Source organism: Streptomyces viridiviolaceus (assembly GCF_014650995.1).
In the GTDB taxonomy this organism is placed as follows: Bacteria; Actinomycetota; Actinomycetes; order Streptomycetales; family Streptomycetaceae; genus Streptomyces; species Streptomyces viridiviolaceus.
The window spans coordinates 1-43,701 of record NZ_BMWA01000019.1; the positions used below are offsets into that span (position 1 = coordinate 1).

Sequence of the window (43,701 nt, forward strand, 5' to 3'; positions counted from 1 at the left end):
GGGCAGTCGTGCCGCCTGGGGCGGCACGGGTGGGCGCGGGCGGCAACCCGCAAGCGCCGGGCCGCGCGACCCACCCCCGGCCCGCACCCACGCCGGGCACCGAAGCAAACGCCGGACCAGGAGTGCCCGCAGCCACCCCACGGCACCGGTGGAACGCCGGTCAGTGGAGCCCCGTGAGCAGCGCCCGGGCCAGCCGGCGGGCGAAGTCGTCCACCGGAGGGACGACCCCGGTCGCGTCGTACGCGAACGCCCGCTGGGCACAGGCGCCCAGAAGGAGCGAGGCCGCCGCGAAGGTGTCGGCGCCGGGCCGGACCCGCCCCACCTCCTGCTCGGCCCGCAGGTACGCGTCGAGCCCCTCGATCGGCAGATGCGGCCCGGTGCCCAGCTCCCGCATCGCCTCGTCGTGCCGCCGCTTGAGCTGGGTCTCGGCGTACAGCGACGCGGCGATCGGGAAGCTCTGCTCGTAGAACAGCGCGGCCTGGCGGGCGATCTCGGTGAGGTTCTCCTCCAGGGGGCGGCCGCCCGGCTCGGCGGTCAGGCTGTGCAGCAGCGGGGTGAGGCGCGGCAGCCGCTCGGTGAGCACCCTGATGAACAGTTCCTCCTTGCTCGCGAAGTGCTTGTACAGCGCGGCCTCGGAGCAGCCGGCCCCCTTGGCGATCTCCTTGGTGGTGGCGCGGGCGAGGCCGACGGTCAGCATCAGGTCGTGGGCGGCGTCCAGGATGCGTTCGCGGGCCGACTTGCCGGACTGCATGGCTGCTCCAACCGGGCTTGACGAGCGGGTGAGTGCTTACTCACCCTAGAGGAGACCTGGGTGAGTGGGCACTCACCCACCTACTGGAGAACTCGGGGTACGCCATGAAGCTGACCGTTTTCGGAGCCACGGGCGGGGTGGGACAGGAGGTCGTCCGGCAGGCGCTGGGTGCGGGACACCAGGTCACGGCGGTCGTACGGGATCCCGCGCGGCTGCCGGTGACCGGCGAGGGTCTGGAGGTGTTCCGGGCGGACCTCACCGACCCGGCGGCGGTACGGCCCGCCGTGGCCGGCCGGGACGCCGTGCTGTCCGGGCTCGGCGCCCGCAGCCGCAAGGACGCCGGTGTCGCGACCCGGCTGACGCGTACGGTGCTGGACGCGATGGAGGCGGAGGGTGTGCGGCGCCTGGTCGTGGTCAGCGCGGCGCCCGTCGGTCCTGCCCCGCAGGGCGCGGGCCTGCTGGACCGGGGTGTCCTCGCCCTGATCTCCACGGTCTTCAAGGACGTCTACGCCGACCTGCGGCTGATGGAGGCCGAGCTGGCCGGCAGCGCCACCGACTGGACGGTCGTACGTCCGCCGCGGCTGCAGGACAAGCCGGTCACCGGCCGGTACCGGACCGTCGTCGGCGGATTCCCCACCAAGGGCCGCTACCTGGGCCGCGCCGATGCGGCTCACGCGATGCTCGCCCTCGCGCAGGACGCGGAGGCGGTGAAGCAGGGGGTGGGGGTCGCCTACTGAGCCCGGCCACTGCGGCCCGGTCGGGTGCTAGAGGCTGACTCCGACCGTCACCGGCTCGTTGACCAGCGTGATGCCGAACGCGCCGCGGACGCCGTCGACGACCTCGCGGGCCAGGGCGAGGAGGTCCTCCGTGGTCGCCTCGCCCCGGTTGGTGAGGGCCAAGGTGTGCTTGGTGGAGATGCGGGCGGGGCCGGTGCCGTAGCCCTTGGTGAAGCCGGCCTTGTCGATCAGCCAGGCCGCGGAGGTCTTGGTGCGGCCCGCTCCCGCCGGGTAGGCGGGCGGCTCGACGCCGTCGCCGAGGCGGTCGCGCACCCGGCTGCGGAAGGCGGCGAACTCCTCGTCGGTGAGGATCGGGTTGGTGAAGAACGACCCGGCCGACCAGGTGTCGTGGTCCTCGGGATCCAGCACCATGCCCTTCCCGGCGCGCAGCTTCAGCACGGTCTCTCGGGCGGCGGCCAGCGGCACCCGGTCGCCGGGCTCGACGCCGAGGGTGCGGGCCGTCTCCGCGTACTTGATGGGCCCGGAGAGCCCGTCGGCGTCCTCCAGCCGGAAGCGGACGCGCAGGACGACGTACCGCTCGGGGTCGGCCTTGAAGCGGCTGTGGCGGTAGGCGAAGGCGCAGTCGGCGTTGGTGAGGGCGACCGTCTCCTGGGAGCGGCGGTCGTACGCGATCACTTCCGTGATCGTGGAGGAGACCTCCTGGCCGTACGCCCCGACGTTCTGGATGGGGGTCGCGCCCGCCGAGCCGGGGATGCCGGCCAGGCACTCGACGCCGGCGAGTCCGGCCTCGACGGTGCGGGCCACGGCGTCGGTCCACACCTCGCCGGCCGCCAGCTCCAGCGTCGTGCCGTCCAGGGTGAAGCCGCGCGTGGCGATGTGCAGGGCGGTTCCGTCGAAGCCCTTGTCGCCGATGACCAGGTTCGACCCGCCGCCGATGAGCAGCAGGGGCGTGCCGGTGTCGTCGGCCTCGCGGACGGCGGCGATCACCTCGGCGTCGGTGGTGGCCGTGACCAGGCGGGTGGCGGGACCGCCCAGCCGGAAGGTGGTCAGCGGGGCGAGGGGGGCGTCATGGAGTTCCTGCACGCGCCCAAGACTACGAGACGGCACCGACGGCCCGGCGCCACGGGAAACGCCCCGGCCCGTCGGCCGGGGCGTCGCGGTCCACGGGGCCGCCGCGGTGCCGCAACACGTGCGGGCTCACGCCAGGCGCCGCCGCGCCTCCGCCCAGCTCACCGGGAGTTCGTCGCTCGACGCCGCCCAGGCGGTGAACTTGGCGTCCCGCATCTGCGGGGCGAGCCCCCGGGACGTCGGCGCGTGGGTGCCCGAGCGGGCGAAGGACTTCAGCGCCTCGGGCGACTCCCAGGCGGACAGCGTCCAGAAGGTCCGTTTGAGGGGCTCCGCCTTCAGGGAGGCCCCGTACGCGCCGGGGGCGTTGCTCACCTGCCGCCACACGCCCGGGGTCCGGGCCAGGAACTTCAGTGCTCCCCAGAGGGTGCGGGTCTCGAAGCGGGCCGCGAAGACGTGGACCTCGGTGGCCTGCGGGGGCCGGTTCGGCACGGTCCAGGGGAGGGTCGGCATGTCGGTCTCCTTTCGGGTGTCTTCGGCTTTCTGCCGTCCTGGGTTCTTGGGTGTCTTGGGCCCTTGGGTGGGCTTTCGCGTGTCTTCCTCGGCGATCGGCTGCCTGCGGTCGTGTCAGCGGGCTGCCGTCTGCGCGGTCGGGGCGAGCGCCGGTTCGCCGGTCGCCGGTACGGGCGGCTGCCCGGGTGTGTCCGCGGTCCCACCGCTCCGGCCGCGGGCCGGGATCAGCAGGGCCGCGACGCCGGCCAGGGCCACCACGCCTGCGCCCACCGCGACCGCGGGGCGGCTTCCGTCGACGAAGGACTGCGCGGACTCGTAGCCGCCCTGCGCCGCGAAGATCGACGCCATGACCGCGATGCCGAGCGCCCCGCCCACCTCGCGCAGCGCGTTGTTGGCACCGGAGGCGATGCCCTGCTCCTTCGGTACGACGCTGGACATCACCAGGGCGGAGGCCGGGGCGAAGAACAGGGCCATGCCGATCCCGCTGATGATCAGGCCGGGCAGCTGGGCGGCGTAGGAGGCGTCGGCCGTGATCACGGAGGCGAGGTAGCCGAGGCCGGCCGCCTGGAGGAAGAGGCCCGCGGCGACGACCGGGCGGCCGCCGACGCGGTCGGACAGGATGCCGGCGACCGGCGCGACGAGCATGGGCATGCCGGTCCAGGGCAGCATGCGCAGGCCCGCCTCGGTGGGCGAGTAGCCGAGCACGCCCTGCATGTACTGGCTCAGCAGGAAGATCGAGCCGAACATCCCCAGGAACATCAGCAGGCTCGCCGCGTTGATGCCGGCGAAGGCGCGGGAGCGGAACAGCCGCATCGGGAGCATGGGGTTCTTGGCACGGGTGCTGTAGAGGACGAAGCCTGCGAGCAGCGCGGCCCCGGCGAACAGGGCGCTCAGCACCACGGGGCCGGTCCAGCCGTCGACGGGCCCGCGCACCAGGCCGTAGACGACGCCGAAGAGGCCGCCGCTGGCGAGCAGGGTGCCGGGGATGTCGAGCGGGGCGCCGGTGCCGTGGGACTCGGCGAGGCGGAAGCGGGCGAGCGGGAGCAGGGCGAGGCCCAGCGGGACGTTCAGCCAGAAGATCCACTGCCAGGAGATGTGCTCGGTCAGGCTGCCGCCGACCAGCGGCCCGGAGGCCACGGCCAGCCCGTTGACGGCGCCCCAGATCCCGTACGCCATCCCTCGCCGCTCGGCGGGCACGGCGGCCGTCAGCAGGGTCAGCGTCAGCGGCATCATGACGGCCGCGCCGACGCCCTGTACCGCGCGGGCGGCGATGAGGGAGTCGATGCCGGGTGCCATGGCCGCGGCGGCGGAGGCGCCGGTGAAGACGGCGATCCCGGCGAGGAAGAGCCGGCGGCGGCCGAAGCGGTCGCCGAGGGCCGCGCCGAACATCAGCAGCACGGCGAAGGTGAGCGTGTAGGCGCTGACGGCCCATTCCAGGTCGTGCAGCGCGCCGCCGAGATCCTCGCGGATCGAGGGCAGGGCGGTGGTGACGACGAGATTGTCGAGGGCCGCCATGAAACCGGCGACGCTGGTGATGACGAGGGCCCAGGCGGCTCCCCCGCCCCGTGTGCTCTGCTGTGGCATCTCTCCCCCAGAGGTTGTGCACTGCTCGAGTACTGTGGTTAGTAATTGATGACTAACTTTCCGGGGCACACCACGACACCGAGCCGGCGGCGCGGCAGCGCCCGCCTACGCGTCTTCCGGACCCCGCTTGACCCGCGCCGAGATGTAGAGCCCGTCCCAGACCCGGTGTTCCGGCGGGAACCCCATTCCGGCCAGGGCGTTGATGAGCATGCCGTACGCCATGAAGGTCGTCGTCTCGCCCACGTCGCCGCCGAGAGGCCCGTGCACGGTGTCCCAGAGCTCCATCCAGCCCTTGCGCACCATCTCGCCGAACTCGTGGTCCCCCGCCGCCTCGGCCGCGGCCACCGTGACGTACGTCTGCAACTGCATCTGCAGCCGCTCGGGCTTCTCGGTGATCAGCCGGGTATAGGCGTCCGCCATGGCGTGCAGCGCCTCTTCGCCGTGCAGGCCGTCCGCCGCCTCCTCGAAGACCCGGCGGGTGTCCTGCAGGCAGCGCTCGGCCACCGCGAGGAACAGCGCCTTCTTGCCCGGGAAGAGCCGGAAGAGGTACGGCTGCGAGACGCCCACGCGCTTGGCGATCGCCTCCGTGGACGTGCCGTAGTAGCCACCGCGGGCGAACTCGGCCGTCGCCGCACGGATGACACTCTCGCGCCTCTCCTCTGCACTCATCCTGACCATGGAGAGAAAGTTAGTGCTCAATCACTAACTACGTCAAGGGGTGCCGCAGGAAGCCGTAAGGGGCGCCCCCAAGGGAGAGCGCCCCTCACTTGCTTCTAGCCGGCACACGGTCAGCCGAGCCGCACGACCGCCCGTGCCATCCCGAGGACCTTCTGACCACCGCTGGTCGCCGTCAGGTCGACGCGGACGGTGCCGTCGTCGAGCTTGGCCGCGACCTTGCCGGCGACCTCGATCAGGGCGCCCTTGTCGTCGTCCGGCACGACGACGGGCTTGGTGAAGCGGACGCCGTACTCGACGACCGCGCCCGGGTCGCCGACCCAGTCGGTGACCACGCGGATCGCCTCGGCCATGGTGAACATGCCGTGCGCGATGACGTCCGGCAGGCCGACCTCCTTGGCGAACCGCTCGTTCCAGTGGATCGGGTTGAAGTCGCCGGAGGCACCCGCGTACTGCACGAGAGTGGCGCGCGTCACAGAAAAGGTCTGAGCGGGCAGTTCGGTGCCGACCTCGACGTCGGAGTACGCAATCTTCGCCGTCATGGGGATGCTCACGCCTCCTCGGCCGCGCGGGCCACGAGCTTGGTCCAGGCCGTCACAACGTGCTCGCCCGCCTCGTCGTGAACCTCGCCACGGATGTCCAGGATGTCGTTGCCCGCCAGCGACTTGATCGCCTCGATGGTCGAGGTGACCGTGAGCCGGTCACCGGCGCGCACCGGGCGGACGTAGGCGAACTTCTGGTCGCCGTGCACCACCCGGCTGTAGTCCAGGCCGAGCTGCGGGTCCTCGATCACCTGGCCGGCCGCCTTGAATGTGATGGCAAACACAAAGGTCGGCGGCGCGATGACATCCGGGTGGCCGAGCGCCTTGGCGGCCTCCGCGTCCGTGTACGCCGGGTTGCCGTCCCCCACCGCCTCCGCGAACTCACGGATCTTCTCGCGGCCCACCTCGTAGGGCGCGGTGGGCGGGTAGGTCCGCCCCACGAAGGACTGGTCGAGCGCCATGGGCTCGGCACCTCCTGCTGATGTCTGCTGTTGCTACAGCTGCCTACTGCTGCCTATTGGGTCGAAACGACGTGAGGCCGCCCCCAGACCTCGGGGGCGGCCTCACGTACGAGCCTGATTTATCGCGTTTCGCGGTGCGCGGTGTGCGCGTTGCAACGCGGGCAGTGCTTCTTCATCTCCAGTCGGTCCGGGTTGTTACGCCGGTTCTTCTTGGTGATGTAGTTCCGCTCCTTGCACTCCACGCAGGCCAGCGTGATCTTCGGGCGGACGTCGGTGGCAGCCACGTGAGTGCTCCTTGACGAACGGATGGACTGAATTAACGCAAAGAAGAGTAGCCGATCGAAGGACCGACCCCGCAATCGGCTACTAAGAGTAGCGGTGACCGGACTTGAACCGGTGACACAGCGATTATGAGCCGCTTGCTCTACCGACTGAGCTACACCGCTGCGGTGCGGTCGGCTCCCACCTCGCGGTGGGAACCTCTTGCACCAGAGCCCCAAAACGGAATCGAACCGTTGACCTTCTCCTTACCATGGAGACGCTCTGCCGACTGAGCTATTGGGGCGAGCGATGAAGACATTACACGGTCCGCCGCCGTTCACCCAAATCCGTTTCCCCGCCCCCTCCCCCGCCCGTCCGCCGCGGGCATCGGGTGGACGGCGCCGGTACGACTATTGCGCTCCTCCGCGCCATGGGCAGAGCACCGTCCTAGGCTCGACTCACTCTGCGTGATCTTGCGTCCCCCACTGCGCAGCCCCGAGCCCAGAGGAGCGCGATGCCCGACAGCCAGCCGCAGCCGCCCCACTCGTCCTCGCCCTCGGGCCCGGCCGACCGCGGCGCGCTGCTGCTGTCCGGAGCCCGTCTCACCGACGGCCGGACCGTGGACGTACGGCTGTGCGCCGGACGCATCGAGGCGGTCGGCACGGCCGGCAGCCTCACGGCGGGCCGCGCGCCCGGCTCCGGCACGCGCCTGGACCTCACCGGCTACCTGCTCCTGCCCGCCCCCGTGGAACCCCACGCCCACGGCGACACCGCGCTCTCGGCCGACATCGGCGGACCCGTCTCCTACGAACCCCGGGACGTGCAGCGCCGGGCCACGGAGGCCGCCCTGCTTCAGCTGGGGCACGGGGCGACGGAGCAGCGGGCGCACGTGCGCGTGGGTGACGTTCAGGGGCTGGGCGCGCTGACCGCCGTGCTGCGGGCACGGCGCTCGCTGCGCGGGCTGGCCGAGGTGACGACGGTGGCGGTGCCGAGGGTGCTGACGGGGACGGCAGGGGCCGACGGGCTGGCGATGCTGCGCGACGCGCTGAAGATGGGCGCGGACGTGGTGGGCGGGTGTCCGGACCTGGACCCCGATCCGGCGGGGTACGTGGAGGCGGTCCTCGAGGTCGCCTCCGAGCACGGCTGCCCCGTCGACCTGCACACGGACGCCGCCGACCCGGCGCGGCTGGCCCGGCTGGCGGCCATGGCGGGCGGGCTGCGCCCGGGGGTCGCCGTCGGCCCCTGCGCGGGCCTCGGCCGGCTGCCCGCCGAGATGGCCTCGCGGGCCGCGGACCAGCTCGCGGCGGCCGGGGTGACGGTGGTGTGCCTGCCGCAGGGCGGCTGCGGCAGCGTCGACCGTCGGGGCACGGCTCCGGTACGGCTGCTGCGGGCGGCCGGCGTACGGGTCACCGCGGGGAGCGGCGCCCTGCGGGACGTCTCCAACCCCGTGGGGCGCGGGGACCCCCTGGAGGCGGCGTATCTGCTGTCCTCACGCCACGGGCTGCGCCCCGAGGACGCCTACGAGGCGGTGAGCGCCACGGCACGGGCGGCGCTCGGACTGCCCGAGGTGCGGGTGGAGGCGGGTTTCCCGGCCGAGCTCCTCGCGGTGCGCGGGGAGCGGCTGGCGGGAGCGCTGTCACTGGCGTACAGCCGGATCGTGGTGCACCGGGGGCGCGTGGTGGCTCGGACCAGCGCGGTACGGGAGTACGGCGACTCCACGACCGCGGCGGACCTGGGGCTGCCCCGGCAGGCGCGGGGGGACGCGCCCTGACCGACGACCAGAGCGCTCCGCGAAGACCGGCCGGATGCGGCCGAACTCGTGCGGCGGCGGCGGCCGTCGGGGCGTACGGTCGGAAACATGCGCATTGTCATCGCTGGTGGTCATGGTCAGATCGCGCTGCGACTGGAACGGCTGCTCGCCGCGCGCGGGGACGAGGTCGCGGGCATCATCCGCAAGGCCGAACAGGCCGACGATCTGCGTGAGGCCGGCGCCGAACCGGTCGTGCTCGACCTGGAGTCGGCCTCGGTGGAGGAGGTGGCGGAGCGGCTGCGGGGCGCGGACGCGGCGGTCTTCGCGGCGGGCGCGGGCCCGGGCAGCGGGGCGGCCCGCAAGGACACTGTGGACAAGGCGGCGGCCATCCTGTTCGCCGACGCGGCGGTCCGGGCGGGCGTACGGCGTTTCCTCATCGTGTCGTCCATGGGCGCCGACGCCGGACACCAGGGGAACGAAATCTTCGACGTCTACCTGCGCGCCAAGGGCGAGGCCGACGACTACGTGCGTTCGCTGGACGCGCTGGACTGGACGATCCTGCGGCCCGGCGCCCTGACGGACGACGCGGGCAAGGGCCTCGTACGCCTGGAGGCGCACACCGGCCGCGGCCCCGTCCCGCGCGACGACGTGGCCGCCGTCCTGGCGGAGTTGGTCGACACCCCGGCGACGAGCGGGCTGACCCTGGAGCTGATCGCCGGTTCGGCACCGGTGTCCGTGGCGGTGAAGTCGGTCGCCGGGAACTGAGGGCGCCGGGCCGGGTCGCGGGGGTCAGAACAAGGGCAGCTGTCCGGGGAAGTCGGGGACCACGTACCCGTCCAAGGACGGCTGCACCGCACCGAGTTGCGCCGGACGCCGGGAACCGGGGCAGGAGACCAGGTCGCCGTTCTCCCGCGCGCCGGGCGGGTCGTGTCGCGCATACCGTCCGGCGACGACGGCGATCTCGCGACGGCACTCGGGGCAGGTTCTGCGACGGGACGACATGGGCCCAGTGTGCCTGCACAACCCAGGAGCAGCGCCGCCCGATCATCGCCTGACCAGAGCCGTTCAAGGCAACGACAAAGAGCCCGCGATCTGCGTTTCCACAGATCACGGGCTCTCTGTTTCCCGTGTGGCGGCGCCAGGATTCGAACCTGGGAAGGCTGAGCCACACCGCCGGGGTCGCTGCCTGTCGAACCGCCTTTCGGCGGTGCTCCGTGGCAACGACGTAAACAATACCCGATGCGGAGGGGTGCTTCGCCACCCGATTGATCACCACCCGGGGGGCGGGGGGTGGCTAGGCTTGTCCGGATGCGGCCGAGGTCCCTTGTCGGGCTCGGCGGCCGCACACGTATGCCGGACGGACCCATACGCGGCCCGACACGCACCGAATACAAGGAGCCACAGGACATGGCCGACTCCAGTTTCGACATCGTCTCGAAGGTCGAGCGGCAGGAGGTCGACAACGCCCTCAACCAGGCCGCCAAGGAGATCTCCCAGCGCTACGACTTCAAGGGCGTGGGCGCCTCGATCTCGTGGTCCGGTGACAAGATCCTCATGGAGGCCAACTCCGAGGACCGGGTCAATGCTGTCCTCGACGTCTTCCAGTCCAAGCTGATCAAGCGGGGTATCTCGCTGAAGGCCCTGGACGCGGGCGAGCCCCAGCTCTCCGGCAAGGAGTACAAGATCTTCGCCTCCATCGAGGAGGGCATCTCGCAGGAGAACGCGAAGAAGGTGGCGAAGATCATCCGTGACGAGGGCCCGAAGGGCGTGAAGGCCCAGGTGCAGGGCGACGAACTGCGCGTCAGCTCCAAGAGCCGGGACGACCTGCAGGCCGTCATCTCCCTGCTGAAGGGCAAGGACTTCGACTTCGCCCTGCAGTTCGTGAACTACCGGTGATCCACGGCCGTCGGTGAGCCACGATCACCGGGGTCTCCGCCGGGCCGGGCGGCCCGGCCACGGCAGGCACGCACGGAGAAGGGTGGGCACCCGGCGGTGCCCACCCTTCTCGCCTGCCGGCCGCGGTCCGGGGCGCGGTCAGTCGCGTGAGTTGCCGAACAGGATGCGGTAGGCGATCAGGAGGACGAGTGAGCCGCCGATCGCCGCGGCCCAGGTCGCGCCGTCGTAGAAGTCCTTGCTGATCGGATGGTCCAGCCAGCGGGCCGAGATCCAGCCACCGACGAACGCGCCCGCGACTCCGATGAGGGTCGTGCCGACGAGGCCCCCCGGGTCACGGCCGGGCAGCAGGAATTTGGCGATGGCTCCGGCCAACAGTCCCAGAATGATCCAGCTGATGACGGTCATGCCCCAACCCTGCCCTTTCCCGCTGTGCCCGCGCTGTCCCGGCTCTGTGGGTCGTTCTTCCGCGCGTGTTCTTGTCCTCGTGGTGAAGAGGACGTACTGACGGCATGCGTCGGTTGCACTGGTCAGTAGGGTGCGAGGCATGACACCTGCGGGTTCTCAGCTACGCCGCACCTTGGGCGTGGGCGACGCGGTAGTGGTGGGGCTCGGTTCCATGGTGGGAGCCGGGATCTTCGCCGCGCCGGCGCCCGCGGCGCACGCGGCCGGGTCCGGACTGCTGCTCGGGCTGGCCGTGGCCGCCGTGGTCGCCTACTGCAACGCCATGTCGTCGGCACGGCTGGCCGCCCTGTACCCGGCCTCCGGCGGCACGTACGTCTACGGGCGCGAGCGGCTCGGGGAGTTCTGGGGATACCTCGCGGGCTGGTCGTTCGTCGTCGGCAAGACGGCTTCCTGCGCCGCCATGGCGCTCACCGTGGGCGCGTACGTCTGGCCGGGTCAGGCGCATGCGGTGGCGGTCGCCGCCGTGGTGGCACTGACCGCGGTGAACTACGCCGGCATCCAGAAGTCCGCCTGGCTGACGCGGGCGATCGTGACGGTGGTCCTGGCTGTCCTCGCTTCCGTGGTCGTGGTGTGTCTGGGGTCCGGACGGTCCGACGTGGGACGGCTGGACATCGGGCTGTCGGGCGGCGTCGGCGGCGTGCTGCAGGCGGCCGGTCTGCTGTTCTTCGCGTTCGCGGGGTACGCGCGCATCGCGACCCTCGGCGAGGAGGTGCGGGACCCGGCGCGCACGATTCCCCGCGCGATCCCGCTGGCCCTGGGCATCGCACTGGCGGTGTACGGATGTGTGATGCTGGCTGTCCTTTCCGTACTGGGGTCGGGTGGCCTCGGCGAGGCGACCGCGCCGCTGGCCGACGCGGTGCGTGCGGCCGGCGTGCCCGGACTGGCTCCGGTCGTGCGGGTGGGCGCCGCCGTGGCCGCGCTGGGTTCCCTCCTTGCCTTGATCCTGGGCGTGTCGCGGACGACTCTGGCCATGGCCAGGGACCGTCACCTGCCCGGCGCGCTGGCGGCGGTGCACCCGCGTTCCCAGGTGCCGCACCGGGCGGAGCTGGCCGTGGGTGCGGTGGTCGCGGTCCTCGCCGCCACGGTGGACGTGCGGGACGCGATCGGCTTCTCCTCCTTCGGTGTGCTGGCGTACTACGCGGTGGCAAACGCCTCGGCCTGGACGCTGCACCCGTCGCCGACGGCGCGGGTCGTGCCGGCCGTGGGCCTGGCCGGGTGCGCGGTACTGGCGTTCTCACTTCCGGTGGGGTCGGTGGTGGCGGGCGCGGGTGTGCTGACGCTGGGCGTGGCGGCGTACGCGGTGCGGCGGCGGGCCGTGACGCGGTAGGTCGGGGGCCGCGGTGGCCAGTGGCTTCGGGGCGGTGACGGCGAGCGGGGCGGTGTTGCGAGCGGGGCTCGCTGCGTGCCGGTCAGTGCTTCCGGTGGCGATGGCGGGCGCCGGGCTCGCGGCGTGCCGGTCAGGTGTGGCGGGACACCGTGGGAGGCCGCGTTCGGAACACCGGCCGGGGGTGACCCGGGCGCGGTAGGCGGTAGGCGGTAGGCCTTCACGCTGTGTTCTGCTCCCCGACCGCCTCCTGGGAGCCGCCGGCTGTACGGTTCGCTGCCGACCGTCGCCCGGTGGGCCTGGTGGCCGCCCTCTCAGGACGCCTGCGCGGGCGGTAGACCGGTCGCCGTGAAGTCACTCGCCGTCCGTATGCGGAAGTCGGCCCAAGGGGCCATATCGCCTCCCTCGTTCACCTCCTCGTACCAGCCGGTGCCGTCGACCCAGGCGCGCAGCCAGTCCTCGAGGGCCGGGGCGTCGACGAACCAGGCGTGGTCGGCGTCCCCGGGGTTCGGCTCGAAGAGCAGGACCGTGGCCTGTGGGGAGCGACAGTCCACGCACGCGTACATCGCGCAGCCCCAGTGGGATATCGGCAGGACGCCCTCGGGCCAGGGCCAGTCGGGGTCCTGGAGGCCGCTCTCGCGGTTGGCCAGGTACTGTGCGACGGCGGCGGGCTCTCCGGCGGGCGAGCTGTCGAGCAGGGGCAACAGGCCGTACTCCGGGCCGAATCCGCCGTCCCCTATCCGGCGGTAGAGCTCGGCCAGCAGAGGAGGCAGGGGGAAGCCCAGCGCGGCCTCGGCGCGGGCCTGCGTGGCGGCGTCGACGGGCTCGGGGAGGGAAGCCCAGCCCCACGGACGGTTGTTGCGGGCCTTGGCCGCCACCCGTGCCAGCAACTGCTCGATCTCGGTCATGAGTTCATCATGCGGGCCACCACTGACATCCGGGCGAGCCTGTGGACAACCCGGCGGTTGTGGAAACAGAGCCGCCCGCCTGCCGCTACCAGCCGTTTTGCTGAGTGCTGCCCGTGGCCGTGAACGGCTGGTCCGTCCGTACGATCTCGCGCCCGAGCGGCAGCAGCGACACCGGGATCAGCTTGAAGTTGGCGATGCCGAGCGGGATGCCGATGATCGTGACGCACAGCGCGATGCCGGTGACGATGTGGCCGATGGCCAGCCACCAGCCGGCGAGGACGAGCCACAGCACGTTGCCGATGCAGGAGGGCGCGCCCGCGCCCCGGCGCTCGACCGTCGTGTACCCGAAGGGCCACAGGGCGTAGACGCCGATACGGAAGGCGGCGATGCCGAACGGGATACCAATGATCGTGATGCACAGCAGCAGCCCCGCGACCAGGTAACCGAGGAACAGCCAGAAGCCGCTGAGTAGGAGCCATATGACATTGAGGATGGTCTTCACTGCTGGTGACCTGCCATCTTCTCGAGTCGGGCGATCCGCTCCGCCATCGGCGGATGGGTGGAGAACATCTTCGAGAGGCCCTGTCCCGGGCGGAACGGGTTCGCGATCATCATGTGACTGGCGGTCTCGATACGGGGCTCCGGCGGCAGCGGAAGCTGCTTGGTGCCCATCTCGAGCTTGCGCAGGGCGCTGGCGAGGGCGATCGGGTCGCCGGTGAGCTGAGCGCCGGAGGCGTCGGCCTCGTACTCCCTGGAGCGGCTGATGGCCAGTTGGATGAGGGTGGCGGCGAGCGGGCCGAGGATCATGATCAGGAGCATGCCCAGCAGACCGGGGCCGTCGTCGTCGTTGGACCGGCCGATGGGGATCAGCCAGGCGAAGTTGACCAGGAACATGATCACGGAGGCGAGGGCGCCGGCGACCGACGAGATCAGGATGTCGCGGTTGTAGACGTGACTGAGCTCGTGGCCGATGACACCGCGCAGCTCACGCTCGTCGAGCAGGCGCAGGATGCCTTCGGTGCAGCACACGGCGGCATTGCGTGGGTTGCGTCCGGTCGCGAAGGCGTTGGGTGCCTCCGTCGGGGAGATGTAGAGGCGGGGCATGGGCTGGCGGGCCTGGGTGGAGAGGTCGCGGACCATGCGGTACAACGCCGGGGCCTCGAACTCGCTCACCGGGCGGGCGCGCATCGCGCGCAGCGCGAGCTTGTCGCTGTTCCAGTACGCGTACGCGTTCGTGCCCAGGGCGACGAGGACGGCGACGACGAGCCCGGCTCGGCCGAAGAAGCTGCCGATGACGATGATGAGCGCGGACAGTCCCCCGAGGAGTACTGCGGTCCTGAGCCCGTTGTGCCGGCGGTGCACGGTACGCCCTCCAAGTCGTGCAGCAGGGGAACCCTTTGCTTGCTGATCTCGCTCGCTGTGGTTGCTTCCTGGTCTCCGATGCCACTGGTGCCGTGGCGTCACATCCAGTGGACCCTTCCGTACTGGTCAACGCCAGGCGACGGCCGCCAGTTCCCTGGTGGGTACGGCGGGCACGCGTGGGCCGTCCGGGTGACGTGCCCGGCGTACGGCACGCGCGCGTGGGAGCCGGGTGCCCCACGCGCGCGTGGTGAAAGGCGGCGAGTGTCAGAAGAGGCTGGTGTCGGCGAAGTGCAGGACCAGCTGCGGCGCCCCGGAGAGGGCGACGGCGAGGACCGCGGTCAGGGCGATCGCGGCCGTCAGGGGGGCGGGCACGCGGTGCCTGACGGCTTCACCCTCCGGAGCGCGGAACAGCAGAGCCGTCCATTGGAGGTAGTAGAACAGCGCGATGACGACGTTGACGGCCATCACGACGGCCAGCCATCCGAGTCCCGCGTCGACGGCCGCGGAGAAGACGGTGACCTTTGCGAACAGGCCGATGATGCCGGGCGGCAGTCCGGCGAGGCAGAGCAGGAAGAACGCCAGGAGCAGGGCGGTCACGGGGTTGGACGCGTACAGGCCGCGGTAGTCGGAGACCCGGTTGAGGGACTTCGTACGGCCCACGAGCGCCGCCACCGCGAAGGCGCCGAGGTTCACGGCGGCGTACATGAGGGCGTAGGCGACGGTGGAGCCGATGGACCGTTCGGCGTGGTCGGAGTACCCGGCTGCGGCGATCGGCACCAGGAGGTAGCCGGCCTGGCCGACGGAGGACCAGGCGAGGAGGCGTACCGCGCTGTACGCGCGCGTGGCCTGCTGGCGCAGGGCTCCGACGTTGCCGACGGTCATGGTGAGCGCGGCCAGCGCCGCGAGCGCCGGGCCCCAGGCGTCGGCGTAGGACGGCAGGGCGATGACCGTGACGAGGATCAGGCCGGAGAAACCGACCGCCTTGCCGACGACCGACAGGTAGGCGGCGACCGGCAGGGGCGCGCCCACGTAGGTGTCGGGCACCCAGAAGTGGAAGGGCACGGCGGCCGTCTTGAAGGCGAAGCCGACGAGGGTGAGGACGACGCCCGTCTGGGCGAGTGCGGTGAGCTGCCCGTCGATGCCCTGGATGCGGTCGGCCACCTGGGTGAGGTACAGCGTGCCGGTGGAGGCGTAGACGAAGCTGATGCCCATGAGGCTGACGGCGGTGGCGGTGACCGAGGACAGGAAGAACTTCAGGGCCGCTTCGGAGGAGCGTCGGTCGCCGTGGCGGAGGCCGACGAGGGCGAAGGCGGGCAGGGAGGCGACTTCCAGGGCGACGATCAGGGTCGCGAGGTCGCGGGAGGCGGGCAGCAGCGCCGCGCCGGCCGCCGAGGAGAGCAGCAGGAACCAGAACTCGCCCTCGGGGAGGCCCCGGTCGGCGTCCTTCAGCGCGGTGACCGACAGCAGGGCGGCGAGCAAGGCGCCACCGAGGACCAGGAACTGGATGGCGAGGGTGAAGGTGTCCGCCGTGTAGCTGCACACGTCGGCGTCGCCGGTCAGGCAGAACGTCGAGCGGTCGCCGTCCAGGAGCGGCAGCAGCATGATCACGGAGGCGGCGAGTCCGGCGACCGAGACCCAGCCGAGCAGAGCTTTCCGGTTGTCGCCTACGAACAGGTCGGCGACGAGGACGGCGAGTCCGACGACCGCCGCGATGGTGGGCGGCGCGATGGCGAGCCAGTCGACGGACTGGACGAGGTTCTGGGCCAGCGGCTGGGCGAGGGAGCTCATCGGGTGCCTCCTGCGAGGAGCTGCTGCACGGCCGGGTCGGTCAGCCCGAGGAGAGCCTTGGGCCACAGCCCGGCGATGACAGTGAGGACGACGAGCGGGGTCCAGGCGGCGAACTCGTACCGGCGTACGTCGGTGAGCCTCGGGGCTTCCTGCGGGTGGGCGCCCATGCAGACGCGGCGGACCACGATCAGCATGTACGCGGCGGTCAGCAGCGTGCCGAACGCGGCGATCGCCATGAAGGTGAGGAAGGCGGGACGGCTGAGGTCGTCATGGGGGTCGAAGGCGCCGAACAGTGCCAGCATCTCGCCCCAGAACCCGGCCAGGCCCGGCAGGCCGAGCGAGGCGACCGCCGCGAAGGCGAGCAGCCCGCCCAGGCGCGGCGCCTTGCCGTAGAGCGCGGCGCCGGTCTCCTCGGCGAGGGTGTCGAGGTCGGTGGTGCCGGTGCGGTCCTTCAGGGCGCCGACCAGGAAGAAGAGCAGGCCGGTGATGAGGCCGTGGGCGATGTTGGCGAACAGGGCGCCGTTCACGCCGGTCGGGGTCGTGCTCGCGATGCCGAGCAGGACGAAGCCCATGTGGCCGACGGAGGAGTACGCGATCAGGCGTTTGAGGTCGCCCTTCGCTCCCCGCTTGGCGAGGGCGAGGCAGGCCAGGGATCCGTAGATGATCCCGACGACGGCGAAGGCGGCGAGGTAGGGCGCGAAGGTGCGGAAGCCGTCCGGCGCGACCGGGAGGAGGATGCGGACGAAACCGTACGTACCCATCTTGAGCAGGACCCCGGCCAGCAGGACCGACCCCACGGTCGGCGCCGCGGTGTGGGCGTCGGGCAGCCAGCTGTGCAGGGGCCACATCGGCGTTTTGACCGCAAGCCCGATCCCGATCGCCAGAACCGCGATGACCTGCACCGATGTGGTCAGCGACCGGCCGTTGTCAGTGGCGAGTGCCACCATGTCGAATGTGCCCGCGCTGAGTCCGATCAGCAGCAGGCCGAGCAGCATGACCACGGAGCCGAGCAGTGTGAAGAGGATGAACTTCCAGGCGGCCTCGGCCCGGCCCTCGCCGCCCCAGCGGGCGATGAGGAAGTACATCGGAATGAGGACCATCTCGAAGGCGAGGAAGAACAGCAGCAGGTCGAGGACGGCGAAGGTGGCGAGGGTGCCGGACTCCAGGACGAGCAGCAGTGCGACGAAGGCCTTCGGGGTCGGGCCCGCGGGCATCTTGAAGTACGAGTAGAGCGCGCAGAGGAAGGTCAGCAGCGCGGTCAGGACCAGAAGGGGGAGGGAGATGCCGTCGATGCCCAGGTGGATCCGCACGTCGAGTGCGGGGATCCAGCTGATGTCCGTGGTGGCCTGCATCTTCGACGGGTGGTCGTGGTCGAAGCCCAGCACGAGGACGATCGCGGCGGCCAGGACGGCACCCGTGACGGTGACGCCGTGCCGGAGCACGGCCTGGTCGGGTGACTTCCCCTTCAGTCCGGGCGGAGCCGGCAGGAGAGCGGCGACGGCGCCGAGAAGCGGGCCGACGACGACGAACGCGAGAAGGAACTGCATCACGGACTCGTTGATATCGATCACGCCTGCTCACGCTCCCGTGGCGACGAGGACGGCGGCGACCGCGAGGACGACGGTGCCGGCGAGCAGCGCGCTCACATAGGTCTGCACGTTGCCGGTCTGGGCGCGGCGCACGGCGGCCCCCAGCCAGCGGGGCAGGGTGCCCGCCCCGCGTACGTAGGTGTCGACGACCTCGCGGTCGAGGAACCGGACGAGGCTCGCACCGGCCTGGACCGGGCGGACGAAGAGGGCCGAGTACACGGCGTCCAGGTGGAACCCGACGGCCGCGTGCCGGTGGAGCGGGCCGAGCAGGAGCCGTCCCGGGTCCGACGGGTCGGGGGCGTAGGCCACGTTCCCGTAGGCGGGCTCGTGGCTGGCGATGGCCTCGGCCTCCACCAGCGCGGCGTCGCCCTCGGGGTGGGCCGCGACCGCACCCAGCGGGACGCGGGCGCCGACGGCCGTGGTGTGCCGCCAGGCGGCGTAGGTGACGATTCCGCCGACGAGGGCGACGCCCGTGCCGAGCACGGAGGTGGTGAGGGTCGGGGCCAGGTCGCCGCCGTCGAACCAGTCGGGCAGCAGGCGGAAGGCGAGCCCGCCGAGGGCGAGTGACGGGATGGCGAGAACCCAGAGCACGGCGTTCATGACCAGCGGCTGCCTGCCGTGGTCGGGGGCCTCGGCGCCCCGCCCGCGGAAGGTCAGCAGCCACAGGCGCATCGCGTAGGCGGCGGTGAGCAGGGCCGTGAGCAGGCCGGCGACGAGGACGGTCCATCCCGCGGCGCCGGGGGCGTGCTCGGTGTGGCCGGTGGCGACGTGCTCGGCGGCGCCGAGGACGGACTCCTTGGAGAAGAAGCCGCTGAACGGCGGGATGGCGGCCAGCGCGAGCAAGGCGACCGTCATCGTCCAGTAGGCGTCGGGGACGCGGTCGCGCAGGTTCCGCATGCGGGACATGGCGGCCAGCGAGTTGGTGCCGGCAGCGTGGATGATCACACCGGCGGCGAGGAACAGCAGCGCCTTGAAGGCGCCGTGCGTGAGGAGGTGGAAGACGGCGGCCCCGCGGTCGCCGGCGGCGAGGGCACCGGTCATGTAGCCGAGCTGGCCGATCGTCGAGTAGGCGAGGACGCGCTTGATGTCGTCCTGGGCGAGCGCGGCGAGCGCCGAGCCGATCATCGTCACCGCGGCCATGACGGCGAGGACGATCATCGCGGCCTGGGAGGCCTCGAAGAGCGGGAGGAGCCGGGCGATGAAGTAGACGCCGGCGGCGACCATCGTCGCGGCGTGGATCAGCGCGGACACGGGCGTGGGGCCCGCCATCGCGTCGGGGAGCCAGGTGTGCAGCGGGAACTGGGCCGACTTGCCCGCCACGCCGGCCAGAAGCAGCAGCGCGATCAGGGTGGGGTGGTCCACTCCGCCGCTCGCGACCGCGCCGAGGACCTTGGTGATGCGGAAGGAACCGGCGTCGGTGGCCAGCGCGAAGAGGCCGATCAGGAAGGGGATGTCACCGAGCTTGGTGACCAGGAAGGCCTTGAGGGAGGCGGCGCGGGCCTCCGGGGTCTCCCAGTAGTGACCGACCAGGAAGTACGAGCAGATGCCCATGATCTCCCAGCCGACCAGCAGCACCATCAGGTCGCCCGAGTAGACGACGAGGAGCATCGCGGAGGTGAAGAGGGAGACGAGAGCGGCGTACGAGGGGTAGCGCGGGTCGTCGCGCAGGTATCCCGTCGAGTAGATCTGTACGCAGGTGGCGACGCAGCCGACCAGGACGGCGACGAGCGCGGCGAAGCCGTCGATGTGCAGGGCCAGCTCGATGGGGACCGAGCCGGTGGGCGTCAGTTCCGTGGCCGCGTCGATGGCCCGGCCTCCGCCCTGGCGGGCGGCGACCAGCGTGGCGAGCACGAAGGCCGCGAGGGTCGGCAGGACGGCGAGCGGGCGGGCGAATCCGGGTGCCGTACGGCCCAGGAGCAGTCCGGCGGCGGCTCCGAGGAAGGGGAGGAGGGGGACGAGTACGGCGAGGGTGGTCGTGGTCACGCGGTGGCCTCAGCCTTCTCGGCGGCCGTCCCGGTCGCGGGGGCATCGGTGTCGGGGCCGCCCGTCTCGTGGCCCTCGGCGGTGTCGCGGAGCCGGTCGATGTCCGAGGTGCCGCGGTTGCGGTGGACGGCGAGCACGATCGCCAGACCGATGCCGATCTCGGCGGCGGCGATGGCGATGGTGAACAGGGTCAGGGCCTGACCGGAGTGCAGGGTCTCCTCGGCGGCCTTGCTGAGCCAGACGTCGAAGGCGACCAGGTTGAGGTTGACGGCGTTGAGCATCAGCTCGACGGACATCAGGACCAGGATCGCGTTGCGGCGGGCGAGGACGCCGTACAGGCCCGTGCAGAACAGGAGGGCGGAGAGGACGGCGGGATAGGCGAGGTGCATCAGCGGGCCCCTTCCGTGTCGCTCCGGGTGTCCGGCTCGGCGAGGGCAGCAGGGGTGTCGCGCTCGGCGGAGGTCGCCCGGGCGGTGCGTGCCGAGTCCGCCTTGGCCTTGCGGGACAGGACGATCGCGCCGACCAGCGCGGCGAGGAGGAGGACGGAAAGGGCCTCGAAGGGCAGGACCCAGTTCTGGAAGAGGCTCGCTCCGGTCACCCGGGTGGAGCCGGCGGCCGGGCCGTCCAGGTCGATCCAGGTGGTGCGGAAGGCGTCGACGACGACCCAGACCAGAGCGGCCGCGGCGGCGACGGCCACGGTGAGCGCGGCCCAGCGGTTGCCGGAGTCGGCGTCCGGGGAGCGGCCGATGGGAGCCCTGGTGAGCATCAGCCCGAACAGGAGGAGGACGACGACGGACCCGACGTAGATGAGGACCTGCACCCAGGCGATGAACTCGGCGGTGAGCAGGAGGTACTCGACGGCGAGGCCGCCGAGGGCCACCACCAGCCACAGCGCGGCGTGCACGAGTTGCCGGGTGGTGACGGTGACGACGGCGGCACCGAAGGTGACCAGGCCGACGAGCAGGAAGGCGATCTCGACGCCGGTCGGGGAGAGGAAGCCGGGGGATCCGGCCGCCGTGCTCATGGGATCCGCGGCAAGGCGGCCGACGGTCGCTGCGAGGGTCATTCCCGGCCCTCCTGCTCCGGCCTCGGCTGGTCCGTCTGCTGCTTGGAGTCCCCCGCCGGGCGGGTGGGCTGTTCGGCGGCGCGGGCCTGCTCGTCGGCGTGCGGTTCGGTCGCCCGGTCCGCCTCCTGCTGGGCGGCCAGTTTGTCGGCGGTCTTGCGCGCGGCGGCGAGTTCCTTCGGCTCCTCGGCACCGGGGTCGAGGGCGGGCGGAGCCGGGACCGTCCACATCCACTCGCGGAGCTTGTCGCGCTCATGGGTCAGGTCGCGGATGTCGGTCTCGGAGTACTCGAACTCCGGGGACCAGAACAGGGCGTCGAAAGGACACACCTCGATGCAGATACCGCAGTACATGCACAGGGAGAAGTCGATGGCGAAGCGGTCGAGGACGTTGCGGCTGCGGTCGCGCCCGCCGGGGGTCGCCGCCGGGACCGTCTCCTTGTGGGAGTCGATGTAGATGCACCAGTCGGGGCACTCGCGGGCGCACAGCATGCAGACCGTGCAGTTCTCCTCGAACAGGCCGATCACGCCGCGGGTGCGGGGCGGAAGTTCCGGCTGGGCGTCGGGGTACTGCTCGGTGACGGTCTTCCTCGTCATCGTGCGGAGGGTGACGGCCAGGCCCTTGGCGAGGCCGCTGCCGGGGATGCGGGGCCGGGTGGGCGGGAGAGGCTCGGCCATGGTTACTGGATCACCACCTTGACGATGCCGGTGAGGGCGATCTGGGCGAGGGAGAGGGGGACGAGGAGCGTCCAGGACAGCTTCTGGAGCTGGTCCTCACGCAGACGCGGGTAGGTCACGCGCAGCCAGATCACGATGAAGGCGAGGACGGCCGTCTTCAGCAGGGTCCACACCCAGCCGAGGCCGTCGGCGCCCCAGGGGCCGTGCCAGCCGCCGAGGAAGAGGACGGTGGTCAGACCGCACAGGACGACGATTCCCGCGTACTCGGCGAGGAGGAACAGGGCGAAGCGCAGGCCGGTGTACTCGGTGTAGGCGCCGAAGATGATCTCCGAGTCGGCGACGGGCATGTCGAACGGGGGCCGCTGCAGTTCGGCCAGTCCGGCGACGAAGAAGACGATCGCGCCGACGATCTGCCAGGGCAGCCACCACCACTCGAAGGCGTCGAGGATGCCGATGAGGGAGACCGTGCCGGCCGCCATGGCCACGGAGGCGGCCGTGAGCAGCATCGGCAGTTCGTAGGCGAGGAGCTGGGCGGCGGTGCGCAGGCCGCCGAGGAGGGAGAACTTGTTGGCGGAGGCCCAGCCGGCCATGAGTGAACCGAGGACGCCCACGCCCATGACGGCGAGGACGAAGAAGATCCCCGCGTCGACGACCTGCCCGGCGGCTCCTTCGCCGGGGCCGATCGGGATGGCGAGGAGGACCAGGAGGTACGGCAGGAGGGCCACGGCGGGCGCGAGCTGGAAGATGCGGCGGTCCGCGCCCGCGGGCACCACGTCCTCCTTCTGCGCGAACTTCACGCCGTCCGCGACGAGCTGTGCCCAGCCGTGGAAGCCGCCGGCGTACATGGGGCCGAGGCGGCCCTGCATGTGGGCCATGACCTTGTGCTCGGTCTGGCCGACGATCAGGGGGAAGGAGAGGAAGACGACGAAGACGATCAGGAGTCGCAGGGTGACGTCGAGTGCGTCGTTCACTGCGGGCCTCCTGGAGGGTTCTGGCGGTCCTGGGGATCCTGCCGGTCTTCGGTGTCCTGGGCGGTCGGGTCATCTTGGCCATGGCGGCCGTCCTGGCCGTCACGGTCCTCTTGAGCGTCACCGCCGTCCTGGCCGTCACGGTCCTCTTGAGCGTCACGGCCGTCCTGGCCGTCGCGGCTCTCTCGGCCCTGTTGTCCGCCACGGGCTTCGGGCTGCGCCTCGTCCGCCCGGCGCGGTTCCGGCTCGCGCTGTGTCTCGGCTGCGGGCTCGTCGAAGGCAGGGCGGGCGTGGTGCCACGGGGCGTCCGGGCTGCGGGGCGCGGTGGGTGCGGGCTTCGGCGCCTTGGGAGCTGCCGGGCTCACGTCCGTCTCTCCCCCGTCACCGGACGGCCCCTCGTCGGAGGCGGTCCGCCGGCTCACGGAGTTCTCCGCAGCACTCCGGGCACCGGCGGCCCCGCCGGATCCGGCCCGTTGTGAGGCCGAGCCCTCGGCGGCGCTCCGGGCGCGGCGAGCAGCCGGGGCGCCCGAGGGGGCGGTGTCCTGCCCGGTCGGGCCCTGCTCCCCGGTGTCCTGGGCAGCTGCCGCGGCGCCGCCGGTGCGCTGGGACGCCGAGCCCTCGCTCGCACTCCGCGCACGTCGAGTGGCCGAAGGCGTCGACGACGGCGGCTGGGCGTCCGGCGCCGCCTGGCTGACGGAGCCCTCCGCCGCCGTACGGGAACGACGCGCAGTCGCCGGGGCCTCGGCGTCCGGCGTGGCCTGGGCGGCCGTGCGCGTGCGGCGGACCGGGCGTTCGCCGGCCGCGCGTGCCGGACGGTCGCCCGCCGCGCGGGCGGCACCCCGGGCCGGGCGGGCCGGGGCAGGCGGGAGCTGGCCCTTCAGCGGGCCCCATTCGTTGGGGTCGGGCACGCCCGGAGGCAGCATCTGGCGGCGCCGGGGGCCGCCGTGGTCGGACTCGCCGGGCTCCTTCGCTCCCGGCCAGGCCTTGGCGACGCGGGCCGCGAGGACGAAGTCCTTGCGCAGGGGGTGGCCCTCGAAGCCCTCCGGCAGGAGCAGGTGGTCCAGCGCCGGATGCCCCTCGAAGACGACCCCGAACATCTCGTGGGTCTCGCGCTCGTGCCAGGCCGCGCCCGCGTACACCGCGACGGCGGTGGGCAGGACCGGGGACTCGTGCGGGACGGTCGTACGCAGCAGCAACCGGCGTACCGGCGACAGGGCGGCGACGTGCGCCGCGACGCGGAAACCCGTCCCCGGTTCGTCGACCGCGCTCAGCCAGTCGAAGTACGTGCAGCCGAGGCGGTCGCGCGCGGTCTCCAGGGCGGAGATCCAGGCCGCCGGCGGTACGTCCACGGTCAGGACGTCGTACGACTCCTCGGCCGTGGCGTCCGTACCGAAGAGTTCCTCGGCGTCTGCGGGGAGCCAGCCGACCGCGGTCATCGGCCCTCCCCCGGATCGGGCGCACCGGCCGGCGGCTTCACGAGGCCGCTCTGCAGGGCGGCCGCGGACGGCCGGGGCGACGTGCCGTACCTGTCCCCCAGCGACTCCCGCGCGATCTTCTCCTGGAGCTTGAGGATGCCCTGGAGCAGCGCCTCGGGGCGCGGCGGGCAGCCGGGGACGTAGACGTCGACGGGGATGATCTGGTCGACGCCCTTGGTCACGGAGTACGAGTCCCAGTACGGGCCGCCGCAGTTGGAGCAGGCGCCGAAGGAGATGACGTACTTGGGTTCCGGCATCTGCTCGTACAGGCGCTTGACGGCCGGTGCCATCTTGTCGGTCACCGTGCCGGACACCACCATCAGGTCGGCCTGGCGCGGTCCCGGTGCGAACGGGATGACGCCGAGGCGGATGAAGTCGTGGCGGGCCATCGACGCGGCGATGAACTCGATCGCGCAGCAGGCGAGGCCGAAGTTGAAGACCCACAGGGAGTAGCGCCGGCCCCAGTTCAGGACGACCTTCATCGGCTCGGGGGCCAGACGCGCGAGCGCGCCGAGCCTCCTGGGTTCGGGCAGCGGCACCGGCTCCGGGACGGAGGGAACGGAGGAGCCGGACGGGTTCACGTCCATGACAGGACGCCCTTCTTGTATGCGTACAGCAGGCCGACGGCCAGGAAGCCCAGGAAGATGAACATCTCCACGAGGGTCGTCGCGCCGTAGCCGGGGTCGGCGAAGACCGTCGCCCACGGGAACAGGAAGATGGAGTCGACCGCGAAAATCACGTACAGAAAAGCGTAGACGTAGTAGCGGACCTGGGTGTGGGCCCAGCCCTCACCGACGGGGTCGACTCCGCACTCGTACGTCAGGAGCTTCTCGGGGGTGGGCACCACCGGCCGCAGCAGACGCCCGGCCCCGAAGGCGACGGCGACGAAGAGCACGCCGATGACGGCGAGCAGTCCGACGACCGAGTAGGACTGGAAGTAGTCCGCCGCGACGACGGTGGCATCGCCGGCGGACGCATCGACGACGGTCGGTTCCGGCATGTCCGTCCCTCGCTCCCTGTCCTGAACACTGCTGTTCGACGATGTGTACGCACGGGAGTCTAGGGCCTCGTAAAGAGACGGTAAGCAGCCCGTCACGGCTTGAGACGCCGGGGTGGGGTTTTCCTCAGGGGATCTGGGCGGTCCGCCTCATGGCGCCGCGCCGCGGCGCGCGGCACGCTGACCCGTATGACCGAACGCCTCTCGTCACCGACCCGCGCCGGGAGCCCCGGCGAGGCGGACAGCGACCGTCTCCCGCCGGCCCGTTTCGCCTACGACCGGCACACCTGGAAGGAGATCGCCCATCTGCTGGCGAACCTGCCGATGGCCCTGTTCGGGTTCGTCTATGTCGTGACGATGCTGTTCGCCGGCCTCGCGCTGACGGTCACGGTCATCGGGTTCCCGCTGCTGGCCGTGGGGCTCGCGGGCGCGCGGCAGGTCGGCAAGCTGGAGCGGGCGCGGGCACGTGCGCTGCTCGGGGTGCGGGTGGACGAACCGAGCCGGCTGCCGCTGCGCGGCAGGGGCGGGTTCTTCGCCCAGCTGTGGATGGCGCTGAAGGACCCGGTGGGCTGGCGCACGGTCCTGTACGACCTGATACGGCTGCCCTGGGGCATCCTCACCTTCGTCGTCACGCTGACGTCGCTGTTCGTGCTGTGGCCGGTGCTGCCGTTCGTCGCGCGGGCGCTGGCCAACGCCGACCGGGCGATGGTGCGGGGGCTGCTCTCGCCCGACGACGAGCTGGAGCGGCGGATCGCCGAGCTGGAGTCGGACCGGGGCGTCGTGGTGGACACGGCCGCGGCCGACCTGCGGCGGATCGAGCGCGACCTGCACGACGGGGCGCAGGCCCGCCTGGTCAACCTGGCCATGGGACTGGGCCTGGCCAAGGAGAAGCTGCTGGAGGACCCCGACGCGGCGGCGGCGATGGTCGAGGAGGCGCACGGCGAGGTGAAGCTGGCGTTGCAGGAGCTGCGGGATCTGGCCCGCGGCATCCACCCCGCCGTGCTGACCGACCGCGGCCTGGACGCGGCGCTCTCCTCGGTCGCCTCGCGCTGCACCGTTCCCGTGAAGGTGACGGTCGACCTGGCGGCGAGGCCGGCGGCGGCCATCGAGGGCATCGCCTACTTCACCGTCTCGGAGCTCCTGCAGAACGTCAGCAAGCACAGCCGGGCGAAGTCCGCCTCCGTGGAGGTGTGGCGGTCGGCGGACCGGCTGCTCATCCAGGTGTGGGACGACGGCCGCGGGGGCGCGCGCCTCGACGGCGGCACGGGGATGAAGGGCCTCGCGGACCGGCTGAACGCCGTCGACGGCCTGTTCGTCGTCGAGTCGCCGGAGGGCGGCCCGACGACGGTCACGGCCGAGCTGCCGTGGCGCGACCGCACGGCCGCCGACGGCGCCCCGGGCACGAAGTAGACCCACCTCCGGCACCGGAACAGCGACAGGGCGGCCCTCTGCGAGCGGAGGCTGCGCGCCCGCACCCCTCCGCGCCCGCACCCCGGCGCGCGACCGGGCCCGCCCGCACCGCCGCGCCACGGGTGCCGGGGGTAGGGAAAACCCCCCGTCCCGAACGCCGACGGGCTCCATGGTCCCGGAGCCCGCGGCCGAGGAGGGTGGAGGTACGACAGCACAGCCGTAGGACGAGGAGAAGGACGGCACCGATGGCCACGGAGTACGGACAGGGTTACGGGCTGGACGCTGAGTCCGGCTTTCCCGGGGACGCCGGTGCGCGAGAGCACCGGTTGCCGGCGGGGCTGCGGGCGCCGTTCGAGGCGCGCAGCTGGCGGGAGTTCGGTTACGTGCTGCTGAGCCTGCCGATCAGCATCGTGCTCTTCACGTACGCCGTCACGATGATGTCGCTGGGAGCGGGCCTGCTGGTGACGTTCCTGGGCGTTCCCGTGCTGGCTGCGGCGCTCGCCGGCTGCCGGGGGCTGGGGGCGCTGGAGCGGGTGCGGGCGCGTGCGCTGCTGGGGCTCCAGGTGACCGATCCGGAGCCGCTGCGGATGAAGAAGCAGGGCGTGATGGCCTGGATCGGCGCCGTGCTGAAGAGCGGCACTTCCTGGCGGAGCCTGCTGTACGCGGTGCTGCAGTTCCCGTGGTCGGTGTTCTCGTTCGTCGTCGCCGTGACCGTCTGGACGACCGGCTGGGCGATGCTGACGTATCCGCTGTGGTTCTGGGTCTTCCCGGCGTACGCCGGTCAGGACGGGCTCCAGCTGTACGGCGACGAGACGCACCGGATCTACCTGGACAACCCCTTCGAGGTGACCGTGACGGCGCTGGTCGGGCTGCTGTTCACGCTGGCGACGCCGTGGATCGTCCGGGCCCTGACGATGGTGGACCGGGTGCTGGTGCACGGGCTGCTCGGACCGTCGCCGCTGGCGACGCGTGTGGTGGAGCTGGAGGAGGACCGGGGGGTCGTGGTGGACACGGCCGCGGCCGACCTGCGGCGGATCGAGCGCGACCTGCACGACGGGGCGCAGGCCCGCCTGGTCAACCTGGCGATGGATCTGGGGCTGGCGAAGGAGAAGCTGAGGGAGGACCCGCAGTCGGCGGCGCGGATGGTGGACGAGGCGCACGGTGAGGTGAAGACGGCACTCCAGGAACTGCGGGACCTGGCCCGCGGCATCCACCCCGCCGTGCTGACCGACCGCGGCCTGGACGCGGCACTGTCGGCGGTCGCCTCGCGCTGCACCGTGCCGGTGCGCGTGGAGGTGGACCTCGCGGAGCGGCCGGCGCCGGCGATCGAGGGGATCGCCTACTTCACGGTGTCGGAGCTGCTGCAGAACGTCAGCAAGCACTCGCGGGCCACGTCGGCGACCGTGGAGGTGTGGCGGGCGGAGAACCGGCTGATGCTGCAGGTCGTGGACAACGGTGTGGGCGGCGCCGACGTGACGGCCGGGTCGGGCCTGGCGGGACTGGCCGACCGGCTCGACGCGGTGGACGGGATCCTCGTGGTGGACTCGCCGGCCGGAGGACCCACGCGGGTGACGGCGGAGCTTCCGTGGCGGGAGGACCGCGTGGCGCGGTGAACCGCCGAGCCGCAGAGCGCGCCGTACCGCCGCGCGAGCGGACACTCGGCCGCCGGGCCGCCCGCCGAAGGGCGGCCCGGCGGGCCACCGGCGTGAAGCGCGGCCGGACGGGCCGCCGACGCCCGGTCGGCCGCTGGTGACCGGGCCCTTCTTCCCCCCAGGGCCCGGACACCCCGGACGCTCCGGTCGCCGTGATCGAGAACCGGCCACCGGGCGTCCGAACCCGGACTACGTCCCCCCTCCCCCGCTCACTTCCCGCTGCTCGAGCCCATCCGGCCTCCGATGCTGGGATGCTGGACTCGTCACACGGACGGTTCGTGGACGCGGCACGGGGCCGCGCGGGCCGTGGGTGGACGGAGTCTGGCTGTGGGGGGCCGAGAAACGTGGAGGACAGGGTGCGGGTGGTCATCGCCGAGGATTCAGTGCTGCTCAGGGAGGGCCTGACCCGGCTGCTGACCGACCGCGGGCACGAGGTCGTGGCCGGTGTCGGCGACGGCGAGGCGCTGATCAAGACCATCACCGAGCTGGACGCCCAGGGCGAGCTGCCGGACGTCGTCGTGGCCGACGTACGCATGCCGCCCACGCACACCGACGAGGGGGTGCGGGCCGCGGTGCAGCTCCGCAAGGCGCACCCCGACCTCGGGGTCCTGGTGCTGTCGCAGTACGTGGAGGAGCGCTACGCCACGGAGCTGCTGGCCGCCTCCAGCCGGGGCGTCGGATACCTGCTCAAGGACCGGGTGGCCGAGGTGCGGGAGTTCGTGGACGCGGTGGTGCGTGTCGCGCAGGGCGGTACGGCACTCGACCCCGAGGTCGTCGCGCAGCTGCTCGGGCGCAGCCGCAAGCAGGACGTGCTGGCGGGGCTCACCCCGCGTGAGCGCGAGGTCCTGGGGCTCATGGCCGAGGGGCGGACGAACTCCGCGATCGCCCGGCAGCTCGTCGTGAGCGACGGGGCCGTCGAGAAGCACGTCAGCAACATCTTCCTCAAGCTCGGGCTCTCCCAGAGCGACGGCGATCACCGGCGGGTGCTCGCCGTGCTCACGTACCTCAACTCCTGAGGCCGTCAGCCGGGGAACTCATCCGAACGAATGACGAACCGAAGGACGAGCCGGGGGCGTCTTCACCAGCGCCGGGGGGCGAGGAAGTCATGGCACAGCGGCGCGGTGGGTGACCCCGGCGTCGTGTTCATCATGCGAATGTCCACGGGAACACGACGCCCGCGGACGTAGGGTTGATCCTGGGATGGTCCTTGGGAGACCACTCCCCGGACAGCCGCCTCAAGGGAGGTCCAGTTCAGTGACCAGCCAGGTCAGCAGCCCAGCGGAGCAGGCCGACGGAGCCGTCGTAGGAGAGCAGCGCAAACCGGCGGGGGCGAAGGACGTCCGTCGGCTGGACCGGGTGATCATCAGGTTCGCGGGCGACTCGGGTGACGGGATGCAGCTCACCGGTGACCGTTTCACCTCGGAGACCGCGTCCTTCGGCAACGACCTGTCGACGCTGCCGAACTTCCCGGCCGAGATCCGCGCGCCCGCCGGCACGCTCCCGGGCGTCTCCTCCTTCCAGCTGCACTTCGCCGACCACGACATCCTCACCCCCGGCGACGCGCCGAACGTGCTGGTCGCGATGAACCCGGCCGCGCTGAAGGCGAACATCGACGACATGCCGCGCGGGGCGGAGATCATCGTCAACACCGACGAGTTCACCAAACGGGCCATGCAGAAGGTCGGCTACGCCACCTCCCCGCTGGAGGACGGCTCGCTGGACGGCTACAACCTCCACCCGGTGCCGCTGACCACGATGACGGTCGAGGCGCTCAAGGAGTTCGACCTGTCCCGCAAGGAGGCCGAGCGCAGCAAGAACATGTTCGCGCTGGGGCTGCTGTCGTGGATGTACCACCGGCCGACCGAGGGGACGGAGAAGTTCCTGACGTCGAAGTTCGCGAAGAAGCCGGACATCGCGGCGGCGAACATCGCGGCGTTCCGGGCGGGCTGGAATTTCGGTGAGACGACGGAGGACTTCGCGGTCTCCTATGAGGTGGCGCCGGCGACGACGGCGTTCCCGCCGGGTGTCTACCGCAACATCTCCGGGAACCTGGCCCTGGCCTACGGGCTGATCGCCGCTTCACGGCAGGCGGACCTGCCGCTCTTCCTCGGCTCGTACCCGATCACCCCGGCGTCCGACATCCTGCACGAGCTGAGCAAGCACAAGAACTTCGGTGTGCGCACCTTCCAGGCCGAGGACGAGATCGCCGGGATCGGGGCGGCGCTGGGTGCGGCGTTCGGCGGCTCGCTGGCCGTGACGACGACGTCCGGGCCGGGCGTGGCGCTCAAGAGCGAGACGATCGGACTCGCGGTCTCCCTGGAGCTGCCGCTGCTGATCGTGGACATCCAGCGTGGCGGCCCCTCCACCGGCCTGCCGACCAAGACGGAGCAGGCGGACCTGCTGCAGGCGATGTACGGGCGCAACGGTGAGGCACCGGTCCCGGTCGTCGCGCCGCGCACTCCGGCGGACTGTTTCGACGCGGCGCTGGAGGCGGCGCGGATCGCGCTGGCGTACCGCACCCCGGTGTTCCTGCTGTCCGACGGCTATCTGGCCAACGGCTCCGAGCCGTGGCGGATCCCGGAGCTGGACGAGCTGCCGGACCTGGCGGTGCAGTTCGCGCAGGGCCCCAACCACACCCTGGGCGACGGCACCGAGGTGTTCTGGCCCTACAAGCGCGACCCGCACACGCTCGCCCGGCCCTGGGCGCTGCCCGGCACCCCGGGTCTGGAGCACCGGATCGGCGGCATCGAGAAGCAGGACGGGACCGGGAACATCTCCTACGACCCGGCCAACCACGACTTCATGGTCCGCACCCGGCAGGCCAAGGTCGACGGCATCACCGTCCCCGACGTCGAGGTCGACGACCCGGACGGCGCGAAGACCCTCGTGCTCGGCTGGGGGTCCACCTACGGCCCGATCACCGCTGCGGTGCGCCGGCTGCGCGCGGCGGGCCAGGCGATCGCGCAGGCGCACCTGCGGCACCTCAACCCCTTCCCGCACAACCTCGGTGCGGTCCTGAAGCAGTACGACAAGGTGGTGATCCCCGAGATGAACCTCGGCCAGCTCGCCACCCTGGTCCGGGCGAAGTACCTGGTCGACGCCCAAAGCCACAACCAGGTCAACGGCATGCCGTTCAAGGCGGAACAGCTCGCCACGGTCCTGAAGGAGGCCATCGATGACTGAGGCACTGAAGCTGGTCCCCAAGGCCGAGGGCCGGCAGTCCATGAAGGACTTCAAGTCCGACCAGGAAGTGCGCTGGTGCCCCGGCTGCGGTGACTACGCCGTCCTCGCCGCCGTGCAGGGCTTCATGCCCGAACTCGGCCTGGCACGCGAGAACATCGTCTTCGTCTCCGGCATCGGCTGCTCCTCCCGCTTCCCGTACTACATGAACACCTACGGGATGCACTCCATCCACGGCCGCGCCCCCGCCATCGCCACCGGCCTGGCCTCCTCCCGCCGCGACCTGTCCGTCTGGGTCGTCACCGGCGACGGCGACGCCCTGTCCATCGGCGGCAACCACCTCATCCACGCCCTGCGCCGCAACGTCAACCTCAAGATCCTGCTGTTCAACAACCGGATCTACGGCCTGACGAAGGGCCAGTACTCCCCCACTTCCGAGGTCGGCAAGATCACCAAGTCGACGCCGATGGGCTCCCTGGACGCCCCCTTCAACCCCGTCTCCCTCGCCCTCGGCGCCGAGGCGTCCTTCGTCGCCCGGACCGTCGACTCCGACCGCAAGCACCTCACCGAGGTGCTGCGCCAGGCCGCCGCCCACCCCGGCACCGCCCTGATCGAGATCTACCAGAACTGCAACATCTTCAACGACGGCGCCTTCGAGGTCCTCAAGGACGCGCAGCAGGCCGAGAACGCCGTGATCCGGCTCGAACACGGACAGCCGATCCGCTTCGGCACCGACGGATCGAAGGGCGTCGTCCGCGACCCGGCCACCGGCGACCTGAAGGTGGTCCCCGTCACCCCGGACAACGAGACGGACATCCTCGTCCACGACGCCCGGGCCGCGTCCCCGACCACCGCCTTCGCCCTCTCCCGCCTCGCCGACCCCGACACCCTGCACCACACCCCCATCGGCGTCTTCCGCTCCGTCGACCGACCCATCTACGACGTCCAGATGAGCGACCAGCTCGACACCGCCATCGAGCAGAACGGCAAGGGCGACCTCGCCGCACTGCTGGCCGGCGGCGACACCTGGACGGTCGTCGGCTGAGACCGGCGGTGCGGCAGTTCCGACGGTGACCACGGGGCCCGGGCCGAACGCCCGGGCCCCGTCCTATGCCTGCCGGGCCTCGTCGTACGCCAGGCGGGCCTTCTCGACGTCGCCCATCCGGTCCCGGGTCCACTCGGCCAGGGCCCGCACCTGTTGCGCGGCCTCACGGCCGAGGACGGTCAGGGAGTAGTCGACGCGGGGCGGGATGACCGGCTTGGCGTCGCGGTGGACCAGGCCGTCGCGTTCGAGGGTCTGGAGGGTCTGGGTGAGCATCTTCTCGCTGACGCCCCGGCCGACCCGGCCGATCGCACGGCGCAGCTCGCTGAACCGGTGAGGGCCGTCGAGGAGCTGGATCAGCACCAGGACGCCCCAGCGACTGGTGACGTGTTCGAGGACGAGCCGGTAGGGGCACATGGCCTCACCGGCCCGAGGATCACTTACCGCCATGTGGGTACCTTACTTCAAAGTGGGTACTTTCTTTTGGTTAGCGCCACTCCTAGGGTTAGTGACATCGCACCCTCACAAGGAGTTCTGAAACCATGAGCATCGTCGTCACCGGAGCCACCGGACACCTGGGTCGCCACGTCGTGCGGCAACTGCTGGAGAAGGTCCCGGCCGATCAGGTCACCGCCGTCGTGCGCGACCGCGACAAGGCCGCCGACCTGGCCGCCCGCGGAGTGCGCCTCGCGGTCGCCGACTACAACTCCCCCGAGACGTTCGACGGCCTGTTCTCGGCAGGCGACCGGGTACTGCTGATCTCGGGCAACGAGGTCGACAAGGGCCGCGTCCAGCAGCACAAGGCCGTGATCGACGCGGCCGGGGCCGCCGGCGTCGCCCTGCTCGCCTACACCAGCGCCCCCGGCAGCCTGACCGCCGCTCTCGCCGACGACCACCGCGCCACCGAGGAGGTGCTCGTGGCCTCCGGCGTGCCGTACGTGCTGCTGCGCAACGGCTGGTACCACGAGAACTACACCGAGCAGCTCGCCCCGGTCCTGGAGCACGGCGCCGTCGTGCAGGCGGCCGGCGAGGGCCGGGTCTCCTCCGCCTCCCGCGCCGACTACGCGGCCGCCGCCGTGGCCGTACTGACCGGCGAGGGCCACGAGAACACCGTGTACGAGCTGGGCGGGGACGAGGCCTGGAGCTTCGCCGAGTTCGCCGCCGAGCTGAGCCGGCAGACCGGCAAGGAGATCGTCTACAGCCCCGTCTCCGTCGAGGAGTACACCGGTGTCCTCACCGGCGCCGGGCTGCCCGAGCCGCTCGCCGCCGTCTTCGCGGGCGTGGACGCGGCCATCGAGAAGGGCGAGCTGGTCGTCTCCACCGGAGACCTGTCCCGCCTGGCGGGCCGTCCGACCACCCCGCTCGCCGAGGCGATCGCGGCCGCACTCAAGGACTGAGACCGCACCGCCCGCACTGCGGACACCCGGGCGCCTGTCATGACCGTATGGCGATACGGGCATGACAGGCGCCCGGGTGCGGCGCTACCTTCGTCCTGGCATGCCTGCGTCCCGGCATGCCAGAACGCGAGAAGGAGGTGCCCGTGGCCGGGTCGTCGAGGAGTGAGCAGCGAATAGGACTGCTGAACGGCTTCGCGGCGTACGGGATGTGGGGGCTCGTGCCGCTGTTCTGGCCCCTGCTCAAGCCCGCCGGCGCCGGGGAGATCCTCGCCCACCGGATGACGTGGTCCCTCGTCTTCGTCGCCGCCGCCCTGCTCGTCGTACGGCGCTGGGCCTGGGCCGGGGAGCTGCTGCGACAGCCGCGGAAGCTCGGGCTGGTCACCGTGGCCGCCGCGGTCATCACCGTCAACTGGGGCGTCTACATCTGGGCCGTGAACAGCGGCCATGTCGTCGAGGCCTCGCTCGGGTACTTCATCAACCCGCTGGTCACCATCGCGATGGGCGTGCTGCTGCTGAAGGAGCGGCTGCGGCCCGTGCAGTGGGCGGCGGTCGGGACCGGCTTCGCGGCCGTCGTCGTGCTCACCGTCGGCTACGGCCGTCCGCCGTGGATCTCCCTCTGCCTCGCCTTCTCCTTCGCCACGTACGGCCTGGTGAAGAAGAAGGTCAACCTCGGCGGCGTCGAGTCGCTGGCCGCCGAGACCGCGATCCAGTTCCTGCCCGCGCTCGGCTACCTGCTGTGGCTGAGCGCGCACGGCGACTCCACCTTCACCACCGAGGGCGCGGGGCACGCGGCCCTGCTCGCCGCGACCGGCGTGGTCACCGCGCTCCCCCTGGTCTGCTTCGGCGCGGCGGCGATCCGCGTGCCGCTCTCCACGCTGGGGCTGCTGCAGTACCTGGCCCCGGTCTTCCAGTTCCTGCTCGGCATCTTCTACTTCGGCGAGGCCATGCCGCCCGAGCGCTGGGCCGGTTTCGCCCTGGTCTGGCTGGCACTCACGCTGCTCACCTGGGACGCCCTGCGCACCGCCCACCGGACCGCCCGGACCCTCAGGGCACAGGCGGACCGGGCGGCCGGCGCGGGAGTGGCGACGGGCACGGGGAGTGCCGCGCGGGAGGCGGGCATCGTGGCCTCCGGCATCCCGGCCCCCGCCGCCTCCGAGGCGGGAGCGCTGGACGCTCGGGCCAGCAAGCCGTAGATCCGCGCCGTCAGCTGTTCCCGGGCGCCCGCCGGGCGCGGTGCGCGCGCGCCTTCTCCCGGTTGCCGCAGTGTTCCATCGCGCACCAGCGGCGGCGGCCGGGCCGCGAGGTGTCGACGAAGAGCAGACGGCAGCGGTGGGCTCCGCACTCGCGGATGCGGTCGGCGTACGGGCCGGTGAACAGCTCGATCGCGTCCCGGGCCACCGTCGACAGCAGCCGTGTGCCGGTGGCGCCCGGAGCCCAGCCGCGGGTGCCGTCCGGTTCGATACGGGTCACGAGAGGCGGTTCGGCCGCCGCGGCGTTGACGGCGTCCAGGTGGTCGGGGCGGAGCGGACGCCGGTGCGCGCGGTCCGCGGTGAGCAGGAAGAGGGCGTCACGCAGGGCCCGGGCCCGCTGCACGTCGGTCCGGTCCACGGCCAGGTCCAGTCCGTCCGGGAGTCGGCTGCGGCCGGCCCAGGCCACCAGGTCAGCGGGCTCGTGCAGCACCTCCCAGCGCGCGAAGTCCCCCGGCCCGCCCGTCGTCAGCAACTCCAGGCAGAGTGCGCCCGGGTCGAAGCGGTACGGCTTGCCCTCGTGCGACACCAGTGTCAGACCGGGGGACGGTTTCGGCGATTCCATTGCCCGCTCACTCACGTAACCACTATAAGTGGTTACATGACATCGACCCCAGGTCCCGCGCCCATGCACTTCAAGATCGTCATCGACGCCCTCGACCCGCACGCGCAGGCAGACTTCTGGGCCGGCGCCCTCCACTACGAGGTGGAGGACAACAGCGAACTGATCGGGAAACTGCTGGGCTTCGGTGCCGTGCCGGCCGACCTGACCGTCGAGTCCCACGGCCGGCTCGCCTGGAGGGACCTGATCGCGGTCCGGCACCCCGACGACCCGTACCAGGAGGAGAGCGGTACGGGACTGGGCCGGCGCCTGCTGTTCCAGCGCGTGCCGGAGGCCAAGGCCGGCAAGAACCGGCTCCACCTCGACCTGCACCCCGGCGAGGGGCGGCGCGAGGAGGAGGTCGCGCGCCTGGAGGGGCTGGGCGCGAGCGTGCTGCGCCGGGTGAAGGAGCTGGGCGGGGAGTGGGTCCTGATGGCCGACCCGGAAGGGAACGAGTTCTGCGTGCACTAGGCGCGCCCCGGCCGGGCGCGGGGCTTCGGTCACCGACCTCCGCTATGCGCACATCGGTGGCCGAATAGCGGTCTTGACGGGGAGTCAGAATCGACCGCACCATCCAGGCACCCCATTCACTGTGGAAACCCCGGGCATCCCCGGGGCATTCCCGAGGAATTCGGAGCCCCCCACATGAAGCTCCCCGTTTCCGGGCGCGCGACGGCGGCCGGTGCCGTCGCGGTCGCCGCGCTGATGGTCGGTGGATCCATGGCCGGCGCCGCACCCGCCGCCGAGCCCGCGGCAGCGGTCGCCGCGCCCGACATACCGATCGCCAACGTCAAGGCCCATCTGACACAGCTGCAGTCGATCGCCGGGGCGAACGGCGGCAACCGCGCCCACGGCCGCGCCGGTTACCTCGCCTCACTGAACTATGTGAAGGGCAAGCTGGACGCGGCCGGATTCACCACCACCGTCCAGCAGTTCACCGCGTCCGGCCGCACCGGGTACAACCTGATCGCGGACTGGCCCGGTGGCGACGCGAACCAGGTTGTCATGGCCGGGTCACACCTGGACAGCGTCTCCTCCGGCCCCGGCATCAACGACAACGGATCCGGCTCGGCGGCCGTCCTGGAGACCGCGCTCGCCGTGGCCCGGTCCGGTCACCAGCCCGCCAAGCACCTGCGGTTCGCCTGGTGGGGCGCGGAGGAACTGGGCCTCGTCGGCTCCCGCCACTACGTCAACAGCCTCGGCTCCGCGGGCCGCGCGAAGATCAGCGGCTACCTGAACTTCGACATGATCGGCTCGCCCAACCCCGGCTACTTCGTCTACGACGACGACCCGGTCATCGAGAAGACCTTCAAGGACTACTTCGCCGGCCTCGGCGTCCCCACCGAGATCGAGACCGAGGGCGACGGCCGTTCCGACCACGCGCCCTTCAAGAACGCGGGCGTCCCCGTCGGCGGCCTGTTCAGCGGCGCCGACTACCGCAAGACGTCCGCCCAGGCGGCGAAGTGGGGCGGCACGGTGGGCCAGCCGTTCGACCGCTGCTACCACTCGTCCTGCGACACCACCGCCAACATCAACGACACGGCGCTGAACCGCAACAGCGACGCGATCGCCTACGCGATGTGGGAGTTGTCGCAGTAGCGGCCGAGGGCCGGGTCAGCCGCTCTGCGCTCGGGCGCGTTCGGTGAGGCGCCCCATGCGGGCGCGCGCCGACTCCAGCTGCTCGGCGTCGTCGGCTGCCGGGCCCTCCTCCGCGGCGAGTTCGGCCCACAGGCCGAGCAGGTCCCGCCCCAGTTCAAGACCCCGTGCCGGGTCGCGCACGGCGCGCCAGGCGGTGGCCGCGCTCTGGACGTTGCCGTACGCGGCCTCCGCCTCGCCGGCGCGGCGGTGGATCCGGGCCAGGTCCAGGGAGAGCCGGAAGGCACGGCCCGGGTCGCCCGACAGGTAGGCGATGTACGCGGTGAGTTCGCGGAGCCTGAGCACCTCCGGGTGCTCGGGCCCCAGCGTCCCCGTGGCCTCCGCCACGGCCTCCTCGGCCAACCGGGCCGCCGCCTCCGTGCGCCCCGCCTTGACGGCGTCGTTGATGCGCGCCGTCGGCTCCGCGAGGAGGGCGGGGGCGGTGCCGTCACCGGGCGCGGTGAGCGGCCCGTCACCGAGTACGGCCTCCGCGACGGCGTCGAACCCGCGGGCGGGGGTGGGCTTCGGGTCGGGGTCGAGGAACGGCTCGGGAGTCGGGGTGACCGCGGCCGGCCGGGGGATCGGGGCGGGCGCCGGCCCGGGGATCGGGCCGGGCGTCCCACCGGACACGGGCCCGGGCGTCGACTCGGAGGCCCTGCCCGCGACCTGCCCGTGAGACGGGCCCGAGACCAGCCCAGAAGTCGTCCCACACTCCGGCCCCGAGAGCGACCCGGGCGCGGACCGGTATTCCTGGTCGGGCGTTTCACCGGACACGGGCCCGGGCGTCGGCTCGGAGGCCCTGCCCGAGACCTGCCCGTGAGACGGGCCCGAGACCAGCCCAGGGGTCCTCCCACACGCCGGCCCCGAGAGCGACCCGGGCGCGGACCGGCGTTCCGGGTCGGGCGTTTCACCGGACACGGGCCCAGGCGTCGACTCGGAGGCACTGCCCGAGACCTGACCGTGAGACGCGTCCGAGACCGGTCCGGGGGTCGTCCCGTGGGCCGGGGCGGAGAGTGGTCCGCGGGCCGGGGCGGGGCCGGAGGCCGTGCCGGGGAAGGGTGCCGGGGCTATCGGCGTCGGTCCTGCGGCGGGGCCGGTCGCGGGGGCCGTGTTCATCGACGGGGGCGGTCCGAAGACCCCCGTCGGCGGCGCCACCGTACCGGGCTTCGGGTCCTCGGCAGGCGTCGGCAGGGCCCGCAGCGCGAACGTCGGCGCGGATCCGCCGGCGGGCGACCGCGGCGGCTCGGGCACGGCCGGCAGGCGGAACGTCGGGGCGCTCTCGCGCTCGGGTTCCACCGGCCGCAGGAGATGCGCGGGCTGGTCCCGCCCGGAACCCGGTGCGGGCAGTTCCGGTTCCGGCGTGTCGGTGAGGGGCGGTGCGGCAGCCGCCGGCGGGGCCGTCGGCGTCGGCTCCGCGGCGAGGTGACTGGAGCCGTCCGGGTCGACGCGGAGCGGAACGACGTAGCCGATGCGTTCGTCATGGACCGTGGCGAGGACCGGCCGACCGGCGGCGAGGGCGATGCGGTGGAGGTGGTCCAGGACGGCGTGCTGGATCTCCTCGCCGGGAGCCGCGGAGACCGGGACCCCGTCGACCGAGGCCCCGTCGGCCATCGCGCCCGCCTGCGCCCCGCCGCCACCGGCGGACCCGGAGCCGACGGACCCGGCGGCGGCCGACCCCGTGCCGGCCGGACGGGCCCCCGATACGCGGACGTCGATCGCCGTCGCCGCGGGGGCGGCCGAATGCTCGGCGCGCTCCTGGTTCCGCTGCTTGTCGCGGCTGAGTCGAGACATCGTCCCCCCACTCATCGGCGGCTTCCGTCGGCGGTTTCCGTTCCCGTACCGCAAGAGCCTGTCGTACATCTACTGTCGAGTCTCTCCGCTCGCTCGCGGTTCTCACGTCACCGCGGTGTCACAGGCTCGTTCCAGGAGGTCACGCCCGTATGGCGGTGTCGTCCCGGGCCGTGCGGACCGGTGCGTGAAGGCCGCCGGGAGCGGGCAGGCGGACCGGCATGCGACAGGGACCGGAGATCTGGATCCGCGGACCGGTGGCCGGGGCGGTCACCGCCCCGGCACCGCCACCACAGCACCCCGCCGCCGGCACGGCGCGGCGCTTCTCCTGGGTCGGCGCCCACGGCGGAGCCGGGGTCACCACGCTCGCCGCGGTCTACGGCGGGCACGACTGCGGGCGCGAGTGGCCCGGCCCCGCGGCTCCCCCGTCCGTGCTGCTCGTCGCCCGTACGCACGCCGCCGGGCTGGAGGCCGTCGCCCGCGCCGTGGAGGCGTGCCGGCGCGGGCAGGTTCCGCCGGGGACGGCCCTCGACGCCGTGGTCCTCGTCGCGGACGCGCCGGGACGGCTGCCGCGGCCGCTCGCCCAGCGCGTGAGGCTGCTCGGATCGGCGGTCGACGTCCACCGCGTCCCGTGGGTGCCGGCCTGGCGCCTGGGCGACACGGGAGGGAACCCGCCGCGCGGAACCGCAGCACTGGCCCGTCTGACGGGTGCGCCGATGCGCTGACGACCCAGGCCCTCCCTCCCGCGCCTCACCGGGCGGACCCTGGACAAGTAAATGCATATGCATATACTGCAGGTGCGTGCAAGCAGCGCACGCGGCATCCGCCTCGCCCATCCGCGCCGACCGTCCCGGGGGACACCATGACCCGTCGATTCCTCTTCCTGCTGGGCAGCAGCCGTCCCGACGGCAACACCGAACTGCTCGCCCGCCGCGCCGCCGAACAGCTGCCCGAGGACGTCGAGCAGCGGTGGATCAGCCTGGCCGAGCACCCGCTGCCCGAGTTCGAGGACCTGCGGCACGACAGCGACCACGTGCGCCCCACGGACGGCAACGCGGCCCTGCTGCTCGACGCCACCCTCGACGCGACGGACATCGTGATCGCCTCGCCGCTGTACTGGTACTCGCTGTCCACCCCGACCAAGCGCTACCTCGACCACTGGTCCGGCTGGCTGCGCACCCCCGGCCTCGACTTCAAGGCGACCCTGGCCGGCCGCACCCTGTGGGGCGTCACCGCGCTGGCCCACGAGGAGCAGGTGGTCGCCGATCCGCTGATCGGCAGCCTGCGGAATTCGGCCGCGTACATGGGGATGCGCTTCGGCGGGGTGCTGCTCGGCAACGGCAGCAGGCCCGGTGACGTGCTGAGGGACACCGACGCGCTGGCCCGCGCCAAGACGTTCTTCGGCCAGGAGCCGGTGCAGGCCCGTTTCCCCTACGAGGAGGAGGCCGCCGCCCGGCTCACGCGGTGATGTCCTTCGCCGTGAACCGCGCCCAGGCCGCCGAGCCGAAAACGGCCGCGTACAGGGCCTGCAGGCCGAGGTTCCTGACGAGGTCGTCCCAGTAGACCGGCTCGCGCATCAGATCGGCGAACGACAGCCAGTAGTGGGAGAAGAAGTACGGCTGGAGCGCGTCCAGCTGGGGGATCTGGTCGAGGATCTGAACGGTGATCAGCAGTCCCACCGTGGTCGCCATGGCCGCGATGCCGCTGCCCGTCAGCGTCGAGACGAACAGGCCGAGCGCCGCGACGCCGACGAGGGACGCGGCGACGACCAGGGCGATCAGCAGGGCCCGGCCGAGGCCCTCGGCGTACGTGATCCGGGTGCCGGAGATGGTCGTCAGATCGCCGACCGGGAACAGCAGCGCCCCGACCGCGAGCGCCGAGACGGCGACCACCAGGGTGGCGGCCAGGCAGAAGGCGATCACGGTCGCGTACTTGGTGAGCAACAGGCGGGTGCGGCCGGCCGGGGCGACCAGGAGGTAGCGCAGCGTGCCCGCGCTCGCCTCGCCCGCGACGGCGTCGCCGGCGACGACGCCGACGGCCATCGGCAGGAAGAACGGGAGGGTCGCGGCCAGCGCGGTGAAGACCAGGAACAGGCCGTTGTTGCTGATCTGTGAGATGAACGCCGGTCCCGCGCCGCCCCCGCCGCCTCCGCCGCCGAGCGACCCGCCGTCGTCCGTCTCGATCCTGACCGCGATCCCGACCAGGACCGGTACGGCGGCCAGCACGCCCAGCAGGGCGAGCGTGCGCCAGCGCCGGAAGGTGGTCAGCAGCTCGCTGCGCAGCAGCCCGAAGGTCCACAGCGGGCTCGGCGTGCGTACGGCCTCCAGTGGTTCAGCCCGCGACATCGAACCCCTCTCCCGTCAGCGCCACGAACGCGTCCTCCAGGGAGGCACGTTCCACGGAGAAGCCCCGGACCCGGACGCCGGCGGTGACCAGCGCGGCGTTCAGGTCGGCGAGGTCACCATCCGGTGGCTCCGCCGTCACCCGGTCCTCGGCGGCCACGACGTCCCCGGCACCCCGCTCCTTCAGGACCCTGGCCGCCTCCCCCGCGTCCGGCGTGGTCACCACCAGCCGCCCGCGCGCCCCGGCCGCCAGGTCGGCGACCGCGCCCTGGGCGATCAGCCGGCCCTGCGCCATCACGGCGGCGTGCGTGCACACCTGCTCGATCTCGTCCAGCAGGTGGGAGGAGAGGAAGACGGTCGTGCCGTCGGAGGCCAACTCGCGCACCAGCGCGCGGATCTCGCGCATGCCCTGGGGGTCGAGTCCGTTGGTGGGCTCGTCCAGCACGAGCAGACGGCGCGGCTGGAGCAGCGCCGCCGCGAGGCCGAGCCGCTGCTTCATGCCCAGCGAGTAGGCCTTGGCCTTCTTGCCGGCGGCGGCCCCGAGGCCCACCCGGTCCAGTGCCGCCGCGACGCGGTCGCGCCGGGTGCGCGGGTCGGCGGTCGGGTCGGCGGCGTCGTAGCGCAGCAGGTTGTCCCGGCCGGAGAGGAAGCCGTACAGGGCCGGGCCCTCGATGAGGGCGCCGACCCGGGGCAGTACGGCGCGCGCGGCGCGCGGCACGGGCCGGCCCAGGACCCGGGCGCTGCCCGAGGTGGGTTCGATCAGGCCCATCAGCATGCGGATGGTGGTGGTCTTGCCGGAGCCGTTGGGGCCGAGGAAGCCGAAGACGCTGCCCGCCGGGACGACCAGGTCCAGGCCGTCGACGGCGAGCTGTCCGCCGCGGTAGCGCTTGGTGAGCGCACGGGTCGCGATGACGGCGTCCTCCGCGCCCTCCCCGCTCGCCCGGTCCGGCTCCACGGCGGACGGTTCGCCCATCGGCTCCCTCACTTCGTCGTACGGTCGAATCCGGCCGCTGGACCGCTCACTTCGCGGCGTCGGCCGCCTTCACCAGCGCGTCCTCGGTGACGGCGCCGACGTAGAGCTCGCCGTCCTGCGTGATCAGGGCGTTGACCAGACGGGTCTTGAACACCGTGCCCGAGCCGAAGTCGCCCTTGACCTGGTCGCCGAAGGAGCCGAGGAAGCCGCCGAGGTCACCGCCGGCGGAGGCCGTCGGCAGGCCGCCCCGGTCGCCGGTGTCGAAGGTGGCGACCGAGTTCCAGCCCTCGCCGATGACCTTCAGGCCGTCGAGTTCCTTGGCCAGGTCCTGCTCGGACTTCTGCCCGCGCTCGGGCCCCTTGGCCGCGGTCTCGTCCGCCTCGGTGACCTTGGCGCCCTCGGGCGGGGTGAAGTCGAAGGTCGACGCGGCCGGCTTCGCGAAGCTGACCTGGGTGAATCCCGCGTCCACGACGGCGGCGCCGCCGCTCGCCGGGGTCAGCGTGAACTTCAGGGGCATCCCGGTCTTCGCGTCCACGGCGACGCTGATGGCGCCGACGGTGGAACCGGACTGCTTGGGCTTGATGACCAGCCGGTACGCGTCCCGGCCGGCCACCTGGGCGGTGCCGTCGACGGTCACGGAGGTGGTGTCGTCGACCGCCTTCAGGGCCTGGTCGGTGAGGTCCTTCGGGGTGGCCGGCACCTCCTTGGCCGGCTGGTCCGCGCCCTCGGACGCGGTGGCGTGGTAGACCTCGTTCGACCGGCTGTCGTAGCCCCAGACGTCCTTGCCGTCGTGGATCAGGCTGTACTCGGCCGCGTCCTCCAGCAGCGACAGCTTCTGCCGGTCGGGGCCGTCGGCCGCGACCCGCAGCGTGTGCGTGCCGGATACCAGTTCGGTGAGCTTGGCCGACGGGTCGGCGGAGGAGCCCGCGTCCTCGTCGCCCGCGGCGGGGCCGCCGGACAGCAGACCGCTCTCCAGACCGCCGAGGTCCGGCAGTCCGAGGTCGGTGCTGATCCGGACCGTGCCGGACAGCTGCTGGACGTCCGACTCGGCGATCTTCTCGATGAGTTGCTGCGCGGTGATCTCCGGGAGGTCGGGGTCTCCGGAGTCGGCGAGCGCGGGAACGAGCCCGATCGTGGCGGCCGCCACGCCCATCACCGTCACCGGGACGACGTACCGCGCGGCCCTGCGCCGTCGGCTCGCCCGCAGGTCCTCGCCCTCCCCGGCGGTCTTGTTGTCGTCGGCTTCGTACGGTGCCATGTGTGCCCTCCGTGTCGGCGGCGGCTGTCTCGCGACCTCGCACTTGTCCACCCGTGAGCCGCCATTCTCACCCGAATCGGTGAGGAGTGGTGTTGTCCGTGGTCTCCATCTGACCAAATCGGCCGGACGGAAGCGTCAGACCGCGGGCTCAACTCGGCGTACTTCTGCGGGATGACACGGAGGGGTGACTCCTCCCCCGACCCGTAGGGGGTGAGGGGGTCGCACAGGCCGCGGGGAGGCGGCGGGCGTGACGGACGTCACTCGGTCGGGGACGTCGGGCGGGTCGCTCACGCGGAGTCAGGGGCGGGCGGGGTGGCGAGGGCGGGGACCGAGGCGCGGCACGCA

Annotated in this window: 45 protein-coding genes and 2 tRNA genes; 16 read left to right on the forward strand and 31 right to left on the reverse strand. The window is 72.1% G+C overall.

Annotated elements, in window-relative coordinates; all coding sequences use genetic code 11:
- Positions 1 to 160 precede the first annotated feature (160 nt).
- Positions 161 to 751, reverse strand: a complete 591-nt coding sequence (locus tag IE260_RS26175) for a TetR/AcrR family transcriptional regulator (protein WP_189875994.1) — start codon at positions 749 to 751, stop codon at positions 161 to 163.
- Positions 752 to 855: 104 nt separating this feature from the next.
- On the opposite strand from IE260_RS26175, the gene IE260_RS26180 reads away from it, so the two are divergent.
- Positions 856 to 1,488 carry an NAD(P)-dependent oxidoreductase gene (locus IE260_RS26180; RefSeq protein WP_189875996.1) on the forward strand — a complete coding sequence of 211 codons (633 nt, stop codon included), beginning with the start codon at positions 856 to 858 and terminating at the stop codon, positions 1,486 to 1,488.
- A 27-nt stretch (positions 1,489 to 1,515) separates the two neighbouring features.
- Here IE260_RS26180 and IE260_RS26185 read toward each other — a convergent pair whose 3' ends face one another.
- The 9 genes from IE260_RS26185 to IE260_RS26225 form a co-directional block, all read right to left on the reverse strand.
- A complete protein-coding gene (locus IE260_RS26185) occupies positions 1,516 to 2,571 on the reverse strand; it encodes a UDP-N-acetylmuramate dehydrogenase (RefSeq protein WP_189875998.1) in 1,056 nt (351 codons plus the stop codon).
- A gap of 114 nt (positions 2,572 to 2,685) precedes the next feature.
- Positions 2,686 to 3,066, reverse strand: a complete 381-nt coding sequence (locus IE260_RS26190; RefSeq protein ID WP_189876000.1) for a DUF3291 domain-containing protein — start codon at positions 3,064 to 3,066, stop codon at positions 2,686 to 2,688.
- Between the two features lie 114 nt (positions 3,067 to 3,180).
- Entirely contained in the window at positions 3,181 to 4,650 is a 1,470-nt protein-coding gene (locus IE260_RS26195) for an MFS transporter (protein ID WP_189876002.1), read from the reverse strand.
- 105 nt (positions 4,651 to 4,755) lie between these two features.
- Complete coding sequence (locus IE260_RS26200) at positions 4,756 to 5,328, reverse strand: TetR/AcrR family transcriptional regulator (RefSeq protein WP_189876004.1); 573 nt, start codon at positions 5,326 to 5,328, stop codon at positions 4,756 to 4,758.
- 110 nt (positions 5,329 to 5,438) lie between these two features.
- On the reverse strand, positions 5,439 to 5,867 hold the full coding sequence (locus IE260_RS26205) for a MaoC family dehydratase (RefSeq protein WP_189876006.1): 429 nt from the start codon (positions 5,865 to 5,867) through the stop codon (positions 5,439 to 5,441).
- Positions 5,868 to 5,875: 8 nt separating this feature from the next.
- Positions 5,876 to 6,328, reverse strand: coding sequence for a MaoC family dehydratase N-terminal domain-containing protein (locus IE260_RS26210; protein ID WP_189876008.1), 453 nt, complete (start codon positions 6,326 to 6,328; stop codon positions 5,876 to 5,878).
- Between the two features lie 119 nt (positions 6,329 to 6,447).
- The gene (gene rpmG / locus IE260_RS26215) at positions 6,448 to 6,612 is read right to left on the reverse strand and encodes a 50S ribosomal protein L33 (RefSeq protein ID WP_003948671.1); all 165 of its coding nucleotides are present in this window, start codon (positions 6,610 to 6,612) and stop codon (positions 6,448 to 6,450) included.
- A gap of 89 nt (positions 6,613 to 6,701) precedes the next feature.
- A tRNA-Met gene (locus tag IE260_RS26220) sits at positions 6,702 to 6,774 on the reverse strand.
- A 46-nt stretch (positions 6,775 to 6,820) separates the two neighbouring features.
- A tRNA-Thr gene (locus IE260_RS26225) sits at positions 6,821 to 6,893 on the reverse strand.
- 210 nt (positions 6,894 to 7,103) lie between these two features.
- On the opposite strand from IE260_RS26225, the gene IE260_RS26230 reads away from it, so the two are divergent.
- Both IE260_RS26230 and IE260_RS26235 read left to right on the forward strand, forming a co-directional pair.
- Positions 7,104 to 8,360: an amidohydrolase family protein gene (locus tag IE260_RS26230; protein WP_189876010.1), complete on the forward strand. Its 1,257-nt coding sequence runs from the start codon at positions 7,104 to 7,106 to the stop codon at positions 8,358 to 8,360.
- 87 nt (positions 8,361 to 8,447) lie between these two features.
- On the forward strand, positions 8,448 to 9,104 hold the full coding sequence (locus tag IE260_RS26235) for an NAD(P)H-binding protein (protein ID WP_189876012.1): 657 nt from the start codon (positions 8,448 to 8,450) through the stop codon (positions 9,102 to 9,104).
- A 24-nt stretch (positions 9,105 to 9,128) separates the two neighbouring features.
- Here IE260_RS26235 and IE260_RS26240 read toward each other — a convergent pair whose 3' ends face one another.
- On the reverse strand, positions 9,129 to 9,341 hold the full coding sequence (locus tag IE260_RS26240; RefSeq protein WP_189876014.1) for a hypothetical protein: 213 nt from the start codon (positions 9,339 to 9,341) through the stop codon (positions 9,129 to 9,131).
- 405 nt (positions 9,342 to 9,746) lie between these two features.
- Between IE260_RS26240 and IE260_RS26245 the strand changes: the two genes are divergently transcribed.
- Entirely contained in the window at positions 9,747 to 10,235 is a 489-nt protein-coding gene (locus IE260_RS26245) for a YajQ family cyclic di-GMP-binding protein (RefSeq protein ID WP_189876016.1), read from the forward strand.
- Between the two features lie 138 nt (positions 10,236 to 10,373).
- Here IE260_RS26245 and IE260_RS26250 read toward each other — a convergent pair whose 3' ends face one another.
- Positions 10,374 to 10,640 (reverse strand): GlsB/YeaQ/YmgE family stress response membrane protein, encoded by a 267-nt coding sequence (locus IE260_RS26250; protein WP_189876018.1) that lies wholly within the window; start codon positions 10,638 to 10,640, stop codon positions 10,374 to 10,376.
- Between the two features lie 139 nt (positions 10,641 to 10,779).
- Here IE260_RS26250 and IE260_RS26255 point away from each other — a divergent pair, with 139 nt between their 5' ends.
- A complete protein-coding gene (locus tag IE260_RS26255; RefSeq protein WP_189876020.1) occupies positions 10,780 to 12,024 on the forward strand; it encodes an APC family permease in 1,245 nt (414 codons plus the stop codon).
- A gap of 311 nt (positions 12,025 to 12,335) precedes the next feature.
- Here the strand turns inward: IE260_RS26255 and IE260_RS26260 are convergent, their stop codons facing one another.
- The 13 genes from IE260_RS26260 to IE260_RS26320 form a co-directional block, all read right to left on the reverse strand.
- Complete coding sequence (locus IE260_RS26260) at positions 12,336 to 12,929, reverse strand: SMI1/KNR4 family protein (protein WP_189876022.1); 594 nt, start codon at positions 12,927 to 12,929, stop codon at positions 12,336 to 12,338.
- 85 nt (positions 12,930 to 13,014) lie between these two features.
- Entirely contained in the window at positions 13,015 to 13,431 is a 417-nt protein-coding gene (locus IE260_RS26265) for a YccF domain-containing protein (protein ID WP_189876024.1), read from the reverse strand.
- Complete coding sequence (gene htpX / locus IE260_RS26270) at positions 13,428 to 14,291, reverse strand: zinc metalloprotease HtpX (RefSeq protein WP_189876026.1); 864 nt, start codon at positions 14,289 to 14,291, stop codon at positions 13,428 to 13,430. Before htpX ends, IE260_RS26265 begins: the two co-directional genes overlap by 4 nt.
- A gap of 264 nt (positions 14,292 to 14,555) precedes the next feature.
- Entirely contained in the window at positions 14,556 to 16,079 is a 1,524-nt protein-coding gene (locus IE260_RS26275; protein WP_189876028.1) for an NADH-quinone oxidoreductase subunit N, read from the reverse strand.
- Positions 16,076 to 17,650 carry an NADH-quinone oxidoreductase subunit M gene (locus IE260_RS26280; RefSeq protein WP_189876030.1) on the reverse strand — a complete coding sequence of 525 codons (1,575 nt, stop codon included), beginning with the start codon at positions 17,648 to 17,650 and terminating at the stop codon, positions 16,076 to 16,078. Before IE260_RS26280 ends, IE260_RS26275 begins: the two co-directional genes overlap by 4 nt.
- A gap of 6 nt (positions 17,651 to 17,656) precedes the next feature.
- Positions 17,657 to 19,651: an NADH-quinone oxidoreductase subunit 5 family protein gene (locus IE260_RS26285; RefSeq protein WP_189876031.1), complete on the reverse strand. Its 1,995-nt coding sequence runs from the start codon at positions 19,649 to 19,651 to the stop codon at positions 17,657 to 17,659.
- Complete coding sequence (nuoK, locus tag IE260_RS26290; RefSeq protein WP_189876032.1) at positions 19,648 to 20,040, reverse strand: NADH-quinone oxidoreductase subunit NuoK; 393 nt, start codon at positions 20,038 to 20,040, stop codon at positions 19,648 to 19,650. Before nuoK ends, IE260_RS26285 begins: the two co-directional genes overlap by 4 nt.
- Positions 20,040 to 20,717 (reverse strand): NADH-quinone oxidoreductase subunit J family protein, encoded by a 678-nt coding sequence (locus tag IE260_RS26295; RefSeq protein WP_189876034.1) that lies wholly within the window; start codon positions 20,715 to 20,717, stop codon positions 20,040 to 20,042. Before IE260_RS26295 ends, nuoK begins: the two co-directional genes overlap by 1 nt.
- Entirely contained in the window at positions 20,714 to 21,391 is a 678-nt protein-coding gene (locus tag IE260_RS26300) for a NuoI/complex I 23 kDa subunit family protein (protein ID WP_189876036.1), read from the reverse strand. Before IE260_RS26300 ends, IE260_RS26295 begins: the two co-directional genes overlap by 4 nt.
- 2 nt (positions 21,392 to 21,393) lie before the next feature.
- A complete protein-coding gene (locus tag IE260_RS26305) occupies positions 21,394 to 22,362 on the reverse strand; it encodes a complex I subunit 1/NuoH family protein (RefSeq protein ID WP_189876038.1) in 969 nt (322 codons plus the stop codon).
- The gene (locus IE260_RS26310) at positions 22,359 to 23,795 is read right to left on the reverse strand and encodes an NADH-quinone oxidoreductase subunit C (protein ID WP_189876039.1); all 1,437 of its coding nucleotides are present in this window, start codon (positions 23,793 to 23,795) and stop codon (positions 22,359 to 22,361) included. Before IE260_RS26310 ends, IE260_RS26305 begins: the two co-directional genes overlap by 4 nt.
- Entirely contained in the window at positions 23,792 to 24,421 is a 630-nt protein-coding gene (locus IE260_RS26315) for an NADH-quinone oxidoreductase subunit B (RefSeq protein WP_189876042.1), read from the reverse strand. Before IE260_RS26315 ends, IE260_RS26310 begins: the two co-directional genes overlap by 4 nt.
- On the reverse strand, positions 24,412 to 24,834 hold the full coding sequence (locus IE260_RS26320; protein WP_189876044.1) for an NADH-quinone oxidoreductase subunit A: 423 nt from the start codon (positions 24,832 to 24,834) through the stop codon (positions 24,412 to 24,414). The genes IE260_RS26315 and IE260_RS26320 overlap by 10 nt, the downstream gene beginning before the upstream one ends.
- Positions 24,835 to 25,020: 186 nt before the next feature.
- Between IE260_RS26320 and IE260_RS26325 the strand changes: the two genes are divergently transcribed.
- From IE260_RS26325 to IE260_RS26345, 5 genes are all read left to right on the forward strand, one after another.
- On the forward strand, positions 25,021 to 26,241 hold the full coding sequence (locus IE260_RS26325) for a sensor histidine kinase (protein WP_189876046.1): 1,221 nt from the start codon (positions 25,021 to 25,023) through the stop codon (positions 26,239 to 26,241).
- A gap of 245 nt (positions 26,242 to 26,486) precedes the next feature.
- Entirely contained in the window at positions 26,487 to 27,854 is a 1,368-nt protein-coding gene (locus IE260_RS26330; RefSeq protein WP_189876048.1) for a sensor histidine kinase, read from the forward strand.
- A 395-nt stretch (positions 27,855 to 28,249) separates the two neighbouring features.
- Positions 28,250 to 28,909 carry a response regulator transcription factor gene (locus IE260_RS26335; RefSeq protein WP_308434697.1) on the forward strand — a complete coding sequence of 220 codons (660 nt, stop codon included), beginning with the start codon at positions 28,250 to 28,252 and terminating at the stop codon, positions 28,907 to 28,909.
- A 238-nt stretch (positions 28,910 to 29,147) separates the two neighbouring features.
- Positions 29,148 to 31,076 carry a 2-oxoacid:acceptor oxidoreductase subunit alpha gene (locus IE260_RS26340; protein ID WP_189876052.1) on the forward strand — a complete coding sequence of 643 codons (1,929 nt, stop codon included), beginning with the start codon at positions 29,148 to 29,150 and terminating at the stop codon, positions 31,074 to 31,076.
- Positions 31,069 to 32,118: a 2-oxoacid:ferredoxin oxidoreductase subunit beta gene (locus IE260_RS26345; protein WP_189876054.1), complete on the forward strand. Its 1,050-nt coding sequence runs from the start codon at positions 31,069 to 31,071 to the stop codon at positions 32,116 to 32,118. Before IE260_RS26340 ends, IE260_RS26345 begins: the two co-directional genes overlap by 8 nt.
- Before the next feature lie 63 nt (positions 32,119 to 32,181).
- Here IE260_RS26345 and IE260_RS26350 read toward each other — a convergent pair whose 3' ends face one another.
- Positions 32,182 to 32,565 carry a winged helix-turn-helix transcriptional regulator gene (locus IE260_RS26350; RefSeq protein ID WP_189876056.1) on the reverse strand — a complete coding sequence of 128 codons (384 nt, stop codon included), beginning with the start codon at positions 32,563 to 32,565 and terminating at the stop codon, positions 32,182 to 32,184.
- Between the two features lie 92 nt (positions 32,566 to 32,657).
- On the opposite strand from IE260_RS26350, the gene IE260_RS26355 reads away from it, so the two are divergent.
- Both IE260_RS26355 and rarD read left to right on the forward strand, forming a co-directional pair.
- Complete coding sequence (locus IE260_RS26355; protein WP_189876059.1) at positions 32,658 to 33,512, forward strand: SDR family oxidoreductase; 855 nt, start codon at positions 32,658 to 32,660, stop codon at positions 33,510 to 33,512.
- 143 nt (positions 33,513 to 33,655) lie between these two features.
- On the forward strand, positions 33,656 to 34,705 hold the full coding sequence (gene rarD / locus IE260_RS26360) for an EamA family transporter RarD (protein WP_189876297.1): 1,050 nt from the start codon (positions 33,656 to 33,658) through the stop codon (positions 34,703 to 34,705).
- A gap of 10 nt (positions 34,706 to 34,715) precedes the next feature.
- Here rarD and IE260_RS26365 read toward each other — a convergent pair whose 3' ends face one another.
- Positions 34,716 to 35,324 (reverse strand): CGNR zinc finger domain-containing protein, encoded by a 609-nt coding sequence (locus tag IE260_RS26365; RefSeq protein ID WP_189876299.1) that lies wholly within the window; start codon positions 35,322 to 35,324, stop codon positions 34,716 to 34,718.
- A gap of 36 nt (positions 35,325 to 35,360) precedes the next feature.
- Here IE260_RS26365 and IE260_RS26370 point away from each other — a divergent pair, with 36 nt between their 5' ends.
- Together IE260_RS26370 and IE260_RS26375 are read left to right on the forward strand one after the other, a co-directional pair.
- On the forward strand, positions 35,361 to 35,831 hold the full coding sequence (locus tag IE260_RS26370) for a VOC family protein (RefSeq protein ID WP_189876061.1): 471 nt from the start codon (positions 35,361 to 35,363) through the stop codon (positions 35,829 to 35,831).
- 174 nt (positions 35,832 to 36,005) lie between these two features.
- Complete coding sequence (locus tag IE260_RS26375) at positions 36,006 to 36,959, forward strand: M28 family metallopeptidase (protein WP_189876063.1); 954 nt, start codon at positions 36,006 to 36,008, stop codon at positions 36,957 to 36,959.
- Positions 36,960 to 36,974: 15 nt separating this feature from the next.
- On the opposite strand, the gene IE260_RS26380 is transcribed toward IE260_RS26375, so the two are convergent.
- On the reverse strand, positions 36,975 to 38,786 hold the full coding sequence (locus IE260_RS26380; protein ID WP_189876065.1) for a tetratricopeptide repeat protein: 1,812 nt from the start codon (positions 38,784 to 38,786) through the stop codon (positions 36,975 to 36,977).
- Between the two features lie 218 nt (positions 38,787 to 39,004).
- Between IE260_RS26380 and IE260_RS26385 the strand changes: the two genes are divergently transcribed.
- Positions 39,005 to 39,508, forward strand: a complete 504-nt coding sequence (locus IE260_RS26385) for a DUF6668 family protein (RefSeq protein WP_189876067.1) — start codon at positions 39,005 to 39,007, stop codon at positions 39,506 to 39,508.
- Between the two features lie 137 nt (positions 39,509 to 39,645).
- Complete coding sequence (locus IE260_RS26390; protein WP_189876069.1) at positions 39,646 to 40,251, forward strand: flavodoxin family protein; 606 nt, start codon at positions 39,646 to 39,648, stop codon at positions 40,249 to 40,251.
- Here IE260_RS26390 and IE260_RS26395 read toward each other — a convergent pair.
- From IE260_RS26395 to IE260_RS26405, 3 genes are read right to left on the reverse strand one after another with little or no spacing between them, the layout of a single operon-like run.
- On the reverse strand, positions 40,241 to 41,128 hold the full coding sequence (locus tag IE260_RS26395) for an ABC transporter permease (protein WP_189876071.1): 888 nt from the start codon (positions 41,126 to 41,128) through the stop codon (positions 40,241 to 40,243). The two genes, IE260_RS26390 and IE260_RS26395, sit on opposite strands and share 11 nt — an antisense overlap.
- Positions 41,115 to 42,098: an ABC transporter ATP-binding protein gene (locus IE260_RS26400; RefSeq protein WP_189876073.1), complete on the reverse strand. Its 984-nt coding sequence runs from the start codon at positions 42,096 to 42,098 to the stop codon at positions 41,115 to 41,117. The genes IE260_RS26395 and IE260_RS26400 overlap by 14 nt, the downstream gene beginning before the upstream one ends.
- A gap of 46 nt (positions 42,099 to 42,144) precedes the next feature.
- Positions 42,145 to 43,356, reverse strand: coding sequence for a LolA family protein (locus IE260_RS26405; RefSeq protein WP_189876075.1), 1,212 nt, complete (start codon positions 43,354 to 43,356; stop codon positions 42,145 to 42,147).
- Positions 43,357 to 43,701 lie beyond the last annotated feature (345 nt).

Bases quoted from the DNA above. Each gene is read 5' to 3' on its own strand.
- IE260_RS26175 (WP_189875994.1), bottom strand. From the start codon at position 751: ATGCAGTCCGGCAAGTCGGCCCGCGAACGCATCCTGGACGCCGCCCAC.
- IE260_RS26180 (WP_189875996.1), top strand. From the start codon at position 856: ATGAAGCTGACCGTTTTCGGAGCCACGGGCGGGGTGGGACAGGAGGTC.
- IE260_RS26190 (WP_189876000.1), bottom strand. From the start codon at position 3,066: ATGCCGACCCTCCCCTGGACCGTGCCGAACCGGCCCCCGCAGGCCACC.
- IE260_RS26195 (WP_189876002.1), bottom strand. From the start codon at position 4,650: ATGCCACAGCAGAGCACACGGGGCGGGGGAGCCGCCTGGGCCCTCGTC.
- IE260_RS26200 (WP_189876004.1), bottom strand. From the start codon at position 5,328: ATGGTCAGGATGAGTGCAGAGGAGAGGCGCGAGAGTGTCATCCGTGCG.
- IE260_RS26205 (WP_189876006.1), bottom strand. From the start codon at position 5,867: ATGACGGCGAAGATTGCGTACTCCGACGTCGAGGTCGGCACCGAACTG.
- IE260_RS26210 (WP_189876008.1), bottom strand. From the start codon at position 6,328: ATGGCGCTCGACCAGTCCTTCGTGGGGCGGACCTACCCGCCCACCGCG.
- IE260_RS26230 (WP_189876010.1), top strand. From the start codon at position 7,104: ATGCCCGACAGCCAGCCGCAGCCGCCCCACTCGTCCTCGCCCTCGGGC.
- IE260_RS26235 (WP_189876012.1), top strand. From the start codon at position 8,448: ATGCGCATTGTCATCGCTGGTGGTCATGGTCAGATCGCGCTGCGACTG.
- IE260_RS26240 (WP_189876014.1), bottom strand. From the start codon at position 9,341: ATGTCGTCCCGTCGCAGAACCTGCCCCGAGTGCCGTCGCGAGATCGCC.
- IE260_RS26245 (WP_189876016.1), top strand. From the start codon at position 9,747: ATGGCCGACTCCAGTTTCGACATCGTCTCGAAGGTCGAGCGGCAGGAG.
- IE260_RS26250 (WP_189876018.1), bottom strand. From the start codon at position 10,640: ATGACCGTCATCAGCTGGATCATTCTGGGACTGTTGGCCGGAGCCATC.
- IE260_RS26255 (WP_189876020.1), top strand. From the start codon at position 10,780: ATGACACCTGCGGGTTCTCAGCTACGCCGCACCTTGGGCGTGGGCGAC.
- IE260_RS26260 (WP_189876022.1), bottom strand. From the start codon at position 12,929: ATGACCGAGATCGAGCAGTTGCTGGCACGGGTGGCGGCCAAGGCCCGC.
- IE260_RS26275 (WP_189876028.1), bottom strand. From the start codon at position 16,079: ATGAGCTCCCTCGCCCAGCCGCTGGCCCAGAACCTCGTCCAGTCCGTC.
- nuoK (WP_189876032.1), bottom strand. From the start codon at position 20,040: ATGCACCTCGCCTATCCCGCCGTCCTCTCCGCCCTCCTGTTCTGCACG.
- IE260_RS26295 (WP_189876034.1), bottom strand. From the start codon at position 20,717: ATGACCCTCGCAGCGACCGTCGGCCGCCTTGCCGCGGATCCCATGAGC.
- IE260_RS26300 (WP_189876036.1), bottom strand. From the start codon at position 21,391: ATGGCCGAGCCTCTCCCGCCCACCCGGCCCCGCATCCCCGGCAGCGGC.
- IE260_RS26310 (WP_189876039.1), bottom strand. From the start codon at position 23,795: ATGACCGCGGTCGGCTGGCTCCCCGCAGACGCCGAGGAACTCTTCGGT.
- IE260_RS26315 (WP_189876042.1), bottom strand. From the start codon at position 24,421: ATGGACGTGAACCCGTCCGGCTCCTCCGTTCCCTCCGTCCCGGAGCCG.
- IE260_RS26320 (WP_189876044.1), bottom strand. From the start codon at position 24,834: ATGCCGGAACCGACCGTCGTCGATGCGTCCGCCGGCGATGCCACCGTC.
- IE260_RS26325 (WP_189876046.1), top strand. From the start codon at position 25,021: ATGACCGAACGCCTCTCGTCACCGACCCGCGCCGGGAGCCCCGGCGAG.
- IE260_RS26330 (WP_189876048.1), top strand. From the start codon at position 26,487: ATGGCCACGGAGTACGGACAGGGTTACGGGCTGGACGCTGAGTCCGGC.
- IE260_RS26345 (WP_189876054.1), top strand. From the start codon at position 31,069: ATGACTGAGGCACTGAAGCTGGTCCCCAAGGCCGAGGGCCGGCAGTCC.
- IE260_RS26350 (WP_189876056.1), bottom strand. From the start codon at position 32,565: ATGGCGGTAAGTGATCCTCGGGCCGGTGAGGCCATGTGCCCCTACCGG.
- IE260_RS26355 (WP_189876059.1), top strand. From the start codon at position 32,658: ATGAGCATCGTCGTCACCGGAGCCACCGGACACCTGGGTCGCCACGTC.
- IE260_RS26365 (WP_189876299.1), bottom strand. From the start codon at position 35,324: ATGGAATCGCCGAAACCGTCCCCCGGTCTGACACTGGTGTCGCACGAG.
- IE260_RS26370 (WP_189876061.1), top strand. From the start codon at position 35,361: ATGACATCGACCCCAGGTCCCGCGCCCATGCACTTCAAGATCGTCATC.
- IE260_RS26375 (WP_189876063.1), top strand. From the start codon at position 36,006: ATGAAGCTCCCCGTTTCCGGGCGCGCGACGGCGGCCGGTGCCGTCGCG.
- IE260_RS26380 (WP_189876065.1), bottom strand. From the start codon at position 38,786: ATGTCTCGACTCAGCCGCGACAAGCAGCGGAACCAGGAGCGCGCCGAG.
- IE260_RS26385 (WP_189876067.1), top strand. From the start codon at position 39,005: ATGCGACAGGGACCGGAGATCTGGATCCGCGGACCGGTGGCCGGGGCG.
- IE260_RS26390 (WP_189876069.1), top strand. From the start codon at position 39,646: ATGACCCGTCGATTCCTCTTCCTGCTGGGCAGCAGCCGTCCCGACGGC.
- IE260_RS26395 (WP_189876071.1), bottom strand. From the start codon at position 41,128: ATGTCGCGGGCTGAACCACTGGAGGCCGTACGCACGCCGAGCCCGCTG.
- IE260_RS26400 (WP_189876073.1), bottom strand. From the start codon at position 42,098: ATGGGCGAACCGTCCGCCGTGGAGCCGGACCGGGCGAGCGGGGAGGGC.
- IE260_RS26405 (WP_189876075.1), bottom strand. From the start codon at position 43,356: ATGGCACCGTACGAAGCCGACGACAACAAGACCGCCGGGGAGGGCGAG.